Source organism: Faecalimonas sp. LCP19S3_D12 (assembly GCF_052121495.1).
Classification (GTDB): Bacteria; Bacillota; Clostridia; order Lachnospirales; family Lachnospiraceae; genus Faecalimonas.
Window position 1 is genome coordinate 1 of the sequence record NZ_JBQKED010000016.1, and the last position, 56631, is coordinate 56631.

Genomic DNA, 56631 nt, shown 5'->3' on the forward strand with positions numbered 1-56631 from the left:
CGTAAACCATCGAATGGTAGGAGGTTTTAAACAATCCACAGTATCTCCAACAGTATAGCATATAGACCTTGGAGAGGGTCTATAAACACTACTACTTTATAATACGAGGAGTATAATTATGAACTCACCTTATGAAAATAGAATGGTTGCATGTTGGGATGCAATCACTCAGCAATTACTTAATAAACATCCACTCACGGAAGACGAAATTGTAGAAATCGTTCTTGATGCATGGGATTCAATTATGCAAACTAAAATTGGTGGAAAGCTTCAAATCGGAGTTGATGTTTTTCCGAGTCCTCAAAATATGGGAAATTACTTGCACATGTTAATCCCCGCAATTCTTGCAGAGCGTTATCCTGGTATATGGAGGGGCGAAATTGATAAAAGTGACAAAGATATAGTATATATCCCAGATGACACATATTCAATTGAAATAAAGACTTCTTCTCAAAATAGTATCTACGGAAACCGTAGTTATGGTCAAGAAAACAGTGATAATAACTCTGGAAAGCAAAAATTCGGTTTTTATTTAGCTGTCAACTTTGAGAAATTTACTCCGACCAATACTCACCCTCGAATTAAAAGAATCAAGTTTGGCTGGTTAGATCATTCCGATTGGAAAGCTCAAGCAGCAGCGACCGGTCAAAACTCAACTCTCGACAAAGATGCTTGGAATCACAAGCTCAAACTTCTTTATGAAGCATAATTCAAAAGGGATGAGGCAATCATTGTCTCATCCCTTTTTGTTAGGATTTAATATTCCATTTTTCTTTGTATAACTCTGACCACCAACCATTTCGCTTCTTTGTTATTTCAAAATCGCCCGACAAGTCTTCTATCTTTTCAAGAAAATGCTGCAATTTGGTTATCACAACTTTTTTAGACTCTGCATCGTACCTGTAATAGTTTCTAATTTCCGAGAAGAACTTTGCTATTGCAATATTTTGAATATCGGGAACAGTCAATTCTGCTTCTACCTTTTGCAGCTTATCAAGGACAGTTAATATATACTGTCGTGTATTTTCAAGAGCCCTATCTACATCTCCACCCATAAAGAGGTTCATTTGTTCATAGGCTATCTGCTGTTTCTGACAAATCAGCATCAAATCAATACCGATTGAGTTCTTATTCGATGTATGTGCGCCTGTTCTCGTTTCAGCTTGAACGGGATAGCAATCACTCAACAAGAATCCGGCATCGTGGATACTTTCAAGCACCGCTAACCAACTATCCAAACTCTTATCATGGAAAGAAAAAACAAGATAACCATTGTTTTTTGTCTTTTTGTAACATTCAGATAAAACCGAAGTGATTCCATTTTTATAATAATTGAAATCCTTCCCAGTCACAGAATTTACAATTATTTCATTGCTTTTCGGAGATAAGGGTTCAGTAAAACCCATTTCTTTTGCAATACTGCTCTTGTAATTCCATACATGAAAAAAATCAATCAGTTCCGAGTACATTACATTAGCACCGTATGGAGGATCTGTTAAAACCAAATCCACTGATTCATCTGGAATAAACGACAAATTACGAGAATCAGAACATCTTAAAAGCGGATGGGTACTGTCCATGTTCTCATATTCTTCAACAGGAATAGCACACACCTTATCTTCATTTTTAACTTGAATAGAATCATATCGTCCATTATCGAGTCGCTTCGCTGACAAATCATAAATGTTTGTATTGAATTTTTTCCCTCGTAAAATCTTTTTTACAGTTTTGTCAAATGTACCAGTACCCAATTTTGCTCCCCAAACACAGTTCTCAACTGGCATTGCAATGGGTACATATGCATGATTAAAGAAGATATTGCAAATTTTATATGCATTTTGTTGGTAACGGCAAAACATATTATTCATTTCAAGCATTCCAGAAAAAGCAAGCTGAAGCCACAACTGAACATCTTTGTTTTCAACTTCGTTGATTGCTTGCAATAATAACCCCAGACAGAGTAACTGCCGCTCGTTAAACAAGTCCCTGAACCTCTTATAACCGTGGTTCAAAATTTGATTTGTATTATATCCTACAGGAATAAGCTGATTGGGGATTGGCAAATCTTTCTCAATTTTGCAAAAATCCTGTTTTGCCTTATTTATTAACTCAAAATCATATTCATCAGGAGCTTTATAATCATGGGCTCCACAATGCGGACAGCAATACTCAATTGCCACTATTTCCGTTTTGAATGGATATCCAGAGCATTCTTTATAGTCGGACAATACTTTTGACTCACCACAATCAGGGCAAGTGAATACGCCACTTTTTATATATGAATCCTTTGGACTTAACAATTCCCACCCACACGAACAAGTGTATTTCCCATTTTCAAATTTGGTTTTTTCCAGCCTTCCACATTTAGGGCATACAACAGTAAACTCATTTTTTTTGTATGCAATAATAAAACTGGAAAACAGTTTATGCTCCTTACAATGCGATTCTGTTTTTACCTTTTTCACATGAAAAGCATACATTCCGTCAGCTTTTGAACCACAGCAAGGGCATATTGTCTGATAGTATTCTCTAATCCTATTGCCAACTCTTCTCTCAAGGCGCTTCACTTCAGTATTAACGGCGTTTTCATTTACTGGCTCAACTAATGCTTTTGTCACAAACAATGACAATGGCTGTAGATCGTTTCCGATAACTTTACACCCAAATCTAAGTGCCTCAAAAATTGTTGTTCCCCCACCCATAAACGGATCAAGCACGGTGATGTTTTCTTTTTTCTCCGATGCCTCGTAAAACATCTTTAAGATGTCATCCTCTTTATCAGCCATAAAGCCCAAGAGGGACATCCTAAAGTTTGCAGTAATTCGCCTCGCAAAATATTTATGGATGAAGAAAATCGGTTTCTTTCTACTCGCTTCTTTCCTTGATGGCTGATACAGCATATCATATGGCATTTCTGCACTGAAAGGATGCTTATAACCCATTTTCTCCACCTCCATTATCATTAAAATAGAACTCCGCAATGTCTCCTAAGTTACATCCAAGTGACCTACATATTTTCGCAAGACTTTCCATCGCTACAAAGTCATTTTTTCCAAGTTTTGCAAGCACATTAGAACTTATCCCTGCGGTTTCTATCAAATCTGTTTTCTTCATTCCTCTGTCCAATAGTAACTTCCATAATTTTATATATGATACAGCCATAGGCAACTCCTTCCATCTAACATAGATTATGCCATGCACATAATGGTTTGTCAATAAAATATCACTTTATCGTGATTTCTGCATTATATAAATACAGCCAGATAGCCAAATCTTGACCTTCTGGCTGTAAAATCGATAAATGATATAGCTGTCCATACCCAGCTTTGCGTATTTATTAAATCATCCCGAAATATTTCAATGCCGCTGTAATGGCCGCTTCCTTTTCCGGCGGGCATTTCGGCTGTCTGGCGTTTTCAGACTTCGACTTGTTGTAGTTCTCTCGCTCAATAATACCATATTTCTGTTTAATCTGGGCGATATAAAGGGAGGAAACCTTTAAGCCGGTCTGCTGCAACACACGTTCTTTAATCTGTCCGTATGTGGCATCATTTTGAAATCCAGACATATCCATATCCTCCAGCGAGAACTCCACTCGAACCTTCTTCGAGTCGATTTCTCCCTTGGAAAGCAAAACAACCGTTTCCACATGCACTGTATTGGGAAACATATCCACCGCCCTTACCTTTTTTAACTCATATCCATTCTCACACAAATATTTTAAATCTCTCGCCAATGTCGCCGAATCGCAGCTCACATACACAATTCTTTCCGGCTGCATCTGCACCATCGTTGCAAGCAAAGTCTCATCACAGCCTTTCCGAGGCGGATCCACAACAATCACATCGGCATAAGCTTTTTCTCCACCGTGCTCTTGTTTATAATTTTCATAATATTGCGGGAGCACTTCTTCTGCCTTTCCGACGAAAAACTCTGCGTTTTCGATTTCATTCAATGCAGCATTTTTCCTCGCATCCTCTATTGCCTGTGGGATAATCTCCACGCCATACACCTGTTTTGCTTTCTGGGCAAGGAAGAGGGAAATCGTGCCGATTCCACAATATAAATCCCACACAATCTCATTTCCATGAAGACCTGCATATTCCAAGGCTAGTCTATATAGATTTTCTGTCTGCACTGGATTCACTTGATAGAATGACAGCGGAGATATCTGATATCTTATATTTCCAATGTAGTCCGTAATATATCCTTGTCCCCAAAGCACTTTCACTTCTCGTCCGAGAATGACATTTGTGCGTTCTCGATTCACATTCAGAGTAATACTTGTCATACCTGAAATCTGGCATAAGCTATCCACAAGCTTTTCAGAATTTGGAATGTTATCCCCGTTAATAACAAGACAGACCATAATTTCCCCAGTCCGAAATCCATAGCGGATCAGCACATGGCGAAGAAGTCCTTTTCCAGTAGTCTCGTCATATGTTGTAATGTGATGTGTATTCATGAAATCCACAATCATTTCCAAAATTTCTTTGTTCTGTTTTACTCCAAGAGCACACTCTGTGTTTGGAATAATCTGATGTGTCCGTCCTGCATAGAATCCTGTCACAATATGCCCTTCTTTGTCTGTTCCAAACGGAAACTGCGCCTTGTTGCGATAATAGAACGGCTCTCCCATTCCACAAATCGGCTCCATCACCTCATCTAATTCTTCTGGTGAAAATCCACCAATCCGCTTTAAGTTATCACGCACTTTCTTATCTTTAAATGACAGCTGTTTTTCATATGAAAGTTCTTGAATCTGGCATCCGCCACACTGTCTTGCCACTAGACATTTTGCTTCCACACGATTGTGAGAAGGTTCTAACACTTTCATTAATCTTGCATATCCGTAATTTTTTTTCGCCTTTGTAATTTTTGCCTCTATCTTATCTCCAATCACAGCATCTTTGATAAATAACGTGTAACCATCAACTTTGCCAATTCCTTCTCCATTTACTCCAATATCTTCTATTGTTACAACTACCATGTCATTCTTTTTCATATCTTCTCAATCCCAAATCAATTTCCCACAAATTTATTTTTGCAAATATTCTTTTTTCATTTCTTCTACTTTTGCATTATATGTCTCATTTTGTTTCTGCTGAAGCAAAGTTCTTCTGATCGTCTCTTTCACCTCTTCCAATGACGCAACTGTAGCTTCATTTTTCTTTTCTACTTTAATCAAGTGGTATCCAAACTGTGTCTTTACAGGTCCCACTACATGTCCAATTTCTGCTGCAAATGCCGCATCTTCGAATTCTTTTACCATCTGTCCTCGTCCGAATTCTCCAAGGTCTCCGCCTTTCGCTCCTGATGGACATGTTGAAAATTCTTTCGCTGCTGTCTCAAATTCTTTTTCACCAGTTGTGATGGATTCTAAAATAGAGTTACATTTTTCCTCAGAATCTGTTAAAATATGTTTTGCACTGACAGTGTCTCCTTTTGTGAAGTGTTGTTTGTTTGCCTCATAGTAAGCTTCGATTTCTTCTTCCGATACCACAACATCTTTCAAAGTCTCTCTCATAGCCATCTGTGCAAGAATATCTCTTCTTGCATTTTCCACCAGTTTTTTGAACTCTTCCGTTTCCTCTAACTTCATCTCTTCGCCATTTTTCGCAAACATATGTAATGCAATCAATTGTTCCAAGCACTGTTCTCTGAACTGTGGGTTGGAAAGATACGGTTGCTGCTCTCTTGGCACCCCCTGTAAAAACGCATCAAACTCTGCCTGTGTAATCTCTTCTCCTGCTACTACTGCTAAAACTTCCTGACTCATATTATCTTCTCCTCTTCTACTCTTCGCAGCCAACCGACTGCTACTCTTGATGATACCTATATTTCTTCTTTCTTGCAACCAGAATGGCTTTATTTCACTCCAACTTTTTTGCAAATATCCTCCAAACAACATCTGTCACAATGTGGTTTCGTTCTGGCTGTACAGACATCACGACCATGGTATACAAGCCTGTGACAAAAATCGCTTCCTTCCTCCGGCGGAATAATTTTCCATAGCTCCATCTCCACTTTTTTCGGTTCTTTTAAATCCTTGACAAGTCCGATTCTATTCACAAGGCGAATACAATGGGTATCTGTCACAATTGCCGGTTTTCCAAACACATCTCCCATAATGAGATTCGCACTTTTTCTTCCAACCCCAGGGAGTTTTAATAATTCATCAAATGTATTTGGAATATTTCCACCATACTCATCCCGCAAAATCTTCATACAAGCGCTGATATCTCTCGCCTTGCTCTTTCCTAATCCACATGGTCTTACAATTTCTTCAATCTTATCCACATCTGCGGCCGCCAAAGCATTCACATCCGGGTATTTCTCATATAGTTTTTCCACAACGATATTCACTCGTTCATCTGTACACTGCGCAGCCAAACGAACACCAACAAGTAATTTCCAAGCTTCATCGTAATCAAGTGTACAATCTGCGTCCGGATATTCTTTTTTCAATCGTTCAATGACCTCTAGTGCCAATTGTTTTTTTCTCATTTTTCCTCCTTTTCAACCTTTCCGATTCTTCCTAATCCGCGGAAAAATCCACAGTTTTTTCTTATTTTAACATGTTTTCCACATTTTGATACCATGAAATGCACACGGAATACGAAATTTTCAAATTCCAACATCGACACGGTAAATGGATGTTCTTCAGCGACAGTAATCTGCATCCGCTTTTTGTAGTATTCCGGATACGTCCCCTCGAATCCATCTTCAAGCATTTTCACATGAATTTCTTTTCGTTTTCGTCGAATTTCTTCATTCAGACGCGCACCATAATCTCGTTCCGGATACATTTCCGATGCAGACTGAACTTCCTGCCAGATTGTCTCATAAAGCCTCTGCCTTTTCGGGTTCAAAAGTCTCATAGCCAACATTTTTTCTAATATTCGATTCGGAAAATACCGATACAATTTAATGAGCCATAAATACCTCGTATCTTTTGCCTTTCTTGCCAGTCTTTCCATGCAAGTAACCCCTTCATAGGTCGCCGGATATTTTTCCTCCAGTGACTCATGAATCGGTGACCACATGCGAAATGGCGGAAATTCAACTAACCTCAGCAACTCTTTTTCGCTCTTATTGCAATATGCTTCGCCTAGATAGTCGTATTTTTCATAAATTGTTCCTATTATATAAACAAGTTGCCGCCACTGCTCCTCTCCTTTCACCCAGAAATGTCCGATCCTATGGTACTGAAAGCACTGTATGCGCTCTTCAATCTCGCTAAAATAAAGTGTGAAAGCATTCTCCTCACCTTGTCTTATACTCAACACATACCTGTCCTTTTCTACCGCAAGCTTCCCTGTCACTTCAAGCGTATCATCATTCAGATAATTTCCAATCATTTGACCGTTTTTCAAAATCAGATAATTTTCCACTGCGTCGTTCATCATATAAGGAATCAGATAGTCCTCACCAATACACAGCTCAAATACCTGATATTCAAAAACTTCCGCTAATTTTTCAAATGCAGATGAGATACCATCTTCTACGCCGGAAAAATATGTGTAGTCTAAAGCCATCTTGTTTCCACTTCTCTTTTCAATTCGCAAAACATTTCATAAAATTCATTTTTAGCTTTTGTTACAATATCTAGTGCAATACTCTTATTATAAGAATGTGTCACATTATTTCGCTCCTGCAACGCAGATATCCACAGTTTTTCATCTTGAATCATATTCGCTTTATATGCTGTTTTTAAAATAATCTTAGGTGAGCCGGTAGCCCCCTCTTCAAAACCATGTCTCTCTAATATCTCTTTCATCATTTTCCAAGATTGTTCAAAACAAATTTCATATAATCCTACTAAACCGGTCAAAACTACGTTGTCATATGGGGGATCATATTTATATATTTCCTTCATGTTTTCTAAAGCCGCACAAAAATTTTCATATTTTTTCATATAGAATCTTTCCCTCTCTTTCAATGGATTCTCGTAATTCCGGTTGTATCTTTCTTGCTAAATCAACAATATCATATTCGAGCAAAGTAGTTGTCTCTTCGTCAATATCTAACGCAAAACTTTCCACTTCGCCACCTTCTACCGCCAAATCAATATCACTTGTTCTCTTAAAGTCGCCTCTTGCTCGTGAACCAAACAAAATCACTTTTTGAATATGATATTTCTCTGCCAAATCACAAATTTCTCTCAAAACTTCTCCGTTAATTCCTGTTTCTTCCATATCTGCACCTCTATTTTTCATTAAAACCAGTCACCCCAATATTACCATAACGTTGTAAATTTTTCTACCTTAAGTACAGCAAAATGCCCGGACCGTTTCACCTCGTCCGAGCATTTTCATTCACTCAACTAACAACTCTCTCAAGTTAGATTTTCATTATCCCACGTATGCATTTTGAAGAATTTCATTCAACGCACTTTTGCTGCTTGTATGGCAGCGCACGATTTCTGCATTACATTTTTCCGCCTCGGTAATCGCGCATTTTACCATCTTGTGCGACACTGTGTTGGTAAACAGAATTAGTAAATCCGGACTCCCAATCTGCTCACTTAAGTTTGCCGACATCTGCGTAAATATTTTTGCTTTGCATTTATACCCTTTACATATTTTTTTATACTGACAGACCATACGGTCATGTCCGCCAACAATCACAACACTCATAGAAATCTCCCTCTGTTACACAAGCTGTTTTCCAAGTTCTTCACACGCGGCAAGCACTTCATCATCCGGCGCTTCCTGACAGATCAGACCTTCTCCGTTTACAATCTCTGCTCCTGCATTCTGCATACGATCTACCCAATCACGCATCCATTCGCCGTCTCCCCAACCGTAGGAACCAAACAACGCGATTTTCTTGCCTTCCGCAAAGCTTTCTACCGCTTCGACAAACGGTTCCATCTCAGCTTCCTCAAGCACTTCTGCTCCCATTGCCGGGCAGCCAAGAGCGAACACATTCTCATCTTTCAACGCATCCGGAGAAATTGCGCTAACTTCAGATACAACTGCTTCTCCTCCTGCCTGTGTGATTCCTTTTCCGATCGCCTCAGCCATCTCTTCTGTGTTGCCTGTCTGTGACCAATATACAACATTGATTTTGCTCATCTTTCATACCTCCTATACCACTGCTGTCTGCAGTGTATTTTCATTATAATATCCTATAATTTCTTCCATACTGACACCGCTTGAAACAAGCCGGATCAGCATCTCTTTTGCCATCTCAAACTGCTTGAAAATCTCAAGTTTTCTTGCGACGTCTGCATAAACTTTCCAATATCCGGAATACAGAGAATTCTTTCCTCCATGCACCATAAAACCAGTGACATCTTCCACCGGATACCCTAAAAGCAGCCCCATCTCATGCGGAAATATTTTTGAACCATTCATATACGCCCGATAGCGCATCTGAAAAATACTGAGGATTCTTCCAAGCTGGATTTCGACATACCCTTCTTCGCGGAGCACCTCGCTTACATCCTCTCTCTCCAAAAATTTCTCCAATTGATTTCTGCGGAACAAAAGAAGCGTGATCTTCTTTTCATTCTGTAAAAGACGATAGCAAGAAATACCTGTTCTTTTTAAAATTGCCCGCACTAATTTTTCATCTTTGTTTGAAACAATCAACATATTAGAAATTTTTAATCCTGTGATAAGCGGCGCACATTGTAATGCCAATTGCGTCTCGATATTTTTCAAATCCATTCCCTGAACGATTTCAAATATTTCTCTGCTCATATTTCCTCCTCGAGTTAGTTATTTCTAACTTGTGTTTATAATATCTAATTTTATCCTATAAGTCAAGACAAATTATCAATAAAATTGTTCAATAACGCATTGACACGTTTTGCATTCAGTTCTATACTATATTTTGTTTACAAGTAAACTATTTTGAAATCGGAGGTGGATATGAGACAAACCGTGGAAGAGATGCTCGGATACTTTAATCAAATTCGCCGAGTATATGCAAATGAATTGAATTTGAAATTTACAAATGAGAATTTTTCTCCAAATGAAATTTCCATCCTGATTCTTCTTTCCAATAATCCCTCCATCAATACAAGCAGTCAGTTATGTACAATTCTCGGCGTATCCAAAGGGCTGATCAGCAGGAGTATTGATGCATTAGTTGAGAAAGGATACATTATTTGTGCAAAAGATGACGCTGATAAACGTATCCAGCGACTTTCATTTTCTCCTCAGGCAGCTCCTGTCATTCAAAAGCTGAACGAGGAGCTCACAAAGATGAACAATGAAGTTTTACAAGGTATTTCCAAAGAAGAACTTCAACAGGTTGAAACTACAATGACGAAAATTTTGACACGTTTTAAAGAAAGGAATGAAACACAACATGAAAAAAACAATGTCTAGAGAGGTAGACTTAGGGAATGAACCGGTCCGACATCTTTTACTTGTTCTGGCAGTTCCGGCTATTACTTCCCAAGTAGTCAACGCACTTTACAATATGGTTGACCGTATGTATATCGGACACATTCCGGAAGTTGGTTCCACTGCACTTACTGGGGTCGGTGTCTGTTTCCCGATTATTATGATCATCTCCGCATTCGCTTATCTGATGGGAATGGGCGGTGCACCAAGAGCCAGTATCTACATGGGCAAAAAAGACAATGACACTGCCGAAAAGATTTTGGGAAACAGTTTTTCGGCGCTGGTCATTGCCTCCATTATTCTAACAGTCACTGTGCTGGTTTTTCAAGAACCGCTGCTTTATTTATTTGGCGCCAGTGAAAATACAATTTCCTACGCCAAAAGTTATATGACAATCTATGCTATCGGTACGATTTTTGTACAGCTTACTTTAGGAATGAATGCCTTTATCTCCGCACAGGGCTTTTCTACGATTAGTATGATGACAGTCATTATCGGCGCTGTCACAAATATTATTTTGGACCCTATTTTCATCTTCGGTTTCAACATGGGTGTACAAGGCGCTGCTGTCGCCACCGTTCTCTCACAGGCGCTAAGCGCTGTCTGGGCGCTGAAATTCTTATGTGGCAAAAACACGATTCTTCGTATCAAGAAGAAAAATTTAAAGATAAAAGCTTCTGTCTTTTTACCTTGCGCAGCGCTCGGAATTGCTCCATTTGCAATGCAGGCTACTGAAAGTGTGCTTGTTCTTTGCTTTAATTCTTCTCTGCTGAAATACGGAGGTGACCTGGCAGTCGGCGCTATGACGATTTTATCAAGCATCATGCAGTTTGCAATGCTTCCACTGCAGGGAATCACTCAGGGCGGTCAACCGATTATCAGCTATAATTATGGTGCGAAGAAAATAGACCGAATCAAGCAGGCGTTCAAACTGCAGACCATCTCGTGTGTTGTCTATGCCACAATCATTTGGCTCATTGCCGAGTTTGCGCCGTCTATATTTGTATCTATATTCACAAGCGATCCGCAGTTGGCAGAATTGTCACAATGGGCGCTTCGCATTTATCTGGCATGCATCTTCCTTATGGGCGTTCAGGTTTCCTGCCAGCAAACATTTATCGCATTCGGAAATTCTAAAATCAGTGCATTCCTTGCCGTATTCCGAAAGATACTTGTGCTGATTCCACTTATTTACATTTTACCGGCATTCATGGAGGACAATGTCAAAGCAGTCTTTTTGGCGGAACCGATTGCAGATGCCATTGCAATTCTCACAACTGCCACGTTGTTTTATGTTAATTTCAAGAAAATTATAAAGAGCGAGTCACAAGTCTAGATATAAAAAAGATTGCGCTACTGCGCAATCTTTTTTACATCTGTGTCACTTCGTCCACAATCGACATTGTTGATTTGCGATGAGACACAAGTACAATTGTTTTATCTTTCCGCTCTTCCAACAAGCTTTTCAAGATAATTCCCTCATTCAGGCTGTCAATATTGCTTGTAGGCTCATCCAGCAGAATAGTCTTGGCATCATGAAGAAATGCCCTCGCAATTCCGATTCTCTGGCGTTCTCCTCCCGATACCGAATCTCCGAGTTCCCCAAGCTTTGTATCATACCCCTGTGGCAGGGAATCGATAAAATCATGAATTGCTGCCTTTTTCGCAGCCTCAATCACCTCTTCTCTTGTCGCATCCGCCTTCGCCACCTTGATATTATTTTCAATTGTGTCCTGGAACAAGAAGGTTTCCTGCGTCACATAGGAAATATGATTTCGCAAATGCCCTGTGTCAATCTCGTTTACGTTGCGCGTTCCATAGCTGACACTGCCGGAATCTGTCTCATAAAACCGCATAAGCAGCTTTAACAACGTTGATTTTCCACATCCGCTTCTTCCGAGAATACCATGAATCGTATTTTTGCGGATATCCAATGAGAAATTTTTCAAAATTGGTTTCTCTTCTTTTTTGTCTTCCGGGTATGTGAACGTCACATTTGAAATACGAATATCTTCATCCGGAACTTCCACATTACTTTCCACATCCATCACAACCGGTTCCTCGGCAAGCAGGTTCAATACACGATTTCCACTTGCAAGCGTCTGGTTCAGGTTGTTTGAAAGTGCGGACAATGCCGCTGTCGGTCCGAATGAACTCATCATGGCGATGATACAGATAATTGCATTTCCGGTGCTGATCACCCCGTTCGATGCCAAAAGACCGCTATATAATGTCATGCACACTCCCGCGACAAGAATAACCGTATCTGTACTGATTCTCTGTACTGCTTCCTGTTTTTTCAAAGTTGCATTCACCTGCTCCAGATGCTCCGTGAACGCATCCATTTTTTTCTGACGTTCTTTCTGCTTTTCATACTGTAAAATTTCGTCTAATCCATACAGATTATCCAAAACAGTTGTATTTAATTTCCCATAAATACTGCGGTATTTTTGCCCGTGTTTCTGTCCTGCTTTACTGTTCACCACCGGAACGGCCAGCCCGACAAGCAGATAGAACACCGCCGCCAATACCCCCAGTCCCACATGGAACTGTCCGATAAATGCAACCATCACAAGCGACGTGATTGCCGCAATTGCAATCGGTGAAATCGTGTGTGCATAGAACACTTCCAAAAGTTCAATATCGCTTGTGATAATCGAAATCAGATTCCCCTTTTCTTTGCCATCCAGCTTTGCCGGAGCCAATTTTCTCAAAGAGGCAAATATCTGATGACGGATTCTGGCAAGTAATTTAAATGCAATATAGTGGTTACTTGCCTGTTCCGCATAGCGAAGCACTCCTCGCAATACCGCAAATACAACAAGTAGCACGAATATCATTTTCATGGAAATGCCAGTCGCTTCTCCAAGCAGATTTCCAATTGCCGCCCCTCCGAGAATCGTAATAAAAATCGCCATCAAATTTCCGATACATCCCATGATGCTCGCAATACACATCACTCCGAGAAGGGGTTTGATCATACCAATCAGACCAAGCATCACCTGAAATCCATTTCTGTTTTTATTCATTGGCAACCGCCCCCTTTCCAAATTGCTCCAATGCGCTCTGCTGTCTGAATAATCTGTGATAGTATCCATCTTCTTTGCAAAGCGCTTCGTGCTGTCCTTTTCCCACAATCATTCCGTCTTTTAGCACATATATCTGATCCGCAGACACAACATTCGCAAGTCTGTGTGAGATCAAAAGAACTGTTTTTGTTTTTGCCAGTTTTCTCACAACCGCCATAATATCATTTTCACTTTCCACATCTACATTAGAAGTTGCCTCATCAAATATGTAGATTGGCGTGTCATGCAAAAGCGCCCTTGCAAGAGACAGCCTTTGCTTCTGCCCGCCCGAAAGATTAGACGCTTTCTCAAGGAGAACAAAATCCAACCCTCCGCTTTTTTCCACAAAGTCCAACAGATTCACCTCGCGAAGCGCCTCTTTCATCTGTGTTTCTGTCGCATCTTCTTTTCCCATGAGAAGGTTTTCCCGAATTGTTCCTGCAAACAGATAACTGTCATGTCGGATACGGGTAATCTTTCTTCGAAGTGCTTTCAAGTCCATTTTGTCAATTGGCATATCTCCGATAAAAATCTGTCCCTCATCTGCCCTTCTGTCTCCCATTAAAAGCAGCGTAGTGGTACTCTTTCCGCAACCGGATTCCCCGACCAATGCAGTCAATCCATGACCCGCCCGGAAACTGATACCTTCCAGCACCTTTTTCTTTGCCTCATAGGAAAAACTTACATTTGAAAACGCAATCTCATCAGATTCCCCTTCCATTTGGGCAGATTTTTCTCCTTGATCTTCTTCCAAATCTACCAGTCGGAAAATCTTATCCGCTGCAGCATTTCCATTCATCGCAATGTGGAAGAAGGAACCAAGCAAACGAAGCGGCAGGAAAAACTCGGCTGAGATCATAATAATGAAGAAGCATTGCGCCAGTCCGATTACACCTTTTTGATACTCTAAAATACTCAAGATGATACCGACTGCTGCCCCACCGTAGGCTACCAAATCCATAATACTGATGGAATTTAACTGCATGATGAGCACGCGCATCGTTACTTTACGAAATTTTTCCGCTTCCTCATCCATTCTTTTTGCATAACGCTCATCTGCCTGATAAATTTTCAATGTCGTAAGTCCCTGAAGGCACTCCAAAAAGGAATCTCCCATCTCCGTGTATGTTCCCCAATATTTTGCAAGCATCTTTTTCGCAAATTTCTGAACTGCTACAATTGAAAGCGGAATCAACGGAACACAGATTAAAAGCACAACCGCCACTTTCAGGCTCATCGTTCCTACAATGACAAATAGTGTGACCGGTGCAAGCATGCTGTAGAAAAACTGTGGCATGTATTTTCCAAAATAAATTTCCAACTGTTCCACACCTTCCGTGGTGATCTGCACCACCTCAGATGTCTGAAAATATTCTTTATAACTGCTCCCAAGCCGCATCATTTTCTCATACACCATCGTTCGAAGTCTCGCTTTCACCTGCTTCGATGCCTCAAATGACAGCTTGCTGTTGAGCAGCGACATCAAGCTTCGTACAATCACAACAACTGCCAACGTCACAAGTAGCCTGATACTTTGGTTTTGCAGATTTTCTCCACGAACCATTCCAGCTATAAACGCAGCTGTCTGGAGCATCAGCACAACATTTGCAATGAGCATGACCCACTGTGTAAGAACCATCCCCCAAATGTTTTTCTGATTTTCTCTAAATTCTTTGATCAACCTCTTATGAAACATATTGCTTTCCCCTCCTTTTCTTAGTCTTATATTGCACAGCATGGGCTATCCCCAATACGCAAAAAATAACCGCCGAAAGCTTATGCATAGCAATGACTGCCATCATCTCTCCTGTCGGTCTTATCAAAAAACCGCTGACCGCCATCACTACAATCGAAATAATCAACAACTTATCAATAATTTTCTTCTTATTCATTTTTCTTCTCCTATCTCTTTTTTATTTTTCCTTTCATTGTCACCCACATATGGTCCAGCGCCTGAAGCGGATGATAAAACAACATTCTCGGTCCTGCATACTTCATAACTTCTTTGATCTTTTCCTGCATCTCTTTTGAATAACAATGCACTTTGCAGGCACTGCAAAATGTCTTTGTCTCCATGAACGGACATTTTTCCGTTCGGAGCAACGCATAGTCCAACAGTTTCTGACATTCCGGACAGAGTTCTCCCTTGTGCTTGTGTTTGCCGCGACAATACACCTCAGTCATCACACGCAGTGTTTCCTTTTCCTTTTCTCTCTTCTTATTTATGTCCACCATTTTGCTCTCCATTTTTGATATTGATAAGCATTTTCATTTAAAATACATGGATTAGTATATGCTAACTTTTATTTCATGTCAAGAATTTTATCATTTTTAATGTTTATCATTAAATTTTAGTTGACAAACATTTATTCCAAGCATACAATGGAGATATCAAATACAGAATCGAACTTCAAAAGAAGTGAACGAGACTTTATAAAGGAGATTAACTACATGGCAATCATTTTAAGACTAGACCGAATCATGGCGGACCGCAAGATGAGTCTGAACGAACTTTCCACCAAAGTCGGAGTTACAAATGTAAATCTTTCAAAAATAAAAACCGGGAAGATCAGCGCAATACGCTTCTCTACACTCAATGCAATTTGTGACGTATTAGCCTGCCAGCCCGGTGACATATTGGAATTTGTAAAAGATGACAAAACACAGGAAGGAGAACCGAAAGATGAAACCAAATGATTTTGATACAAATATTTCTTATAAACATTCGAAAACATTTTCAACACGCATGCGTATTCTTTTATTCCTTGCGCTATTCATGACCGGACTTATTTCCACAGCCGGCATTATACAAATCGTAACTTGTTTAAAGGAACATATTTGGCAATCGACAAATGTACTTCCTTTTGCATGGAATACGCTATTCTTTTTATGTATTTTTTGTTGTTTTGTATCATTGCTTAAAATTGCTTTGTCAGATCAACCTTTTTCTAAATCGTTGGTCCTCTGTGTTCAGATGATTGGTTGGCTGTTCCTGGCATCTTCCGTTTTGTTTCCGCGTCTTCCAGGTTATCATTCTTCTGGATTTGAGATTTTTAGCTATAGACGTTTTGTTCTGATCGATGGTATAAATCTAACACTGGGAATTCTAATTATCATTTTCGGTTGTTTGATTCATGAAGGATTGCGAATGCAAAAAGATTTAGATGAAGTGTTGTAAATATTCTATCGGACACTTGAATCGATCCTGTAACTCATAAATACAAAGAGAACAGCCTTCCACAATGGTGGCTGTTCTATGCTTTAAAACACTATCGACAGAACGTAAAAACATGAATACTCTTGAGCAATTACAAAAACCATTTTATCTTGAATCAAACGTGACAATGCAGACTGAATCAAATTCTCATTCACTGGCATTCTCCGCCTGATAGCTCACATCCATTTTCTCCAATCTGGCTATTCCATTTATCCGGGAGTTTCTCTACAAATACACGCAAAAACGGCTATGTGAGAAACTTTCTCACATAGCCGCTGCACCACTATTTGTGTTTATATCCTGTGTACAATGTCATAAAAAGGCATCCTATCATTGCCCATGCCCAAAATCTATGTTTTTTCATATCCTTTCGCCTCCTAATATGTGACTACAGCAAATCCTGCATACTCTTCAGGCTGATTCCAAGTGTTGACATATTATGGAACAATGCTGACGTAGTCGGCTGTAAGATCCCACTCACCCCAAGTAAAATCAGTCCTGCATTAAAAGTAACAATAAATCGGTAGTTTCTTTTGATCCGTTTCATCAGTCCATCGCTCAGCTGCTTTAATATTACAAGCTCATATAAGTTCTCTGCACCAATCATAATATCGGCAATTTCTCTTGCAAGCTCTGCTCCGTCACTGATTGCGACTCCTACATCAGCAGCCGAAAGCGCCGGTGAGTCGTTGATGCCATCTCCGATCATAATGACTTTTCTGCCTTTTGTCTTTTCTTTTTCCACAAAATCAGCCTTATCTTCCGGAAGTACTTCTGAATAATATTCATCTACACCGACTCTTTTTGCAATCGCTGCCGCAGTGTGCTCGCTGTCCCCTGTCATCATCACGATCTTTGAAATGCCTGATTTTCGCAGTATTTCAATGACATCTGCCGCCTCCTCTCGGAGAGGGTCTTCAATGCAGATGACTGCTGCCAATTCTTTTTCAATCGCAAGATACAGATGAGAGTATTCCACCGGAAGTGATGCAAAAAGCGCTTCTTTCCCCTCTGGGATCATACATTTTTCATCCTCAAAGACAAAATGATAGCTTCCGATAATTGCCTTTTTCTCATTGATCATCGTGGAAATTCCGTGTGCAACCATGTATTCCACTTTCGAATGCATTTCCTCATGATCCAATTTTTTCTTCTTGGCAGCGTTCACGACTGCTTTTGCCATAGAATGCGGAAAATGTTCTTCCATGCATGCTGCAATCCGAAGTAGTTCATCCGGATCTTCTCCGTTGAACGAAACGACATCCACTACAGTAGGCTTTGCTTTTGTGAGTGTTCCTGTCTTGTCGAACACAATCGTATCCGCCTCTGCCGCTGCCTCTAAAAACTTACCGCCTTTTACTGTAATATTATGCACGCCTGCTTCTCGAATCGCTGAAAGGACAGCAATCGGCATCGCAAGCTTTAATGCACAGGAAAAGTCGACCATCAATATGGAAAGTGCTTTCGTGATATTACGTGTCAAAAGATAGGTCAGCGCTGTGCCCGCAAGTGTATACGGCACAAGTTTATCCGCCAGATGCTCCGCCTTGCCTTCCAATGCAGATTTCAGCTTCTCCGATTCCTCGATCATTGTGACTATTTTTTCAAATCGGCTGGATCCGCCCACTGCTTTGACCGCAATCGTCACTTCGCCTTCTTCCACCACGGTTCCTGCATACGCAGAACTTCCTTGTACTTTTCTCACCGGGAGAGATTCTCCGGTAAGAGACGCCTGATTGACCATCGCCTCACCATCTGCCACTGTGCCGTCAAACGGAATGACATTCCCCATATGTACAACAACCTGATCTCCTGCCTGAATATCAGACACCGGAACAAGAATGTCTTGTTCCCCCTGTTTAAGCCATACTTTCCCCACATTCAACGACATTGTTCTCGCAAGATCATCCACTGATTTTTTATGTGTCCATTCTTCTAAAATTTCTCCGATTCCCAGCAGGAACATGACCGAACCTGCCGTATCGATATCATTTCGCAAAATGGAAACCCCAATCGCTGTTGCGTCAAGAACCGGAACTTCAATCTTTCCTTTACACAACACCTTTAAACCTTTGTAAATATACTTTAACGATACTGCCGTCGTATAAAGGGCATTTACCGGATATGGAAGAAACCATTTTCTTGCATACCCAAACAAAACTTTATTGATTAACTTTTCCTGATAAGCAGCGTTTAACGCCCTGCCGGAATTTTCTAAAAGTCCCGCTGGCACCTCCGTCTTTTCATAAGAAAATCTCTTCATTTCTTCTATAATGACCTCTCGGTCACCGGTATAGCGAATGACAGCATCCTGCGTGCGCTCATACACTTTCGCTGATGAAACCGTTTTCATGTTTGTTAAAAAATACAGCAAAATATCTGCCTGCTCATAAGTCATTCTGTTTTGCAGAAGATGAATTCGCATTCTGCCTTTCATCTCATGTTTTATGATAAATCTCACTTGCTGTCGCCTCTATTCTGCCACTGTCTCTTCCACAGCTTCTTCCGTAGTTTCTTCTGTCTGTACCTCTTCAAACTCCTGCTCTTCTTTTACTGCTCTTTCTTCATTGATTGCTTTTGCCTCTTCGTAGATGTCTTCTGCATTCTCCTGAATAGTAGTTGCAGTCTTCATGACACATTCTTTTGCTCTAAGCACCGCTGCCGTTCCATTTGTATAAAGTTTCTTTGCATCTTTGCTTGATAATAGCTTGATTCCTGCTGTCCCAAATAACACACCTGCCGCGAAAATACCTGTTTTCTTAAAATTGATACCTTTTAAACAATCTAACATCATAAATACCTCCTAGAATAATTTTATCCATTGATTATATTCCCATGATTCGACAAATTCCAGTTTTTTTCACACTATCGATAAATTTTATCATCTATTTTCTCTACAACCAAAAGGAGAATGCCACCGCCGAGTCCTCCCAAGCTGTGTCATTCTCCTCTTCTCCTACATATGTGGGCATGACTGCAAAGCAATGTGTTTAATTTTCTGTTCATTCACATAACCGCATGCCTTCAGTCCTGCAAGCATCACCGACTGAAGCTTGTTTGATGACAGCCGGCACACAGAATGATCTTCAAACTCAATGACACATCCATTCTGACCGTCACACTCACATACATCCGAAATCTTATACATGTTTTTTCTGCTGATCGCTCCGATCTCCTCTAATGTATTTACCATTCTGTATATCGTCGCAATCCCAATTTGAGGATCTAACTGTGATGCGCGGTAATAGATTTCCTTACAGCAGGAATAATCTTCCTCCATAATAATATCAAGCAACATCAATCTCTGCTTTGTAATTCTGCATCCCCGTTCTTTCAATTTTTGAATGATAGCCTCTTTCTGCATCCAGTCTCACTCCTCATCTTTAGTGACAATGTCCTCCACAGTGTTTACAGTCTCCACCACATTGAATTGATTTTCCATTCTTCTTATCTCGAATCATTTTTCTGATAATCAGTGCTACGATTCCAGCTAACGCAATGCCAACAACTGCTGTTCCCATATTACCGCCTCCATTTCAAAATCAATCGGTCTGTCAATTATCTTGCTCCTACCATACCTTTCATATTGACATTTAATGTCTTGCTTTCTTTGTATGGTCTGACAAGCAGATAAATAAACCCAATTACTAATATAAACGCTACTACAGTTCCAGCGCCGAATGTTCCGGTGCTGATCAATGTTCCAATCTGGTAGATGCAAAGTGAAACAATGTATGCAAGACCTGTCTGGTATCCGATTGCAAACCAGAACCATTTTGCATTATTCATCTCTCTTTTAATTGCTCCCATCGCCGCAAAGCAAGGCGCACAAAGAAGGTTGAACACTAAGAATGAGTAAGCCGCAACCGCTGTCATACTTCCTGCAAGCTGTCCCCAGATCTCAATACCGTTGTCTGCATTTACCTCCGCAAATCCAAATAAAATACCAAATGTACCAACTACATTTTCTTTAGCAATCAATCCTGTAACTGCCGCAACTGCCATTTTCCAGTCGCCCCATCCAAGTGGTACAAAGATCGGTGCAATCACACTTCCGATGTGAGCCAAAATACTGTCGTTCAATTGTTCTGCCTCCAACATACCAAATGAACCGTCAACCCATCCAAAGTTCATCAAGAACCACAATACAATTGTAGATAACAGAATAATTGTACCAGCTTTTTTGATAAATGACCAGCCTCTTTCCCACATACTTCTAAGTACGTTTCCAACTGTCGGCCAGTGATACGCCGGAAGTTCCATTACAAACGGCGCCGGATCTCCCGCAAACATCTTTGTTTTCTTTAAAATGATACCGGAACAGATGATTGCTGCGATTCCAACAAAGTAAGCACTTGGTGCAACCCACCATGCGCCATCGAACAACGCTCCCGCAATCAATGCAATGATCGGAAGTTTTGCTCCACATGGAATAAATGTTGTCGTCATGATTGTCATCTTACGGTCACGGTCATTTTCAATCGTTCTCGACGCCATAATACCCGGAACACCACATCCGCTTCCGATCAGCATCGGGATAAATGATTTTCCGGAAAGTCCAAATTTGCGGAAAATTCTATCCATGATAAACGCAACTCTCGCCATATATCCACATGCTTCCAAAAATGCAAGGAACAAGAATAACACAAGCATCTGAGGTACAAAACCAAGAACTGCTCCTACACCAGCCACAATACCGTCAAGAATCAATCCCTGAAGCCATCCTGCACAGCCGATACCGACCAGGAATTTTTCAATCGCAGGCGGAATGATTTCTCCGAACAATACATCATTGGTCCAATCTGTCACCCAAGTTCCAACCGTTGTGACCGAAATATAATATACAAGGAACATAACCGCCGCAAAGATCGGAAGCGCAAGCCATCTGTTCGTCACGATATGGTCGATCTTATCTGATGTTGTCATCTTATTCTGTTTATTCTTCTTGACACAGTCATGAATAATAGAAGAAATATATACATATCTCTCATTTGTAATGATACTTTCTGTGTCATCGTCAAACAGTTCTTCCATTTTTTGAATCTCTGCGGATACATCCGGAACAGATTTCATCTGTGCCTGAATCTTATCATCTTTTTCCAACAGCTTGATTGCAAAGAATCTCTTCTGTTCTTCCGGAACAGTTCCCGTCAGCATGTTTTCAACTGTCTTAATCGTATTTTCAGCATCTTCTGAGAATGCATGTACCGGCGTCATCGCTTTTTTCTTCTGCGCAAGCCCTACTGCCTTCTCCGCAGCTTTCTGAATTCCTGTTCCTTTTAATGCTGAAATCTCGACAACTTCACAGCCAAGCTCTTTGCTCAGCTTATCTGTATAGATCTTGTCTCCGTTCTTTTGCAGTACATCTACCATGTTGACTGCCATAATTACCGGAATGCCAAGTTCCATCAATTGTGTGGACAAATATAAGTTTCGCTCAATATTTGTACCATCTACGATATTAATAATGGCGTCAGGTCTCTCTCCAATCAAATAGTTTCTTGCCACTACTTCCTCTAATGTATATGGTGACAAAGAATAAATTCCCGGAAGGTCCATGATAATAACATCTTTATGACCTTTCAGTTTTCCTTCTTTTTTTTCTACTGTTACTCCAGGCCAGTTTCCTACAAATTGGTTTGAACCAGTCAGAGCATTGAACAACGTTGTTTTTCCGCAGTTTGGATTACCTGCTAGTGCTATCTTTACTGACATCTTCTCTCTCCTTTTTTATGTTTGTCGAATCTCGTTTTTATTAGTTTTAACTAACCGTTTGCCAAAAAAATTATTCTACTTCTATCATCTCAGCATCTGCTTTTCTCAACGACAATTCATATCCTCTTACTGTTACTTCCACCGGATCACCAAGCGGCGCTACTTTTCTCACAAAAATCTCGACTCCTTTTGTGATCCCCATATCCATGATTCTTCGCTTCACCGGTCCCTCACCAGTCAGTTTCTTTACCTTGACGGTCTTACCGCAGGCTACCTCCTTTAACGTTTTCATCTCTTTTCGCCCTCTTTCATCACTAAACCATAATCTTGTTTGCCATATCTTTCCCAATCGCAACTCTGGAATCTTTCACATTCACAATCATGTTACCTCCGATTTCAGAGATTACGGTAACTACTCCGCCGGTAACAAAGCCAAGATTTTCTAAAAATCGTCTTGTCTCTTCTTTTCCACCGACTTTTTTAATTACATTTTCTTCTCCTGGATTCACCATCGTTAACGGCATCATACACACCTCTTCTTTCTGATAATGATAAACAATTTCATTTTACACGGTTAGTATACTCTAACGTCTATTAGATGTCAACATCTTTTTTCATTTTCTATTTTTGTCTACACCGCCAATATAAACGGCTTTTTCTCCACAGTAAAAACCGGCAGCCTGACGCCATAGATTTCTTCTAACAGTTCTTCCGTCAAAATTTCCTCAGGACCTCCCTGTCCAATCATTTTTCCTTCTTTCATTGCGAGTATCTCATCGCTATAATACAATGCCTGATTGATATCATGCAGCACCATGACAATGGTAAGCCCATATTCCTCGTTCAATCTGCGCACCAATTGTAATATCTGTATCTGATACCGCACATCCAAATAGGTTGTCGGCTCATCTAAAAGCAGAAGCTCTGTATCCTGTGCGAGTGCCATCGCAATCCACACCCGCTGCCTTTGTCCCCCAGACAGCTTTGAGACCGGACGGTTTCGATATTTTTCTGTGCGTGTCACCTCCATCGCCCATTCTACTCTTTCCACATCTTTTTCGCTCATCTTAAAGCTTCCGGTTCTTCGATGAGGAATTCTCCCGTAGCCGATTAGCTTCTCCACGCTCAAATCTGCCGGTGCCGTATGATACTGGTGCACAATCGCAGCTTTTTTTGCCAGATCCTTAAGTTTCATATTCCGAAGATTTTCACCATAAAGACAAATTTCCCCTTGATCAGGCTTTAAATTCCTTGTCAGCAGCTGAAACAATGTAGATTTTCCACAGCCATTCGCACCGATCAGAGTTGTGATCTTCCCCTTCTGCAGTGAAAATGACATTTCCCGAAGTACCTGATGCTCTCCATAGGAAAAAGAAAGGTTCTGCACTTCATAGATCAATTTCTGCTCATTCATAGTTCTGTCTTTGACCTCCTTAATAATAAAATGAAACTTGGACCTCCAATCACTGCCATAACTACTGCCGCATTAATCTCGTATGGATACGCAATCGTACGCCCGATTGTGTCGGCGAGCAATAGCGTAAACGCCCCGAGGAGCATCGTGTAAGGAATGAGTACCTTATGACTGTTTCCGACCAGCAGCCTTGCAATATGTGGCACTAAAAGTCCCAGAAAACTGATGCTTCCAACTACCGCAGTACTGATTGATGCCAAAAGTACAGCTGCTGCAGACACTATAAGACGCACCGCATTGACTCGAATTCCAAGTGAGCGGATTGTCTGATCTTCCAATCCAAGAATATCGCATTTTGACGCTAAAAAGACAGCCAAAACAAGCCCAATCACTGCATAGATGAAAAGCATCCGAAAATCCTCCCATGTTTTCATCGTAATATTCCCGTTCACGATACTAGCTGCCCCACTATAATTCGCTCCCATCATACTTTCTCCGGCGGACATCAGCCCAGTAAAAAATGCATTCACCGCCACACCGGTCAAAATCACCCTGAGAGGACTCAAATCCCCCTTCCAGGAAAGCAGATACACAAGTCCACATGCAAAGACACCTCCTAAAAACGCAAATACAGGAACCGCCAGATACAGTGATGGCGCAAATGCCGTCACAAGCACTGCCGCCATTCCCGCGCCGGAGCTAATTCCCATGATCCCCGGATCTGCCAGCGGATTTTTCATTACCGCCTGAAGCATGACACCTGATACAGCTACCGCTGCACCGGCGAGCATCGCAATCAAAATTCTCGGAAATCGCAGTGAATATATCGTAGCGACTGTCTCATCATACGCTACAAACAATCCTCTCAAAATCTGTTCCGGAGATGCTTTTAAGCTTCCCGTATTAACAGCAACAAGGAACAGCACAATCAATGCTGCTCCCGTAATCAGAAATGAAATTATTTTTCTTTTTATGCTAATCAATTTGTTCCCTCCTGATACAAAAATATTTCCAGTTCTTTTAGCGCCTCCTCATATTGGAAATTTGCACTCATCCCAAACTTTTCATTATCCAGGTCATATACTCTTGCATTTTGCACCGCCTCAAAATGTTTCCAAATATCATTCGTCGCAAACTCTTCCGCAAACATTTTTTTCACCTGCTCCGGAAGCGCATGAGAAGTCCGAAGGATGATATCAGGTGCTTTCTCTACCATATCTTCCGGATTGATATTCAGAAAATCCTGCCCGTCGCCATCTCCGTATACATTGACAGCTCCGGCAAGCTTTACAAGGCTTCCGACATAACTGCTTTCTGTTGCCACCACATAAGATCCCGGCAGCCCCATCAATATGAGCACCGTAGGAGGCTCCTGCTCATTATGCTTTTGTGCGAAATTGGTCTTAAAATCCTCGAATTCCTGATGAAGCTTCTCTGCCTCTTCTTCTTTTCCCAGCATCTTTCCTAATGCAAGAATCGATTGATACATTCCTTCTGTACTTTTCAGATCCAAAAAATAACTTTCAACTCCTATATTTTCATACTGGGACTTTAATTCTCCTTCCAGAGAATTCGGACTTAAAACGATATCCGGTTTTAACGATTTTATGATTTCCATATCGGGAGCCATCGGAGAACCGACGCTTTCTGCATTTTCATAGCGTTTCGGAATAGAATAACTGTCCGTTTTCGGAACTCCGACAACTCCTTCTACTTCCAGTTTGTCAAGAATCTCACAAGTCGCCACCGAAGTCGCCACAATCCGCTTTTCTTTTGTATCATTGTCTGCACTTTGATTTCCTGACTGATCCACACATCCGGTCAAAAACAGTACGGATAACAAGGCTGCAATCAACTTTATCTTTTTCATTTCTTATTTCCTTTTCTTTACGAACACAACCAAAGAACCTATCACAAGCACAATGACAGCTCCGACTGCAATCTGTCCAACCGGCACTTTATTTGTGTTTGCTTTTTCTGTCACCTGTTCTTCATCTGCAGTCTGCTCTTCATCTGCCACCTGCGGCTCTTCTTCAGTCTGTGGCTCTTCTTCAGTCTGCGGCTCTTCTGCCGATATCATCTCACTTACAAAATTTCCTGTCCCTGCCTGTGCAGATGCCATATCCAGTTTCACAAAGAACTGTACGTCTCTTCCCATCGGTTCTACATACAAGATCGGACTGATATAATTATCTGCCGAATCCACCTCAAACCGATAGTGATTGAACGTATCTCCATCTCTTTCACAACTTCCGGTCTGTGTAATTTCCACATCTCGATAAGTTCCGTCTGTCCCCTGTATCTGCATACGTACATCACTCACATTTGACATCAGACCAATTCCAAGCGTAACATACGTTTTCCCCTGAAACTGTTCTACCAGCGCACTGTCCTCCACAATACTCTCACACATACTGTCTCCAAGTGCAATGTTCGTCCCGCCATCTACAGTCTGTCCCGTCTCCGGATTTGCATAGGATGTTGTTCTCCCTACCGTATAAGCTCCATCTTCCATCGCATAAACAGGAACAGGGGCAGCCGCAATCGCAGCTGCCATTCCCAATCCCAAAACAATTTGCTTTAATCGTTTCATCTTATTTCGCCTGTCTCTTTCTGTAAACCATTGTCATCACACCGGCAGCTGCTGCTATAAGCATAACAACCGGAATTGCCGCATAATTATCATAGTCTCCTGTCTTTGGTGCACTTGATGCTCCATAGCTGCTTCCAGATGCAGGAGTTGTCACCTTAACAGTAGTGTCATTCGCATCTTCAGAAACTAATTTCAGCGCTGAGTAATCAATGCGAAGTCTTGCTTCAATATCCTGGTGTCCCATGATCGCCACATGCGGATTCACTTTTACATTCAGATATTCCTGTGTATGAGGAAGTACAAATGAGAAACAAGTCGGATTTCCAGAAGCATTTTTCTCCTCCACAGTAGCATTTGTATAATTTCCGTTGGCATCAGCCACTTTTAATTCCTGAAGACTCGCTTCAATGTTTCCATATGTCATGGATTTTGTGTAAATATACATTGTCTTCACGCCATTTTTCACAACGATTCTTGCGGTGCTGTTCAAAGACTGCGCCGCCATAGACGCCTGATCTTTTGTCGCATGCCACAGCCATACCGGGACTTCATAAATACCATCTTTCAAATGGTCTTTGTCAAGTGTTGTGCTTCCTGCGTTTTGATTCGTGTTATTGTTTGTATTATTGTTCGTATTGTTATTGGCATTATTGTTATTACCACTGTTGTTGTTTGTGTTGCTATTGTCTGAGGTTGTCTTTTCTTTCAAGCCTTTGACTGCCGCCTCAATGTCCGCTGCCATCTGATCTACTCTATTCTGCTCATTTTGCTTCAGACCGCGCACAACTGTCTGCAATGCATTTTGAAGCGCCTTCACAGTTCCGTCTGTATATTTTGTCAAGTCTTTCGGAACTGACGCAATCGCCGCATCCACTTTGCTGTAATCTGCTTCCGGAAGATCACTTACCAACTGCAATTTCCCTTTTAAATCTTTTAAAGAAGCAATCATCTCATTGACTTCTGCTGCCGATGCTCCGCCATTTGCAAGCAATCCTTCTGCTTCCTTCATTTTCGCCTCAAACGCGCTCCATGAATCTTCTGTATAATCTTCTTTCACGAGATCTTCATAAGATTTCAAGAGATCACTCAGCGCACTTGTATCCACCTGTGCATTCGAAAAGTCCAATGTCAGTGTCACAACCGTCGGATATGGATTCCCTCCACCCATCAAATTGTTCATAAAATCTACTGTAATCTTCAATTCACACACACCATCGTCAGAAGGTGTAATCGGAAATTGCATTTTTTCCGGCACTTCGATGTTTGCAATTGCTGCCGGATTTCCGAATGTTGTAGAAGACTGCTCTGTCTTGTAAGAGAGATATTCCGCACCCTCTACAGTTAAAACATTCGCATGATATTCTCCCATCATGTTGATTACCATGTGATTGTTTTCAACAGTTGCTGTCATATTTCCTTCCCCGTCTACAGTCACCTTGGCACTCTCTCCAAACGCTTTGTTGAACGCCTCATTTACCGCAGCAATCGGAGCTTTGCTCTTGAGCGATGTAATCGGCACCACATAATCTCCTGCCTCTAGTTTTTCAGCAGCTTTTACCGTATTTACTTGTGTCAGACTAAATGTACACACCGCAGCCATCGCAAGCGCGGCCATTCTTCTCACCATTGATTTCATGGTCTTATGCTTCATTTTTCATATCCTCCTTTTTATTATGTTGCCTTTAACTATTATTTGTTAGATTAAACTAACCAGTAGGCATTAAAAAAAGCAACTTAAATTGCTGAACTGACTATATCACACTTCTTTTCGAAAGAAAAATCTTTTTTTGTTGCACCGCGCAACAAATCGCGTTCTTCTTCTTTTTTTTTACTTTAAATCATAATTTTCTTTTTGTTGCAACTCGCAACTTTTTTACGCAATATATACGGCAAACAAAAGCTCTTTCTCATCGTCCCCATCAAAAATCTGAATCCAGATCCTTCCTGAAAGCATCCTTCCTTTTTCACCTGCAATGCTCTGAAACCGGATTTTGTCTGCCCGAAAAGCCAGCAATTTGCCCTGTCTTTCCATCTCACACCATGCTTGTCCATCCCAATATGCAAACTCATATTCCCGATACTCCTCCAGCATCCGCAGATACAATTTCCCATTTTTATTCTGTATATTTAAAATACAAGGATTTTCAAACCGCTCATTCCACACTGAGGCTTCATGCTCCCGATGCAGCTCCTTCTGAAAAATGGTAAACGGAATCGGATAATTTCCATCTGGATATCTTCTGCTGAGCCTCTCTCCGTCAAATTCCATTCCTTCCCGAAATCCGTATTTTACCCGCTTTGCAATCTCTTCTTTTTTCAGAGCTTCCAACGTCTCCTCTTTGCAGTACGACGCAATCGTCACGGCATCTTCCCTCGCCACCTCCTGCGAAACCCCGGTACTCAGCAGATGTCCAATAACCAGTTCTACTTTCTGACTGTACGCTTCCGCCGCCATCTTTCCCTTTTTCGTAAGTATCGGCTTTCTCCGATTACTTTTATCAATCAAACCTTCCTTCTCCAAAACAGTCAGCACACGGCTGACTGCATACTTTTCCTCTCCAAGCGTCACCGCAAGGTTCGTCACGTTCCACTGTTCTTTTTGATTTTGAAAACAGATCAAAGTTTTTACTTTTAATATGTTCATGCAATTATTCCCCTACCAATGTTGTATCACGAACTGTCTCTATTTTCGTAAAGAAGTAGACATATTTAAAAATAATAAGGAACACAATAAATATTCTTCCATGAAGATTGCTCATCGCAATCATTGCTAAAATCAGCATTGCTGATGCCGGAAGCAGAATACAAAATTTTGTTTTCAAAGTCATGGCACGATTTTTTACAAAACTGTCTAAATGCTTCTGATACAGTTTTGTTCCGGTAAACCACTTGTGAAATCGTTCAGAACCTTTTGCCAGACAAAAAGATGCCAATAAAAGAAATGGGGTTGTCGGAAGTACCGGAAGTGCCACTCCGATCATTCCAATCCCCATTGCTAAAAAACCGATTACAAGCCAAAGAATTTTGATTGGATTCTTTTTCATGATAAATTCCTTTCTCTACACAGTTTCTATTTTCTACCAATAATTAGTTTTAGCTAACTAGAGAATATCAAAATCCTATTTATTTGTCAATGCAATCTTTCTAAGTATATGGTATAATGCTCATAAAATGCATAGTAAAAGGAGGAAAGCTTATGAAACCTTTTGTAAACGAATCCGCTGAGAATTATCTTGAAACAATTTTAATGCTGAGCAAAAAGTTACCGGTTGTCCGTTCTGTAGATATCGCAACCGAATTGGATTTTAAAAAATCAAGTGTAAGCGTTGCAATGAAAAATCTGCGCGAGAAGAATCATATTACAGTCACAGATGCCGGATTTATATATCTCACAGAATCCGGATGTGAAATAGCAGAGATGATCTATGAACGGCACCGTCTTTTGTCCGATTGGTTGATTCGCCTCGGCGTGTCGGAAGAGACAGCGAACGAAGATGCCTGCCGTATGGAACACGTGATTAGTGCGGAAAGCTTTGAAGCGATTAAAAGACATGTAAAATAAAGACGCCGGCAAACGCCGGCATTTTTATTGCTTTTCTCCATCTATAAACATCATGACAAACGCCATACCTAACATCACCACACAGACTATCAATGCTTTTTCAGACAAATATTTCACACAGATATTCCCAAAAACGGCCCCCATTACAAAACAAAAAATAATTCCGTAATATAAGAACCCTTTTTTCAGATGCTCTTTTCTTTTCGAGCCCAAATACTCACACATCTGCTGTGTCGCGCTACGCAGGTTTCCAATGCACATCGTCGTCGCAATTCCATTTCCATGTATCTTCCGAAAACTCTCAACCTGTATCCCACAGGCAAGTGACGTCAGACTATTTGCCGGAAGATTGAACTTTTGCGGTATGAAACAGACTACAAATAATACAACTGCTTCACTTAACACCGACAGCTGTCTCCAGTGGAAAATACTTTTTTCTTTCATCTTCATTCGGACAAGATCTGCAACTCCGATTCCGGTCACAAATGCAATGACCGGAATTAAATACCTGATTGCCATATCCCACTGTCTTTCCGACATATAGATACCAAATAATAAGATATTTCCCGTCTGGGCATTCGCAAATACCTTTCCTCTGCACATATAGGAATAGGCATCCATAAACCCTCCCGAAAGCGCAAGTATAATTCCAAGCCGAATGGACTCCGACATTTGTCTTGATCGTTTCACAGTACCACTTCTTTCAATTTTCTATTCTTTCCAAGTTGCTGAGGCAATCTTCTTAACAAGCGCAAGCTTTGCCCACTGCTCCTCCTCGGTCAGTTTATTCCCGATCTCGCACGATGCAAATCCACACTGAGGACTGAGGTACAGACGTTCCAGCGGTACATACTCGGCCGCCTGCCGAATTCTTTCTTTGATTAGCTCTTCGCTCTCAAGAACCGGTGATTTTGTTGTTATAAGCCCAAGAACAACCTTTTTATCATCTGAGACAAATCTAAGCGGCTCAAATCCTCCCGAGCGCTCATCGTCAAACTCCAGATAATATGCGTCCACGTTCTCATTTGCAAACAGATATTTTGCCACTGGCTCATATCCGCCTGATGATGCCCAGGTAGAATGGTAGTTTCCTCGGCATACATGAGTTGTAATCACAAGATCCTCTGGTCTTCCCTCAATCGCAAGGTTGTTCAGGCGAAGATATTTTTCTGCCTCGCTTTCTATTGTAACACAATCCTGCTGTCTTGCCTCCCAATATTTTTTATCACAAAACATCCCCCATGTGCAATCGTCAAATTGAATATTTCTGCAGCCTGCTTCATAAAGTTCTTTGATCACAGTGCGATATGCTTTCGCAATATCCTGAATGAGCACTTCCTCATCTGGATAAAATTTCACTGTATTCTTCCCATTTTCTTCTCGAAATAACTCTGCCAGCAGCTGCGCCGGGGCAGGAATTGTCTGTCTTGCCACTGTGTTTTCATCTTCAAATTGTTTCACAAATTTAAAATGTTCTACAAACGGGTGATTCTCTCCGCTGATCTTTCCGCTCACAGCAACGGAGCCGTGCGTAGTCTCTTCTCCATGGAAGAAATATCCGTGATCCAGCTCAATATGCTCACCCCCATTTAATCCCCACATAAAATCCAAATGCCAGTAGCTTCTGCGAAATTCTCCATCGGTGATCACATGATATCCTGCTGCCTTTTGTTTTTCTACCAGATCACGAATCGCCTCATTCTCAACTTCTTCCAATTGTTTCTCCGATATTTTTCCACTCTCAAAATCTGCTCTCGCCTGCTTTAACTGTGCAGGTCTTAAAAAACTTCCTACAAAATCATATCGAAACGGTGCATTCTTACTCATATCTTCTACCTCCAAATACTTTTGTCTTACCCTCCGGTAATCTATGAAGGTATTATATCGGGACACAATAAATACGTAAAATATCCAAAAATATCTGTTAGCTATAACTTTTAGTTATATCAACTCTGTATTTTCGTCGATATTTCGTTTGAGTGCATCTATATATGCTATTCCTAAACGGCTGAAATGTGACTTCTGATGGCTCACATATCCGATATGCATATCCCCCTCTTTTTCAAGCGGCACTGCAACAATATTTCCCCCGTTCAGCTCCGAATCGATCACTCCGCTGCAGACAGTATATCCGTCCAACCCAATCAGCAGGTTAAACAGTGTCGCTCTGTCACGCACCCGGATATTTTTTATCCTCTGTACTGTACTGAAAATCTCTTCCGAATAATAAAAGGAATTATGTTCTCCCTGTTCAAACGAAAGATACGGATACTCATGAAGCTCTTCCATTGTCACAGATTTTCGACTCGCCAGCGGATGTCTGTTGCTTATAAAAATATGCGGCTTTGCCACAAACAGTTCTGTAAACACAAGTTCCTTTACCTTCATAATTTTTCGCAGCACTTTTTCATTAAAATCATTCAGATACAGAATCCCTAACTCACTTTTCATCGCCGCGACATCTTCTATAATCTCATATGTCTGTGTTTCCCGAAGAGAAAAATCATATTGGGCGGTTCCATGCTCCTTGATCAAATCCACAAACGCATTCACCGCAAACGAATAGTGCTGTGTGGAAACACAAAACTGCTGCTTTCTGCCGGATTTATGCATATACTTTTCTTCCAAAAGATCCGCCTGTTCAATCACCTGTCTTGCATATGCCAAGAACTGCTCCCCCTCATGTGAGACAACAATCCCTTTGTTTGTGCGCTCAAAAATTACAATTTCCAGCTCTTTTTCCAGCTCCCGGATTGATTTGGTGAGACTTGGCTGTGATATATATAATTCTGTTGCAGCTTCGGTCATCGTTCCCTTCTCCGCCACCATCGCCACATATCTCAACTGTTGTAATGTCATAGTTCCCTCTTATCTTTCAATCTCAAATGGTTTGTGAATCGGTGTCTCCATATCCCATATTTTGTATTCTCCATTCCAGTAGTAAGCCGGCTTACACTTACCACTTTTAAACACACGAATCAGGTCTTCCATCGTGCGCACCTCCTCTGGAAAATAAGTTGCAAAAAAGCCGACCTTTCCCGGTATATGACAGTCACTTGAGCCAACAGTGACCAGTCCAAGTTCTCTTGCATAATCTGCCGCTTTTTTGTTTGCCTCGGGAAGTGTGCTTCCGTTGAGCACCTCAACACCGTCCAGTCCCTTTACAATTCTCAGATTTTCTTCCAATCCACGGTTGTTATTGCGAAATGGATGCGCACTGAAACAGATTCCGCCCTGCTCTTTCACGATATCGATAAACTTCTGTGCATCCACCCGCTCTTTCGGATATTCCTCGATTCCTAAAGCCACGATATCCCCCTGCAGAGAAAAAAATTCAATTCCCACAAAAATCGGAAATCCTGTTTTTTCAGAGTATGTTCTCGCATACTCTCGCAGTCCCATCTCGTCGTGATCTGTAATGCAGATTGCTCCAAGTCCCCGCTCCTTTGCAAGCTCCACCATCTCATCCAATTTTAAAAAGCTATCTTTTGAAAATGTCGATTCGTGCATGTGCATATCTATAAACATGTTCTTTCCTCTTTTCTACGTTATCATTTCCAGAACAGTCCGACTGATGCCTTCCCATGAGACACCGTTCAAATCGGGACATTCTTCTTGTTGTTGTTCTAATTTCTTCTCTATTGCCTCCGCCAATTTCTTTTCAAACTCCGGCAATTTTTCTTCTTTCGGCTCATCTACCCGAGTCATCTCAGGCAACGGAACAAACTCCACCTGTTGTCCCGGCACATGCTCATCTAGCCACTCTTCCATCCCAGAAATCTGCGAACAGACCACCTTACATCCACATGCCATTGCCTCCATCGTCACCAGTGGCAATCCTTCAAAAAATGACGGGAGAACAAACACATCGCTTTGCCGAAATACCTCTGCTAAAGCTTCCTGCTGCAAACTGCCTAAAAATATCACCGGATATCTGCATTCCCTGGCAAGCCTGCAAATTTCTTCATACTCTTCTCTGCTGCCATGCCCTCCTGCAATCTTCACAACCAGATTTTCCGGTTTGATCGAAAGCATCTCCAATGCCCGAAGCAGACTGAAAACCCCCTTCTTCTCTGTCACTTTCCCCGCAAATGCCAACTGTTTATACGGTTTCTGTTCTGTTTTCTTCCGATAAAAAATGTTTTGATTGTAGCCAACCCCGACAGTGTGCACAAGCTCCTCGCCGCAATTAAAAATCCAGATAATCTCTTTCTTCTGTCCGTCATGCAATGCCACAATGCCATCCAACTGCGGAATCCACTTCTGAATGTATTCCATCTGTAATGGATTTTTACAAATCTGACGCAAATCAGAGCCATGACAAATTCCAATGACTTTCTTCTTCGGATACCATTCCCGCACCAACGCAGTCAGAAGATACAGGTGATGACACACAATCAAATCCGGACAAAACTCCTCGACCGCTTTTCGCACCACCCTTTGAAATGCACTCCGGTACGCTTGAAACATCTCTTCTGTAAAGTCCTTATATCTCGTACTCTTATATGGCATCTCATCCGACATTCCTGCAATTGGAAACGGCAGCTCCTCCGACAAATATTTCACCGGATAAAATATAACTCCCTCTGGGAAATTTACGCTGTCCTCCTCATAAACTCCCGCAAGAACTGCCTGCTCATGTCCAAGGGCATTCCAGTTCTTTACCAACTCCGTCAGATAAATTCCACTTCCCGTGCTGTGCGGTTTCTGAGCTGTAATATTTAAAATCCTCATTTGTTTTTCTCACTCTTTCTTCCCATTTCTGTAACTTGTCTATACCAATCATACGATAACTCTTTTACCCACACAAGAAAAAAGTTGATATATTTTCTGATTTTCCTTGACCTGTACGCTGCGTACCCCCTTATAATATACCCATCACAAGGAAAGGAGCATACCGTTTATGTTATTAAGCGAAGTGGCAAAACAGGTCAATCTCACAAAACGGGCAATCAAATATTACGAAGAACAAGGACTTCTCCATGTCACAAAAGATGCGAACGGTTATCGCAATTACTCAGAAGAACATCTTAACATTTTAAAAGAAATTTCCGTCTATCGAAAACTGGGGATCGGTATTGCAGATATCAAAAAAATATTAGAAACAAGAAATTTATCTCTCTTAGAACAAATTTATGAAGAAAAAAGTAAAAATCTTTCCGAAGAAACTAAAGAACTTGAGGCTCTAAAACATTTTCTCTCCGAGCAAAATGTGGACGAAATCAGTGCAGTTGTAGATTACAGGACAATCGCCGACGCATTGCAGGACATGATTCCTGGATTTTATGGTTACTATTTTTTGAACCATTTTACCCCCTATCTCCAGATTGCAATTACAACAACCGAGCAGCAGCAAGCATATGAACAAATTCTATCTTTTTTAGATAATACGAAAATACGCATTCCTCTCTTTCTGCGATTTTCAGGATTTGTAATGCAGCATATTTTGCCGAAACCATCCTTGCAAAAACAGCTGGAAACGATTGACAAACAAATTTATCAGTACTTAAATCCTACAGACGAGGAGTATCAGAGACTTTTAGAGCAGACCCGAAAAAATGTAAAACTTCGCAACAGCTTCTTTTGCAAATATCACCCTGCGTTCATCTCGCAACGTCGATTTATGCGAGAACTCCAAAATCAAGGGTACAACGATATTTTTATTCCAAATATGATGGAGCTGTCCCCGAAATATAAAGAATACCACGATGCACTCACAGCGATAAATAAAAGAATCTGCGATGATCTCGGATTGTATTACGATAGCAATTATCATTTGATTATGAAATGAAATAAGAATGTTCAGACACAATAAAGGAGCCGAATTTCTTCGACTCCTTCATTTCACGATATCGGCTCAAAATCCGCCACTCCATGTTTACAAAGCGGACAGATAAAGTCATCCGGCAAGACATCTCCTTCGTAGATGTATCCGCAAACGACACAGACAAATCCTTCCTTTCCTTCTGTCTGTGGTTTTGGTTTTACATTTTTCTGATAATACGTATATGTCATCGTCTCTTTATCGCTCATCACCCGCGCCTCTGTCACCGTACAGATGAACATGCCGTGTGTATCGAGATCCACATACTGCTCCACTTTCAAAGACATAAATGCATTGATGTATTTTGGCAGGAATACCAGTCCATTATCAGAGCGAAGTGTCTGGTATCCTGCAAATTTGTCGACAAGGCGACCGCTCTGAAATCCAAATGTCTTGAACACTTCAAATGGTGCTTCCACAGAAAGACAGTTCACATTCATCACGCCCGTCTTTTTGATGACATGGTGTGAGTAATTTGCTTTGTTGATATTCACTGCCACACGGTTCGGATTATCTGTAAGCTGTGTCACTGTATTGACAATCAGTCCGTTATCTTTCTCCCCGTCATTGGAAGTCACAACATAAAGTCCATATCCTATCTTAAACAATGCTGTCAAATCATTTTTATTCGCTTTTGTATCAGACTGTGCAACATATTCTTTACACAATTCCTCCGCCATACCTTCAAGCTGATCCATATTATCACTATTAAGCGAAGACATAATCTTCACATTATGCTTAAGCCAGGAAATGTTTTTACTCTCTTCAAACATTTCCTTCATCACTTTTGCGGCAAGTGGCGCCCAGCTTCCATTTTCGATCAGTCCGATTGTGCGATTTTGGTAATTCCGCTCTGTCAAATGCTCAATAAATGTCTTCATAAACGGAAAGATATCCGCATTGTATGTCGTTGTCGCCAGCACAAGTTTTCCGTAACGGAATGCATTTTCCACTGCTTTTGACATATCCTCACGGGCAAGGTCACATACAACTACTTCAGGGCATCCCTTCTCGCGCAGTTTACTCTCCAACACTTCCACCGCTTTTTTTGTATTTCCATAAATCGATGTGTAGGCAATCATCACGCCCTCTGATTCTACCTCATACGAAGACCATGTATGGTATTTTCCGATATAATGTGAAAGATTTTCTTTCAAAACAGGTCCATGCAGCGGACAAATCATCTGAATATCCAAATTCTGTGCCGCCTTCAGCACGTTCTGCACCTGCATTCCGTATTTTCCGACAATACCGATATAGTAGCGACGTGCCTCATCGTCCCAATCTTCCTCCACATCAAGTGCGCCGAATTTTCCAAATGCATCTGCTGAAAACAACACTTTTTCATAAGTGTCATAAGTCAGCATCACTTCCGGCCAATGCACCATCGGAGCAAACAGAAATTGCAGTTCATGCTTTCCAAGTGTCAATGTATCTCCATTTTTTACTTCCAGCTTTTTCTCATCTAAATCCATATCACGGAAGAAATTCGCAATCATCGTAAATGTCTTTGCATTTCCTACGATTGTTGTATCTGGATAAATTTTCATAAAGCTATAAATATTCGCAGAATGATCCGGTTCCATATGTTGAATGATCAGGTAATCCGGCTTTGTTCCTCCAAGTGCGGCTCCAACATTGTCCAGCCATTCATGTGTAAATTTTACATCTACAGTATCTACAACTGCGACCTTTTCATCTCTGATTACGTAAGAATTATAAGCCATTCCATTCGGTACCGCATATTGCCCTTCAAACAAATCGGTCTGATGGTCATTGACTCCTACATAAATAATGTCGTTCGTAACCTTCATTTCGCATTTCCTCCTATTATTTTTTGCTCGCTTTCGTTACACGATTCATTATATATTTTATGACATGGTTTTTCAACTCCTGCATCCGTTCGTTACTGATAAGATTTTCACACGGGATCCTGTCCACAATCTTTTCCACATAAGAATGTTCCTGAATAATCTGCAGCGTTTCCGTAAAATAAATATCGAAAAAATATGCTATATAAGATACCCAGTAATCCAGATTTGTCTTTCTATCCTCAGACAATACGGAGCGTTCATTGAGACATGCCTCCCAGACTCTCTCGCTGATTTCCTGCGCTCCTGCTTCTTTCGCACTCGCTCCTCCAAGCAGAACCTCCACCCGCTCCTCTAATTTCACACGGCAGTTATCCAGCTTATCCGCATCCCGAATCAGTTCGGCATGCAATAAAGTTCTTGAATCCAAAATCTTTGGAAGCTGAAATGCACTGTGATAACGGATTGCCGTCTCGATTGTCTCATCCCACGTTGTCTCCGGGAGAAATTCTCTGATTCGCCCCTCCCGAAACAAAATATCTGCACCATACTGTGCATGGTCAAAAATGCCCGGTTCAAATGAATCATATAATTTAAGTTGCTCAAATCTTCCTATATCATGCAGCAGGGCAATAATTTTCGCAAGAAAAATATCTTCTTCTCCCAATCCCATCCTCCTTGCAATCTCCTCACTGCAGTCTACAACACCATATGTATGTACAATTTTTAGATAAACTTTTTCATCCTTTCTGTCATACCCGTTAAGGTACAATTCAAAAGCCTGTTTTGCCTGCTCAAAATCCATGCTAAACGCCTCCTTTGTCTTTATTTATATCATTTCTGTACCGAACTTGCAATTGAGAAATTTTGTGTCTCTCCACCTAGCTATTCCGCCCTGACTCTGATACAATATAGCCACAAAATAAATTCAAGAAAAAGGAGATCTTATGAAAAAATTTTTATCAATTCTATTAGCCTTCCTTTTAACATTCTCACTGGCAGGCTGTACAAAAAAACAATCTTCAAAAGAAGACACCTCACCAAAAGATGCCTTGGAGATTCTCACAACGGTCTGGTCCTCATACTCGGACGACAACAAATTTCAGGCTATGGGCGGTGACTACAACAATATGACCGACAATAAGCCCGGGAAATTCGATGTCAGCGATACGGAAAGTTTACGCTCTCTGCTGATTGTGCCTGAAGATTCAGCAGGTCTGATCGACGATGCAGCAAGCCTGATTCATGCAATGAATGCGAATACATTTACGGGAGCTGCATTTCATCTGTCTGACCCGAAAACGCTCAATACCTTTGCCGATTCTTTAAAAGAATCTATACTTGGCAACCAATGGATGTGTGGATTCCCGGAAGTATTACTTCTCGCTCAAATTGGCGATGATTATGTTGTCTCTGCTTTTGGAAATACAGACTTGATCAACTATTTCAAAACACAGTTGACAGACCAATATCCATCTGCAGTCATCTTGATGGAAGAGAACCTATAGTATGTTATTTTCAAGCATTCCTTTTTTATATTACTTTTTACCGCTTGTTTTAGTCTGCTACTTTTGTGTGCCTTTTCGATGGAAGAATTTCATTCTGCTTTTCTTCAGTCTCATATTTTATTCCTGGGGAGAACCACGATATATTTTTTTGATGGTTCTCTCCATCTTACTGGGTTATATCGAAGGTATCCTCATCGAGAGAAAGAAGCATTCCCGACTGATTCTGGCAGGCGCCTGCTGTATTCATCTTGGACTTTTAATGTATTTTAAATACGTTGATTTTTTGATTGGAAACCTGAATGCAATTGGATTGTCTATACCGCTTTTCCACATTGCTCTGCCAATCGGTATCAGCTTCTACACCTTTCAAATTTTGAGTTATCTCATCGATGTGTATCGAAAAGACTGTACGGCGCAGACAAATCTGATTTCTTTTGGAGCATATGTGTCGATGTTCCCGCAGTTGATCGCAGGACCGATCGTGCGGTACAAAGACATTGCAGCACAGCTTGAAGTGCGGAAACATTCTGTTGAGAAAGCGGCACTTGGCATCCGAAAATTCATATTTGGATTATCCAAAAAAGTTCTTCTTGCGAACTCTCTCGGCGCGCTTTGCAGTACCTTTCAAACCTCCACAGACCGCTCTGTTCTCTATTATTGGCTGTATGCCTTTTCCTTTGCGCTGCAGATTTATTTTGATTTTTCTGGTTATAGTGATATGGCGGTCGGTCTCGGCAATATTTTTGGGTTCCATTTTCCGGATAATTTTCATTACCCGTATTTGTCAAGAAGTGTCACGGAATTCTGGAGACGTTGGCACATTACATTGGGGTCATGGTTCCGTGACTATGTCTATATCCCAATGGGCGGCAACCGCGTGAAAAAAAGCCGCTGGTTTTTTAACATCGCAGTCGTGTGGTTTCTGACCGGACTGTGGCACGGCGCATCTTGGAATTTTGTCCTGTGGGGAATGTTCTTTGCGGTTCTGCTTGTATTAGAAAAGCAAGGATTTTCTGCATTTTTGCAAAAACATCCTTTATTTTCCCATATGTATGTCCTGCTCGCAGTGACCGTAAGCTTTGTCATTTTCAATGCAGTCTCCACCAAAGATGCTCTCGAAACGCTCAAGGTCATGTTTAGCGGCGGCTCTTTGCCACTTGTTTCAAAAGAATTCTTATACTATCTCAAAAGCTATGGTGTTATCCTCACCATTTCTGTGGTCAGCGCCACCCCATTTGCTGCGCAGCTGATTGAAAGATTCCGTACAAAGAAAACGGCGAAACAGCTCCTCAATATTTTAGAGCCGGCTGTCCTGATTGTTTTAATGCTTACTGTGACTGCTTATCTTATTCAGGATTCTTATAACCCATTTTTATATTTTCGCTTTTAGAAGGAGGTATTTTCAATGTCAGACCAATGGAAAAACAGAATCGTAATTGTTACTACAGGCATTCTCTTATTTTCTTTTTCCATCGCCTGTTTTCTGAAGCCGTCCGATGCGGTTTCCCTCAGCGAAAGGCGCCCGCTCACACAGTTTCCTTCGCCAGATACAGGCAGCTTGCTCTCCGGAAGCTTTATGAAAAAATTTGATAAATATGCGGTCGATCAGTTTCCGATGCGAGAAGCATTCCGCCACCTGTATTCAACTGTTTCTCTCGATTTACTTGGAAAATCAGATATAGAAGGACTGTACTTAAAAGATGATATGGCAATCGCAATGGAATATCCGATGCACGAGGACTCTTTGAAGAACGCCTCGAAAGTGTTTCAAAGAATTTATGAGACCTGTCTAAAAGGGAATACGGAAAATATCTATCTTTCCATCATTCCGGATAAGAACTATTTTTTACAAGACGATGACTCTGCACTGACAATGGACTATGATGATTTCTTCCAGACGATGCAAGATGCAAATCCGCAGATGCATTATATCGATATTGCACCGCTTTTGGAGTTAACCGACTATTATCAGACCGATCCCCACTGGCGGCAGGAAAAAATCATCGATGTTGCAAATCATCTTGCAGACTCCATGGGTACTTTTGCCTCAGATGATTTTCAAGAGCAGGTATTTACAAAAGATTTTCGTGGCGCTTATGCAGGGCAGGCGGCTCAGAATCTTTCCGGTGAACCACTTTGCTACCTGACAAGTCCTACAATAGAGCAGTGCACGGTATTCGACCATCAAAACAACCGTCAAATTTCCATGTATGATTTTGTAAAAGGCGATGGAAAAGACCCTTACGAGCTCTTTTTGTCCGGCTCTTTGTCCTATATCACAATTGAAAATCCTGCCGTACAGACAGACCGTGAACTTGTTATTTTCCGCGATTCCTTCGGCAGTGCCATTGCACCTCTGCTTGCCACCGGATACCAAAAGATTACACTGCTGGATGTACGCTATCTTTCAAGCTATTCGCTTCCATCACTGATTGATTTTAAAAATCAGGATGTCCTGTTTCTCTACAGTACGTCGGTCTTAAATCACAGCGAGACACTGAAATGACAAAAATCCGTCATCAGTGTCTCTTTTTCGTATTGTTATTCTACTGATTTCAATGCACTCAGCATATCTAAATGTCTTAATTTTCGATTCATCATGCAGCCCAGTATAAATGTGATTACTGCAATCAAAATTGCCGGAACCGCAAACGCTTTTACACCGAGCGCCGGGTTGAACATGACCTCATCCGGTGGAACAACAGCCAATATATAGCGGAAAAGAATATCTCCCACCCCAAATCCTGCTAAAATACCAAGCAATGAAAGAAGTATTGTCTCCCGATAAATATAGAGTGTTACTTCTTTGTCATAAAATCCAAGGACCTTGATTGTCGAAAGTTCTCGAATACGCTCCGCAACATTGATATTGGTAAGGTTATAAAGAATTACAATTGCGAGTAAAACCGCCACAAGAATCAAAACTTCCATAATTTGATTCAATGAATCTACAATTGTATTGATCTGAGTGATCATCGTTGTATTTTGGACAACACCTTTTACACCACTTAATTCCATAAACCGGCTTGCCTGCTGCTTTGCATTATCTGTAGATCGGTCATTCAGACTGACTAAATTTGCATTTGCCTGATAATTTTCCGAGAAAGCAGTTTCGTAATAACTGTCCGTCATAAACATAAAGTGACCTGTATACATTTCTGTGATAGCTGCAACCTCAACTTCATGTTCCTTATCATTAGAATCTGTAATCGTAAAACGGTCTCCTACTTTCACATCTAATAATTTTGCCAGTCGTTCCGATATTACAACTCCATCATTGTCTAAGTCGATCTCTTTTTTATCCCTACGATTTGTAAGAGTGAAATACTCACGAAACTTCTCTTCATCCTGTGTGACGATCATTTTTATCTCCTGATCATCTTTTTTCGTTCCTGCAACTTTGCTAACTGATTCATAGTGAATCGGAAGCTGCTGTTTGATCACCTCGCTGCTTAACAGAGAATCTAAATCCTGCTGTTCTTCTTCACTCAAATGGCTGTTCTGAGCCACGATCAAATCATATTTAATAAGTTCTCCAAACTGACGGTCATTGATTTTTGAAATAGAATTCTGCACACTAAATCCTGTAAATAAGAGCGCAACTGCACCACATACTCCGAAAATTGTCATGAACATTCTTTTTTTGTACCGGAAAATATTTCTTGCCGTCACCTTATGTGTAAAACTCATTTTACTCCAAATCGGTTTCAAATATTCCAAAAAGATCTTGGAACCTTTTGTCGGAGCCTTTGGCAGCAACAAAGCCGCCGGCTTTTCTCTTAATTCTCTCAGCCCTACAACATACGCCGGTAGAACTGCACTTAAGATAGACAACACCAGTGCTGCCAGTGACGTTTTTACATAAAAGTGTCTTTCAATCGCAGGTACATCAAACCCACTTTTATAAGCATTATAAACTATTTCCGGCAATAACAGATGGCCTGAAAGAATACCTGCAATCGTACCTGATACCCCTGCAATCAAACCGTAGACAGTAAACTTTTTCATAACATCTCTGTCGGTATATCCCAGTGCTTTCAAAGTACCTGCATTGACACGTTCCTCATCTACAAAGCGAGTCATTGTAGTCAAGGTTACCAGGGCAGCTACAAAATACAGGAAAATAGGAAATACATTTGCCAGTGCATCAATAATGGTGGAGATTGTATTATAGATTTTATAGCCGTCTGCCCCCGGCGCTTCTCTTCTGGTACTTAAACTGTACACAGGCGTTTCCAGATTATTCATCTCCTCCTTGGCATCCTCTAATTTTTCTTCATTTTTAGCAATTTCCTTTTCTGCATCTGCTTCTTTTTCATTAAATTCCTGCAGACCGCTTTCATACTCTTTTTCCTTATCTGCCAATTCCTGTTTCGCCGACTCTAACTTCGCTGCGTTTTCCTCATATTCCTCTTCCTTTGAAGATAACGTCTGAGCAGATTCTTTCCACGCTGTCAGACCCGCATAATATGTATCCAGATTATTGTTGTATAAAGCAATTCCCTCCTGATACTTCGCATAACCGGAATTGTATTCACTTTGTTTTTCCTCCAAAAGTGAGCTCTGTGTCTCTAGTTCCTGTTTTGCCTGATTAAGCTGTGTTTCCCCGGCAGCCACTTCATTCTTGGCTGCAGTAAGTTTTTCAGAAGCTGAATTTATCTCTTGTTCTGCCTGGTCCAGTTGCTGCTTAGCATTATTTAACTCCTGTTGTTTTGCATCCAAAACAGCTTTTACCTGTTGTAATTCTGCTTTTTTCTGATCAAGCTGTGTCTGTGCCGATGTAATTCCTTCCATCTGTGGCGTATACGTATCGGTCAAAAAGCTTTGGTACTGTGCCTCATATTTTTCAAGTTCCGTTTCGGAATCTATCAGCTTTTGATTCAAAGCATCTCTTTCCTCCTGTGAAAGATCTGGGTTCGTCAGCTGCTCCTTCAATGTATTTATATTCTGCGTACAGGATGCAATTGCTGTTTCATATTGTTGTTTCGCACTGCTCAATGTATTTTTATGCGTGTCTAACGCAGCCTGCCAAGAGGTAATTTCTTTTAAAGCGCTTTGATACTCCTGCTGCTTCTCCGTAAAATCGGCAAGAGCGGTCTGGTATTCCTGCTGCTTTTGTTGAAATTCTTCTGTTTTTGTTGCCAATTCCTGTTCACTGGATGCAATTGTTTTTTTTGCCTGAGCAAGCTGTGTCTCTTTTGATGATAATGCAGTTTCTGCCGCATTTATCTTTTCCCTGCCAGCCTGAAGTGATTTATATGCAGTTTTCAACTTCGTCTCCGTCGTCTGAAGCGTATTGTTTGCGCTGTCTAAAGATTGTTTGGCTGACTGCAGCTGCATCCACTTTTCTGCAAGAGTTGTTTTTCCGGAAGCCAACTGCTGTTTGGCGCTCTTCAATTGAGAATCCGATGATGCAATCGTCGTTTTTGCTTCTTCAATCTGTTCTCCTGCATCATTAAGCTGTTCTCTGGTATCTGCAAGTTTCTGCTTTGCTTCATCTATTTGTTGCTGACCATCATCAATATTATCTTGGTATTCCTCCTTCAATGCCTGCAAACGAAGCTGTGGCTGATCTTCCAAAAGTTCATCCAGCTCATTTTTGTGCGCCTGAATCAAATCCGTATACTCATCTGAATATGGATCAACATTTTCCGTATCTTGGAAAGTCATTCTCGCAATCATATAAAAGTCAGGATCGAACACCTCACTGCTCACAAATCCATAGCCTTTTAATTCGCCGCTTCCCGAAGTGGACTGTCCCATGTTAATCGAAGAAACAAATTCCGCGGACTTTGCAAATCCGACAATTTTAAAAGAATGTTTCTTCAGCACCTTCGTTCCCAAACTTTCTTTTTCTGTAACCTTAATCGTATCACCGATGTCATATTGATCCTTATAGGTGTCTGACAAAACAATTTCATTTTCGTTTTTTGCATCTTCTCCCTCTGTCAGTTCATATTTTGAAATAGTGTTCGGATTAGAAAACAGGCGAATACTGTCCGTCGTATTTTTAATCTCCACATCTTTTAAATAGCCATACTCTATTTTTTTCGTTCCTGACAGCTGATTAATTGCCTTTTGGTTCGTCGAATCAATTCCATAATCGCCGATAACGGTAAGATCCGATAAATTCAAATCTTCAAAATAGTGAGTTCCTGTTTCTCTCATGTTCGGTCCTGTGACTTTCAGGCCCACCAACGCAAAAGATCCCAGCATCATCAGACAAAAAATCGAAATAAAACGACCTTTGGAGTTTATAAAACACTTTTTAATATCTTTCCACAGTTTTTTCTTTTTCAACGAATCTCACCTACCATTCAATTTCTGAAATATTTTTCGGATGTTTGTTAATCTCAATTTTTTTCACAGTCGCATCATGCATATGAATGACACGATCCGCAATCGGAGCAATGGCACCATTGTGAGTGACAATTACAACAGTTGCGCCTTTTTTTCTACACATGTCCTGAAGAATCTGAAGCACCTGCTTACCAGTTTGATAATCCAGCGCACCGGTTGGTTCGTCACACAACAAAATTTTCGGATTCTTTGCGATCGCTCTCGCAATGGCAACACGCTGCTGTTCCCCACCCGAAAGCTGCGCCGGAAAATTATTGATTCTTTTTGCCAATCCCACATCTTTTAACACCTGAAGTGGATCAAGCGCATCTTTTACAATTTCCGAAGCAAGCTCTACATTTTCTTTCGAAGTCAGGTTCGGTACTAAATTATAAAACTGGAAAACAAACCCGACATCGTTTCTCCGGTATGTAGTCAGTTGTCTTGCATTATAGTTGGAAATATCTTTTCCATCTATAATTACATTTCCACTGTCGTTGGTGTCCATTCCTCCTAAAATATTCAGTACAGTTGATTTTCCGGCACCCGACGAGCCAAGAATAATTGCGAGTTCCCCCTTTTCAATGGAGAAACTCACATCCCTGTTTGCAAATATTTTTGTCTCTCCCATTTGATATGTTTTACAACTGTTTCGCATTTCAATATATCCCATAACTAATTCCTCCTTGCGGCAATTCCGGTTAACTGATAATTATTTTTTGTTCCTGCCAGTGTCAATTCAATTGATTCATCGTCAAAATAACCGATTGCCGTGTATATAAATTTCTGCATAAGCGATGTCAGTGTCCCTGTCACTTTGCATACCCCGTCACCTAAAAGCTCTCCTGAAATCATGCTCTTATGGTTCAAAATATCACAGCATCCGGAGATCAAACCATCTTCCACCTTCATCTGCAAGTAACCGCATCGTGTTCCTGCAGGCGTGACCAAAGTAATCTTGTAAAAATATTGTTGAATATTTTTCTCCATTTATCAGCACACCTCCTTTTCACTGACAAAAGCCATTATAAAAAGAATTATTTTCTTGATAAACGGTCAAAATACTATGATTGTGTAAAATACGGACAAATTGCCCCTATTTGATGGGAAAATTACGGACTTTTAACCATTGATTTGCTTTTCGGACAACTGTATACTAAATTCACAGGAGGTTTTGAAATGAAATATGAAGTGACCAGTTTAAATACTAAAAAATTATTTGCCGAGGCTTTAAAACAAATTGTTGTACAGAAATCATTTTCTAAAGTGACGGTCAGTGAATTGATCCGCGTCTGCAATGTAAATCGAAAAACTTTTTATTATCACTTTACAGATGTTTATGATTTATTAAAATGGACATTAGAACAAGAAGCGATTGACGTTGTGAAAAACTTTGATCTGATCATTGATTATGAAGAAGCAATTCTTTTTGTAATGGATTATATCGAAAAAAATGATGTGTTTTTGAATAATATTTATTACTCTGTCGGCAGAGATGAGTTGAAACGATTTTTTTACGCTGACTTTATTGAAATTACAACTTCTGTTATTAAAAAAATAGAAGAATTAACTGAAATTACTGTTCCAAAAGAATTCGAAACATTTTTAAGTAGTTTTTATACAGAGGCAATCGCCGGGACATTGCTGGAATGGATTGTAAATAAAGAAAAACATGACAAGCAACAGGTTGTAAATTATATTTTTCTTATTTTTCGAACCGCGCTGCCTGAAACAATCAAACAATATTCCAGCAGTGAACAAATGTCATCCCGTGTCTCTTTTTAGATATATAAATCTTTCTTGCAAAACAGGATAATTCCTGCTGCAAACAGCGCAATTCCACCGATAAGTAAAATAGTAACTCCCATCAGCGCGCTGCTCTTTCCAGCCACAAGATTTTCCGGCTGAAACAATGTAAAAAACGTAAAATATTTTGCCTTCTCTGCATCTTCCCCTGCATTTGCAAGCATCTGCAGAACATACATCAATGCAGGAATTCCTGCACCTAACGCAATACTGTATCTCGTATCTGAGAACAGACACGATGCCAAAAAGCAAATTCCTGCAATAAATAACAACAGGCAAAACAATCCAGCGTTCAGTTTCAAAAGTTCTGCGATCTCCAATTCATTCGGAAAGCTCCCCTGTGCCACCACGATTTCCAATACTGTCGCATAGCCAAGTAACAGAATCACTCCACTGATAAGTACGCTCGCCTGTGTACACGCAATCTTCTGCCGTTTTACCGGTGCCGCCACAAGAGAAACCATAGAACCTCGGTCAACATATTTGGCAATCAGACCATTTCCTCGCAGAATACAGAATACCATCGGGAATACAATCAAAATAAATCCATATAAATACGATATCATAAATCCAATCAGGCTCGTAGCTCCCGCATGCATTCCGACTGCCGCCATCAGTTCCGGCATAACCTTCACAAAATCATCCAATGTTTTCATCATCTCCGGATCATACATCCGAATAATCACAGTGACATAGAGCGTGATCACTGCCGCAAAAATGAGTAACACCTTGATACTGCCTTTCATTTCTCGTTTGTACAACGGAAGACTAATCATCGCTCTCACCTCCATAATAATGCATAAAGATTTGCTCCAAACTTGGTTTGGTGGAAACTGTCACATTCTGTCCGTCACGAATTCCGTCAAAATCATTGGCAAACTGTTTCGCCATCTCCACATTATCCAGTGTAACCGTATAAGAATGCACATGACATTTGCGAAGTTCATCCACCGAATCGACCGCCATCAGCTTACCATTTCGTATAATTCCAATCCGCTGGCAAGTCTTCTCCACTTCCTCAAACATATGACTGGACATCAAAATCGTCTTTCCACGTTTCTTCTCTTCTTCTATCAGTTCCACAAACCGACTTTGCATCAACGGATCTAGTCCGCTTGTCGGCTCATCTAAGATGAGAATCGCCGGATCGTGCATAAACGCTGCGACAATCCCGATCTTCTGCTTCATTCCCTTGCTCATCTTTTTGATCTTTCCCTGCGGGTTTACCTCAAATCGCTCCAAAAGCTCCTTTTGGCGATTCTCGAAACCAAGTTTGCGATATTTCTGCATAAATTTAAGAAATTCCGTCCCAGTCATATCCTCAAAAAAACTGATTTCCCCGGCTATGTAACCAAGCTGCTTTTGGATCTTGTCACTTTCCTTCCAACAATCCAGACTATTGATCGTGCAGCTTCCTGATTTTGCTTTCAAAAATCCCATAAGATGTCGAATCGTGGTTGTCTTCCCGGCGCCATTCGGTCCAAGAAAGCCGAACACTTCGCCCTCTCCGACCTGAAAAGATACATCAAAAATTCCCTTTCCCCCTCCAAAGTCACGCGAGAGGTGCTCAATTTCTATTACACTCATTATTTTTCTCCTGAAAACCATATTCCTGCAGAACTTCTACTGCCATATCTGCGAACTCTGCATTTGCTCCATAACTAAAATTCCACAGTCCTTCGCCACCACCAGAACCAACGATATCCGCCGTCTGCATCTGCCCGTCATCCGTCAGCATCACTGTCAAACTCGCATAGCTTCCATTTCTCCAATAATATCTCTCAAAACTTAGTAGCATTACAAATGCATTCCCCAATACTTTGTAATCGTCACACACCCTCTCTGCTTTGATTTTTTCTTTTAAATCCTCCCCCAAATCCTTTACACTTTTTCGAATGTTATAACATTCCATCTTCTTCACAACACTTGCCATAAACATCTACCTCTCTCTTACCGCTTGCCCGGAAATACAATAATATTGCTCTTCGGTTCTTCCGCAACAATTTCTTTTATCATATGCCCACGCCTCATCACAGTATTCGTATGCTCCCATACATTGTCAATTCTCCGCAATAGTTGTCTCTGCAACTTTTCATTCGCCGCAATATAATCAAAATCCATAAATCCTACTTCCAGCACATCCCGAATATGCTCATATGTACCACCGGTGCGGATAATCATCTGAATGGTCTTACAAAGCAATTCCGCCTCCTGCTCTTCTTCATGTCCTTCTTTTATAAAGAAATCCTTCAGTTCCAGCATATATTTGTCAAATGGAAGATATCCTTTCGTCCCCAAATGTTCAATTTCTTCCTTCGTCGGCTCATAAAACGAACAGCCTTCCTGCCTTTTTTGAAGCTCCTTATACATATTTCCGTCGGTCCAAAGTTTTAAAATCAACTTCTCTCCCCTTAATTCAAAATACTTTTTATTCTCCGGTATGGCTTCACAAAAAGAAATAACTTCAAATAGCTCCTTCTTACTTCCGCCATCTCTCACATACAAATTTATCACTTGTTCAATTGAGCATATACCATATAGTTCCGACAACACATTCAAATACATTAACAGCTTTTTATCCATGTTCAGACTTTGCTTCCAGCTCGTATCACAATTTTTCAAATATGCCTTCCGCACCTCTTTTGGCACACAAACAACTCCTCCATCCCAGTCATAACCGATCCCGATGTAGGCACCTTCCGCCAAATAATCATACTGATGTTCGTTTGATTCAATCCAAACCTGACTCTCGCCGGAATCCAATAATTCTAGCTCCGCTTCGCTCAAATACATAAAATATTTCCTCATCACATCTGCATCAAGAAGTGCACGACACAAAAATTCAACCATCTGCGCCTTTTTATATTGCGAATATCCATGCAAATGATGAAGCTTTGCAATCTCCACCAGATCGCTCTTCCGATATTGACTTAAAATTTCATGTAAGGTAATGCTATCACTCATCTTTCGTGTACCCCCTATTTTTCTTTGTTACCTTTTCTTCAAGTTTTTCTGTACGTAATCTTCTATATACTTTTGAATATTTCTCTTTTTCTTTCTTTTTCCAGGCACTGCTTTACTCTCCACCTATCATCTAATCCATCTAGTCCTTTAATAATCACTTGCACAATATATGGCATTAACATGATTACAAATGAGATAACACACGGCTCAATGCCCCTTTTTGATATGCTTTGTATAATTCCATTGACAATCCATATTATTGTCCACACTGTTTTGTACGGATAAAATTTTATAAAATAACTTGTCGTTGCTTGTACTAATAAACGCATCGCTACAAAGTAATTTCTACCCTTTTTCATGCTATCACTCCTTATATACTTAATCATATCACACCAGTTTTTACAAATCCATCAGAGCTTGTACTTTTTTCTTTGTATCTATTCTACATTCATATACAACCAGCTTAAGAAATTAAATTTATGCAAATCTTTTTCGAACAGGGTGATCCGTCATCTCATGAGCATCCTGATCAGTATTTTTATCTCAGGTTATCATGGAAGACCACCGACTTTGCACAAAACAGTTCCTTCCACAGAACTACAATCGCCCATTTTCTCAATTCCGGGAAATGGGATGATTCCTTACTTGGGGATGCTTTAAAATCCTCCGTGGTTGAAATTATTTATTCAGAAGCACGGCGTACCGGAAAGCCTGTTTTCTGTATTGTGGATGATACCATAGCTTCAAAGACAACGCCTTCGTCACAGGCTCTGCATCCAATTGAAGATGCATATTCCCACCAGTCCCATTTAAAGGGAAAACAGGATTATGGTCACCAGGCAGTTGCCGTTATGCTTTCCTGTAACGGTATTGTCCTGAATTATGCTTTGTACTGTACAATAAATCCATTTCTAAAATTGATATTGTACAAAACATTGCAAAGGAACTGCCTGAACCTCCGGTCATGTCATATTTTCTTTGTGACTGCTGGTACGTTTCTGAAAAAATAATCAATACATTTGCACAGAAAGGATTCCATACCATTGGAGCTTTAAAACCAAACCGGCTGCTATACCCATCAGGAATGAAAAAGAAACTCTGTGAACTTGCCGCTGAATTATCGGTAACACAGGAGGGATTTGACCTTGTGACAGTCAAAAACCGAAAGTATTATGTGCACCGGTATGAAGGAAACCTTAATGGTATAGAAAATGCAGTTGTTCTTTTAAGCTATCCTGAAAAGGCATTTGGAAATCCCAAGGCACTGCGTGCTTTTATCAGCACAAACGTGGCGTTATCAACACTAGAGAGCCTTTCCTGCTATGTGTGCCGATGGCCGATCGAGGTATTTTTCAAACAATGTAAAAACCGTCTGGCACTGGGAAATATCAGTCTTTCCAGGAAGGATATCAATTGATTCGCAGTACCATTCAACAGGAAAAGGATCAATATCTGTTTCAGTGTGCAAAATCCAGTGCTGATTTTGAAGCATTTATGAAATTAGCAGGATAGTTTTGTGCATTTTTTCAAATTTGCTCATTTATAGTTTGTATATTATTTTTCGTTTTAAAATATTTTCTCTATTCCCCACGAGGCTCGTGACGCTCCTTAACAAAACATCCTACATGCTCTTTCCATTGAATATGGTTAAATATATCTCATGTTGTAGTTTATCGATTGCAAATGAGTTGATGGCGCGGGGGAAACAGGATTTCAATACATCTCATGTTGTAGTTTATCGATAAAATTTCCAATTCCAGAAACTTCTATCAGCGAATTTCAATACATCTCATGTTGTAGTTTATCTTGTGAAATTGCGTTCTGCAGTTTGCATAATTCGGATTTCAATACATCTCATGTTGTAGTTTATCTTTCATTCCCGGTAAGCTCTTTCTCAAATAGGCTGATTTCAATACATCTCATGTTGTAGTTTATCTATATTTTTGGATTCTTACATAACTTTCATAATAGAATTTCAATACATCTCATGTTGTAGTTTATCTCAAAACACACAGGAGACAAAGCTACTCTTTAAGAAATTTCAATACATCTCATGTTGTAGTTTATCGGAGACGTTGTACAGACAGAAAACGAGTTCGGAAATTTCAATACATCTCATGTTGTAGTTTATCGGTTCGATTCCAGAGGCAAAACACCCAGCACAAAAATTTCAATACATCTCATGTTGTAGTTTATCAAAATCCGCCACACTACTATACTCTGCCAACTGATTTCAATACATCTCATGTTGTAGTTTATCTAACGCATTTCCGCGCTTTTTATTTTTCATTTCACTTTTCGCCCTGATTTCTCGCCATTTTTCAGATTTTTACCAAGCGCCACGCCTATATTATTTTCAATGTCTAGTATTGCATAAATCCCTTGTATTTACAATACTTTTTCACTTTTCCCAGCTTTCCCGCCTGGTAAACTTCCTACAGATTTCTTTTTCGTTTCTATATCATTAAATCTTCGCCTGTTTCCTGCCCTCCGTTTCCAAGAATCTCTTCTCCGAACACATTATCATTCATCAATTTTATAATACAGACAAAATCCTCATCCTTATCAATCACCCGATTAAGTTCTTTACGTAATTGTATAAACTTCGCCGGCGTCATTTCACCGCGAAAAACAGATTTCTGAAAATGCGAAAGATATTTTTTACAAATCTTAAATACTTTCTGCACCCGCCTCTCTCCCACATCATAAAACAAAAATGCATAATTATAATTCAATTGTTTTTTCATCACATGCCTTCTTTCAAAGAAAACGGAACAAATTCTTTCCCTTCCAAAATATTTTTTATTAATTTGTAGCAATCTAATTTCATTGCCGTACGATAAGATACTTTACGTTTTAATTTTGGATGCATAAAAACACTTTCCAGGCGTGCCTCAAATGCTTCTATAAATATTTTCCGTCCTTCTTCATTTAAAATACAATAATTTACACTTTTCTCAAAATGCTTTTCCACTTGCAATCTTCGATTATTTACCAAATCAAAAATGGTTCGGAAAACGATTACCAGCTTAAATACTTCACTAAGATCTAAGCTCAATGAAAATCTACCTTCAGAAGGTTCATGTAAAAAGCTAATTCTTTGGTCCAAATGAGTTTGATAAATCGCCGAAATTGTTTTTGTATATAGAAGTGTATTACCAAGGGAAACCAATGCATTCATCGGGTTATCCGGTGGACGTTTTACTCGTTTATTCATTATAAAATCTTCTGGTAGGAAATATTTAAAATTATTATAAAAACGAATCCACACTTCACCCTCACATGCCAACAGTCGTTTGATATCCTGCGTCTGTTCAACTTGTGGAAAAAACACTTTTTTGATCCAATCGATACTTTCTTTTACTTCTTTTTTATCATGCTTATAGTAATGGTATAACACTTCGTAAATATTAACCCCGATTCCCTTTACAATCGCACGCGCTATATCCATTCGGTCTTCCTGATATTTCATCGCCTGTTTTACAATCAATTTCCCACTCAGATAATGGTCTCTCGGATAATAAGTTCCGCTGTACCCACCATAATAATTAAAAAAATGAACAATAATATGATTCTGCGCCAAAAAATCTAATAGCTTTGTGTTTATACTTACCTCATTGAAACAATAAATCTCCTTTGTATTCTCAACCGGAATATATACATTTCTCCCATTTTTACGAAAACATAGCGAATTGTCTTTTCTCGTTAATTCTCCCATCGACATAATATATCTGGTGCTTCCCATAATATCACCCCCTAAACGTAACAATACTCATAATATGCACATTTTTTGCAGGTTGCTTTATGAATACACTCCGGCGGTTCCGGCTCTTCAAGCAATTTTTCTATTTCTTTTATGTAATATTCCAGTTCCTGTTCCGATTCTTCCGTCAATTCTAAAACAACAATTTTCTTATCCTTTTTATTTTTTTCTACAAATTCCAGCTTCCCTTTTCGAACAATTCCTTTAGATTTCAAAACACTTAAATAATATAACAACTGCCACTTTGCTGCTTCTGCATCCGCATCTGACTTTTTTATTTCTGTCAAATATTCTTTTGCCAATTTATCCAATCGAATATTGTCTATGGCGATTTCCGAATTTTTTGAGTTTTCTGCACGTTCTTCATGAATTGCTTTCCCAATTTTTACTTGTTCGCTGTTATCCTCCAAATTCAACCGATTTCCATGAAGATAGCACTGCCTCTTGCAGTGAAAATAATAATTAATCAGTGTCCCATTCACTTGCATATTCACACCCCCAGTTAAATGAACAAATCCGTACCATCCTGAAATCGTTCTCTTTTTAAAATACCATTTTCATCAAAATAATCTTCTCCGTTTTCAATATAATAAATATCACCGATTTGTTCATCCTCTTGAAAATGAGCGTTTTCACTCAGCTGATAAATAAATCCATTCATTTTACTTCTAATGTTCCTTAACTTTACAGTTTTTTTTACATATTCCATTTTTTCATCTTCAAGAAGTTGTCTATATTCTTCCCAAATTTCCCTACCATTTATTACCTCCCCCTTCTCTTCTGTAATCTCTCTTGCCAAATATACAGAAAGCATATTTCTATTATCATCAATTAATCGCATTTTTTTATCTATTTCCGGCATTTTTAACTTTTGCACATCTTCTTGAAAAAATATTTCTAAATTCTTTTTTGAATCTACTTCCTCACCTCGCTTTTTTACCTCCGGCAAAATATTTTCTTCGTAAAATTTAGGAAAATCTTTTGTCGTCAAAACCTCTCTCATCGCATCCATTTTCAAAGTAACTTTTTCTTCAATCCGAACATCATCGCTTCCATAAACTCCGGCTGCATCATCTAAATCGAAGAAATATACCATTCCTTTTCGTTTTGCGGAACGATTCACTCTTCCCATAAACTGTTCTTCACTATCAAGTCTGGAAATATCTTTATAGCCGATATCCATATCAATATCCACTCCTGCTTCTATCACTTGTGTCGCAATTAAAAGAACGGATTTCTGCCCTTTTATTTTCTCTATGGTCTTCTTTCGATCCTGAATGCTGCTGTCTCCTGTCATCAAAAATACCGGACAAGTACTTTCCTCTAATATTTTTTTATAAAATTCTTCCGCACTCGCTTTCTTAATAAATTCTACTAATATTTTTTGTTCATTTCCAATATTACCTAAAATATGTTTCATAAGTTCATCCAGTGTTATTTTCTGGTCCAATAATTCATAATTTGCAACCACTCGTTTCGCAAACTTTGGATGTTTAAAATATTTTTCCCGCTCTTTTACCAAACGCACCGTCTTTGCCTGATTCTCTGTAAGCATTTCTAAATTCGGTAATGTCGCAGACATAATAATAATTTTGATATTCAGTAATTCTGCAAATCCTTTGAAAAAAGTAATGATTTCTGCCCACAAAGCATTCCGATAACTCTGTATTTCGTCAAGCACAATAACTGAATTACATAATTGGTAAAAACCAAATGCATCCTCTTTATACTGCCCGAACAACGTGCGGAACAACATCACATGCGTTGACAATACGATCGGATAATTTAAAAACTGCCTGTCCAGCAAGATTCTCTGATATTTTTCACTCTCATCTTTTCCGTTCCACTCATCTTCGTCTACCCTCTCTTTTAATGGCACCAAAGAATTCACAAGTGCTACTTGTGCCATCACCTCTTTGTTTTCCCCAAACACCTTATTGATAGAATCCATGTTTTGTTCCACAAGCGTATTGAACGGATAAATATAAAATATTTTTCGAATATATTCATTCTGCTTCATAAATGTAAAGCTGAGATTCATTGCCGTATTGCTTTTCCCACTGCCTGTAGGTGCTTCCAAATAAAACACCGACGCATCGATATTCTTTTTTAATTCACATTCCGCATCCAAAAACAATTCTGTCCGAAGAACATTTATATCCGTTTCTCTCTCCAACGCTTCTTGATTTCTAGGATAATACGTTTCCTCGTAACTTCGAATGCTTTTCTGAACAGGGCTTTGTTCATAGATGTTTATGATTTCATCGCATTTCTCAATCTCTCCAAAGTTTTGAATTTCTACACCTTTCATATATTCCGAAGTCGCATAATAATCAGAAGCAATGAGCATCGAATATAACAGCCTTGTCAATCCATATAAATAAACTCTTTTTCTATTTTCTTCCCTGCCATTTCTTTCAAGCATCCGCTCCCATCTGTTTCTAAATTTAGAAACTTTATCTTCTCCCATTACTTCTTTCTTCCATTTTTCCAACCATGCTCTCGCCCTGACTCCTAAATCTTCGCCTTCCGTATCTCTTCCCGACAAACTTTTCAAATATTGTTCCAAACCAACTAATTTTCCATGATGCCTAGAGATAATATAAGAATTGATATAAGCAAAATCTTTTAGAAGCTCTCTTTCTGCCTTGTCCTCCAGTTCATTGATTTTCCCCAAGAAATAATC

The 56631-nt window shown here is 40.2% G+C and carries 60 protein-coding genes and 1 CRISPR repeat array (1 of these 61 only partly in view); of the genes, 12 read left to right on the forward strand and 48 right to left on the reverse strand.

What is annotated here, in order from left to right:
* Positions 1–118: 118 nt before the first annotated feature.
* Complete coding sequence (locus ACTQXY_RS06415; RefSeq protein WP_441658793.1) at positions 119–709, forward strand: ScaI family restriction endonuclease; 591 nt, start codon at positions 119–121, stop codon at positions 707–709.
* A 40-nt stretch (positions 710–749) separates the two neighbouring features.
* Here the strand turns inward: ACTQXY_RS06415 and ACTQXY_RS06420 are convergent, their stop codons facing one another.
* From ACTQXY_RS06420 to ACTQXY_RS06470, 11 genes are all read right to left on the reverse strand, one after another.
* The gene (locus ACTQXY_RS06420; protein WP_441658794.1) at positions 750–2942 is read right to left on the reverse strand and encodes a DNA adenine methylase; all 2193 of its coding nucleotides are present in this window, start codon (positions 2940–2942) and stop codon (positions 750–752) included.
* Positions 2932–3162, reverse strand: a complete 231-nt coding sequence (locus ACTQXY_RS06425; protein WP_441658795.1) for a helix-turn-helix domain-containing protein — start codon at positions 3160–3162, stop codon at positions 2932–2934. The genes ACTQXY_RS06420 and ACTQXY_RS06425 overlap by 11 nt, the downstream gene beginning before the upstream one ends.
* A 175-nt stretch (positions 3163–3337) precedes the next feature.
* Positions 3338–5005: a 23S rRNA (uracil(1939)-C(5))-methyltransferase RlmD gene (rlmD, locus tag ACTQXY_RS06430; protein ID WP_441658796.1), complete on the reverse strand. Its 1668-nt coding sequence runs from the start codon at positions 5003–5005 to the stop codon at positions 3338–3340.
* Positions 5006–5038: 33 nt separating this feature from the next.
* Entirely contained in the window at positions 5039–5779 is a 741-nt protein-coding gene (locus ACTQXY_RS06435; RefSeq protein WP_441658797.1) for a peptidylprolyl isomerase, read from the reverse strand.
* An 89-nt stretch (positions 5780–5868) separates the two neighbouring features.
* The gene (locus tag ACTQXY_RS06440; protein ID WP_441658798.1) at positions 5869–6507 is read right to left on the reverse strand and encodes an endonuclease III domain-containing protein; all 639 of its coding nucleotides are present in this window, start codon (positions 6505–6507) and stop codon (positions 5869–5871) included.
* A complete protein-coding gene (locus ACTQXY_RS06445) occupies positions 6504–7538 on the reverse strand; it encodes a DUF3878 family protein (RefSeq protein ID WP_441658799.1) in 1035 nt (344 codons plus the stop codon). The genes ACTQXY_RS06440 and ACTQXY_RS06445 overlap by 4 nt, the downstream gene beginning before the upstream one ends.
* Positions 7529–7918, reverse strand: a complete 390-nt coding sequence (locus tag ACTQXY_RS06450) for an HI0074 family nucleotidyltransferase substrate-binding subunit (RefSeq protein ID WP_441658800.1) — start codon at positions 7916–7918, stop codon at positions 7529–7531. The genes ACTQXY_RS06445 and ACTQXY_RS06450 overlap by 10 nt, the downstream gene beginning before the upstream one ends.
* Positions 7905–8219 (reverse strand): nucleotidyltransferase domain-containing protein, encoded by a 315-nt coding sequence (locus tag ACTQXY_RS06455; RefSeq protein WP_441658801.1) that lies wholly within the window; start codon positions 8217–8219, stop codon positions 7905–7907. The genes ACTQXY_RS06450 and ACTQXY_RS06455 overlap by 14 nt, the downstream gene beginning before the upstream one ends.
* A 135-nt stretch (positions 8220–8354) precedes the next feature.
* Complete coding sequence (locus ACTQXY_RS06460; RefSeq protein ID WP_441658802.1) at positions 8355–8639, reverse strand: DUF2325 domain-containing protein; 285 nt, start codon at positions 8637–8639, stop codon at positions 8355–8357.
* A 15-nt stretch (positions 8640–8654) separates the two neighbouring features.
* Positions 8655–9080 (reverse strand): flavodoxin, encoded by a 426-nt coding sequence (locus ACTQXY_RS06465; RefSeq protein ID WP_441658803.1) that lies wholly within the window; start codon positions 9078–9080, stop codon positions 8655–8657.
* 12 nt (positions 9081–9092) lie between these two features.
* Positions 9093–9710 (reverse strand): DUF3793 family protein, encoded by a 618-nt coding sequence (locus ACTQXY_RS06470; protein WP_441658804.1) that lies wholly within the window; start codon positions 9708–9710, stop codon positions 9093–9095.
* A gap of 171 nt (positions 9711–9881) precedes the next feature.
* Between ACTQXY_RS06470 and ACTQXY_RS06475 the strand changes: the two genes are divergently transcribed.
* On the forward strand, positions 9882–10343 hold the full coding sequence (locus ACTQXY_RS06475; RefSeq protein ID WP_022251044.1) for a MarR family winged helix-turn-helix transcriptional regulator: 462 nt from the start codon (positions 9882–9884) through the stop codon (positions 10341–10343).
* Positions 10324–11697 carry an MATE family efflux transporter gene (locus tag ACTQXY_RS06480; protein WP_441658805.1) on the forward strand — a complete coding sequence of 458 codons (1374 nt, stop codon included), beginning with the start codon at positions 10324–10326 and terminating at the stop codon, positions 11695–11697. The genes ACTQXY_RS06475 and ACTQXY_RS06480 overlap by 20 nt, the downstream gene beginning before the upstream one ends.
* 34 nt (positions 11698–11731) lie before the next feature.
* Here the strand turns inward: ACTQXY_RS06480 and ACTQXY_RS06485 are convergent, their stop codons facing one another.
* Genes ACTQXY_RS06485 through ACTQXY_RS06500 form a run of 4 tightly spaced genes read right to left on the reverse strand, consistent with a single transcriptional unit; the run spans position 11732 to position 15676 of the window.
* Positions 11732–13390: an ATP-binding cassette domain-containing protein gene (locus tag ACTQXY_RS06485; protein ID WP_441658806.1), complete on the reverse strand. Its 1659-nt coding sequence runs from the start codon at positions 13388–13390 to the stop codon at positions 11732–11734.
* Entirely contained in the window at positions 13383–15125 is a 1743-nt protein-coding gene (locus ACTQXY_RS06490; protein ID WP_441658807.1) for an ABC transporter transmembrane domain-containing protein, read from the reverse strand. Before ACTQXY_RS06490 ends, ACTQXY_RS06485 begins: the two co-directional genes overlap by 8 nt.
* A complete protein-coding gene (locus ACTQXY_RS06495; RefSeq protein WP_441658808.1) occupies positions 15115–15321 on the reverse strand; it encodes a hypothetical protein in 207 nt (68 codons plus the stop codon). The genes ACTQXY_RS06490 and ACTQXY_RS06495 overlap by 11 nt, the downstream gene beginning before the upstream one ends.
* Positions 15322–15331: 10 nt before the next feature.
* Positions 15332–15676, reverse strand: coding sequence for a nitrous oxide-stimulated promoter family protein (locus ACTQXY_RS06500; RefSeq protein ID WP_441658809.1), 345 nt, complete (start codon positions 15674–15676; stop codon positions 15332–15334).
* 204 nt (positions 15677–15880) lie between these two features.
* Here ACTQXY_RS06500 and ACTQXY_RS06505 point away from each other — a divergent pair, with 204 nt between their 5' ends.
* Entirely contained in the window at positions 15881–16126 is a 246-nt protein-coding gene (locus ACTQXY_RS06505) for a helix-turn-helix domain-containing protein (RefSeq protein ID WP_441658810.1), read from the forward strand.
* The gene (locus ACTQXY_RS06510; RefSeq protein WP_441658811.1) at positions 16113–16607 is read left to right on the forward strand and encodes a hypothetical protein; all 495 of its coding nucleotides are present in this window, start codon (positions 16113–16115) and stop codon (positions 16605–16607) included. The genes ACTQXY_RS06505 and ACTQXY_RS06510 overlap by 14 nt, the downstream gene beginning before the upstream one ends.
* A 427-nt stretch (positions 16608–17034) precedes the next feature.
* Here the strand turns inward: ACTQXY_RS06510 and ACTQXY_RS06515 are convergent, their stop codons facing one another.
* The 14 genes from ACTQXY_RS06515 to ACTQXY_RS06580 form a co-directional block, all read right to left on the reverse strand.
* A complete protein-coding gene (locus tag ACTQXY_RS06515; protein WP_441658851.1) occupies positions 17035–19071 on the reverse strand; it encodes a heavy metal translocating P-type ATPase in 2037 nt (678 codons plus the stop codon).
* 48 nt (positions 19072–19119) lie between these two features.
* Positions 19120–19437, reverse strand: coding sequence for a DUF6110 family protein (locus ACTQXY_RS06520; RefSeq protein ID WP_441658852.1), 318 nt, complete (start codon positions 19435–19437; stop codon positions 19120–19122).
* A gap of 165 nt (positions 19438–19602) precedes the next feature.
* Positions 19603–20010, reverse strand: coding sequence for a transcriptional repressor (locus ACTQXY_RS06525; protein ID WP_441658812.1), 408 nt, complete (start codon positions 20008–20010; stop codon positions 19603–19605).
* 19 nt (positions 20011–20029) lie between these two features.
* Positions 20030–20167 carry a FeoB-associated Cys-rich membrane protein gene (locus ACTQXY_RS06530; RefSeq protein ID WP_004612876.1) on the reverse strand — a complete coding sequence of 46 codons (138 nt, stop codon included), beginning with the start codon at positions 20165–20167 and terminating at the stop codon, positions 20030–20032.
* Between the two features lie 37 nt (positions 20168–20204).
* Complete coding sequence (gene feoB, locus ACTQXY_RS06535; protein WP_441658813.1) at positions 20205–22361, reverse strand: ferrous iron transport protein B; 2157 nt, start codon at positions 22359–22361, stop codon at positions 20205–20207.
* A 70-nt stretch (positions 22362–22431) separates the two neighbouring features.
* On the reverse strand, positions 22432–22653 hold the full coding sequence (locus ACTQXY_RS06540) for a FeoA family protein (RefSeq protein ID WP_004612878.1): 222 nt from the start codon (positions 22651–22653) through the stop codon (positions 22432–22434).
* Positions 22654–22675: 22 nt separating this feature from the next.
* Positions 22676–22888: a FeoA family protein gene (locus ACTQXY_RS06545; protein ID WP_004612879.1), complete on the reverse strand. Its 213-nt coding sequence runs from the start codon at positions 22886–22888 to the stop codon at positions 22676–22678.
* 104 nt (positions 22889–22992) lie between these two features.
* Positions 22993–23775: an ATP-binding cassette domain-containing protein gene (locus ACTQXY_RS06550; protein ID WP_441658814.1), complete on the reverse strand. Its 783-nt coding sequence runs from the start codon at positions 23773–23775 to the stop codon at positions 22993–22995.
* Complete coding sequence (locus ACTQXY_RS06555) at positions 23772–24758, reverse strand: iron chelate uptake ABC transporter family permease subunit (protein ID WP_441658815.1); 987 nt, start codon at positions 24756–24758, stop codon at positions 23772–23774. The genes ACTQXY_RS06550 and ACTQXY_RS06555 overlap by 4 nt, the downstream gene beginning before the upstream one ends.
* Complete coding sequence (gene isdE, locus ACTQXY_RS06560; RefSeq protein WP_441658816.1) at positions 24755–25645, reverse strand: heme ABC transporter substrate-binding protein IsdE; 891 nt, start codon at positions 25643–25645, stop codon at positions 24755–24757. The genes ACTQXY_RS06555 and isdE overlap by 4 nt, the downstream gene beginning before the upstream one ends.
* 3 nt (positions 25646–25648) lie before the next feature.
* Complete coding sequence (locus ACTQXY_RS06565) at positions 25649–26368, reverse strand: heme-binding Shp domain-containing protein (protein WP_441658817.1); 720 nt, start codon at positions 26366–26368, stop codon at positions 25649–25651.
* 1 nt (position 26369) lies between these two features.
* A complete protein-coding gene (locus ACTQXY_RS06570) occupies positions 26370–28019 on the reverse strand; it encodes an NEAT domain-containing protein (RefSeq protein WP_441658818.1) in 1650 nt (549 codons plus the stop codon).
* Positions 28020–28241: 222 nt separating this feature from the next.
* Positions 28242–29012: a MarR family transcriptional regulator gene (locus tag ACTQXY_RS06575; RefSeq protein ID WP_441658819.1), complete on the reverse strand. Its 771-nt coding sequence runs from the start codon at positions 29010–29012 to the stop codon at positions 28242–28244.
* Positions 29013–29016: 4 nt separating this feature from the next.
* Entirely contained in the window at positions 29017–29412 is a 396-nt protein-coding gene (locus ACTQXY_RS06580) for a DUF454 family protein (protein ID WP_441658820.1), read from the reverse strand.
* A 152-nt stretch (positions 29413–29564) separates the two neighbouring features.
* Here ACTQXY_RS06580 and ACTQXY_RS06585 point away from each other — a divergent pair, with 152 nt between their 5' ends.
* Entirely contained in the window at positions 29565–29930 is a 366-nt protein-coding gene (locus ACTQXY_RS06585; protein WP_441658821.1) for an iron dependent repressor, metal binding and dimerization domain protein, read from the forward strand.
* Positions 29931–29954: 24 nt separating this feature from the next.
* Here ACTQXY_RS06585 and ACTQXY_RS06590 read toward each other — a convergent pair whose 3' ends face one another.
* The 5 genes from ACTQXY_RS06590 to ACTQXY_RS06610 all read right to left on the reverse strand — a co-directional run bounded on the left by ACTQXY_RS06590 (position 29955) and on the right by ACTQXY_RS06610 (position 34664).
* Entirely contained in the window at positions 29955–30620 is a 666-nt protein-coding gene (locus tag ACTQXY_RS06590) for a DUF1275 family protein (RefSeq protein WP_441658822.1), read from the reverse strand.
* A gap of 21 nt (positions 30621–30641) precedes the next feature.
* Positions 30642–31757, reverse strand: a complete 1116-nt coding sequence (locus tag ACTQXY_RS06595) for a 5-methyltetrahydropteroyltriglutamate--homocysteine S-methyltransferase (protein ID WP_441658823.1) — start codon at positions 31755–31757, stop codon at positions 30642–30644.
* 114 nt (positions 31758–31871) lie between these two features.
* On the reverse strand, positions 31872–32789 hold the full coding sequence (locus tag ACTQXY_RS06600) for a LysR family transcriptional regulator (protein WP_441658824.1): 918 nt from the start codon (positions 32787–32789) through the stop codon (positions 31872–31874).
* A 9-nt stretch (positions 32790–32798) separates the two neighbouring features.
* Positions 32799–33458: a PHP-associated domain-containing protein gene (locus ACTQXY_RS06605; protein WP_441658825.1), complete on the reverse strand. Its 660-nt coding sequence runs from the start codon at positions 33456–33458 to the stop codon at positions 32799–32801.
* Positions 33459–33473: 15 nt separating this feature from the next.
* Positions 33474–34664, reverse strand: coding sequence for a glycosyltransferase (locus ACTQXY_RS06610; protein ID WP_441658826.1), 1191 nt, complete (start codon positions 34662–34664; stop codon positions 33474–33476).
* A gap of 169 nt (positions 34665–34833) precedes the next feature.
* On the opposite strand from ACTQXY_RS06610, the gene ACTQXY_RS06615 reads away from it, so the two are divergent.
* Positions 34834–35721 carry a MerR family transcriptional regulator gene (locus ACTQXY_RS06615; RefSeq protein ID WP_441658827.1) on the forward strand — a complete coding sequence of 296 codons (888 nt, stop codon included), beginning with the start codon at positions 34834–34836 and terminating at the stop codon, positions 35719–35721.
* Between the two features lie 53 nt (positions 35722–35774).
* On the opposite strand, the gene ACTQXY_RS06620 is transcribed toward ACTQXY_RS06615, so the two are convergent.
* Together ACTQXY_RS06620 and ACTQXY_RS06625 are read right to left on the reverse strand one after the other, a co-directional pair.
* Positions 35775–37568, reverse strand: a complete 1794-nt coding sequence (locus tag ACTQXY_RS06620) for a flavin reductase (RefSeq protein ID WP_441658828.1) — start codon at positions 37566–37568, stop codon at positions 35775–35777.
* A gap of 16 nt (positions 37569–37584) precedes the next feature.
* Positions 37585–38370 (reverse strand): HD domain-containing protein, encoded by a 786-nt coding sequence (locus ACTQXY_RS06625; RefSeq protein ID WP_441658829.1) that lies wholly within the window; start codon positions 38368–38370, stop codon positions 37585–37587.
* Positions 38371–38512: 142 nt separating this feature from the next.
* Here ACTQXY_RS06625 and ACTQXY_RS06630 point away from each other — a divergent pair, with 142 nt between their 5' ends.
* Genes ACTQXY_RS06630 through ACTQXY_RS06640 form a run of 3 tightly spaced genes read left to right on the forward strand, consistent with a single transcriptional unit; the run spans position 38513 to position 41579 of the window.
* Positions 38513–39073, forward strand: coding sequence for a hypothetical protein (locus ACTQXY_RS06630; RefSeq protein ID WP_441658830.1), 561 nt, complete (start codon positions 38513–38515; stop codon positions 39071–39073).
* Position 39074: 1 nt separating this feature from the next.
* Positions 39075–40463 (forward strand): MBOAT family O-acyltransferase, encoded by a 1389-nt coding sequence (locus ACTQXY_RS06635; protein WP_441658831.1) that lies wholly within the window; start codon positions 39075–39077, stop codon positions 40461–40463.
* Positions 40464–40478: 15 nt separating this feature from the next.
* Positions 40479–41579, forward strand: a complete 1101-nt coding sequence (locus ACTQXY_RS06640) for a DHHW family protein (protein ID WP_441658832.1) — start codon at positions 40479–40481, stop codon at positions 41577–41579.
* Positions 41580–41614: 35 nt separating this feature from the next.
* On the opposite strand, the gene ACTQXY_RS06645 is transcribed toward ACTQXY_RS06640, so the two are convergent.
* The 3 genes from ACTQXY_RS06645 to ACTQXY_RS06655 are packed head-to-tail and all read right to left on the reverse strand — an operon-like array spanning position 41615 to position 46402.
* Positions 41615–45373, reverse strand: coding sequence for an FtsX-like permease family protein (locus ACTQXY_RS06645; RefSeq protein WP_441658833.1), 3759 nt, complete (start codon positions 45371–45373; stop codon positions 41615–41617).
* A 10-nt stretch (positions 45374–45383) separates the two neighbouring features.
* Positions 45384–46085: an ATP-binding cassette domain-containing protein gene (locus tag ACTQXY_RS06650; RefSeq protein ID WP_441658834.1), complete on the reverse strand. Its 702-nt coding sequence runs from the start codon at positions 46083–46085 to the stop codon at positions 45384–45386.
* A 2-nt stretch (positions 46086–46087) separates the two neighbouring features.
* Positions 46088–46402 (reverse strand): hypothetical protein, encoded by a 315-nt coding sequence (locus ACTQXY_RS06655; RefSeq protein ID WP_412397785.1) that lies wholly within the window; start codon positions 46400–46402, stop codon positions 46088–46090.
* Between the two features lie 189 nt (positions 46403–46591).
* Between ACTQXY_RS06655 and ACTQXY_RS06660 the strand changes: the two genes are divergently transcribed.
* Positions 46592–47197: a TetR/AcrR family transcriptional regulator C-terminal domain-containing protein gene (locus ACTQXY_RS06660; RefSeq protein WP_441658835.1), complete on the forward strand. Its 606-nt coding sequence runs from the start codon at positions 46592–46594 to the stop codon at positions 47195–47197.
* Here ACTQXY_RS06660 and ACTQXY_RS06665 read toward each other — a convergent pair.
* The 5 genes from ACTQXY_RS06665 to ACTQXY_RS06685 all read right to left on the reverse strand — a co-directional run bounded on the left by ACTQXY_RS06665 (position 47194) and on the right by ACTQXY_RS06685 (position 50541).
* Positions 47194–47994, reverse strand: coding sequence for an ABC transporter permease (locus ACTQXY_RS06665; protein ID WP_441658836.1), 801 nt, complete (start codon positions 47992–47994; stop codon positions 47194–47196). The two genes, ACTQXY_RS06660 and ACTQXY_RS06665, sit on opposite strands and share 4 nt — an antisense overlap.
* Positions 47987–48805, reverse strand: a complete 819-nt coding sequence (locus ACTQXY_RS06670) for an ATP-binding cassette domain-containing protein (RefSeq protein ID WP_441658837.1) — start codon at positions 48803–48805, stop codon at positions 47987–47989. Before ACTQXY_RS06670 ends, ACTQXY_RS06665 begins: the two co-directional genes overlap by 8 nt.
* Positions 48786–49157, reverse strand: coding sequence for a DUF6054 family protein (locus ACTQXY_RS06675; protein WP_004612894.1), 372 nt, complete (start codon positions 49155–49157; stop codon positions 48786–48788). Before ACTQXY_RS06675 ends, ACTQXY_RS06670 begins: the two co-directional genes overlap by 20 nt.
* Before the next feature lie 11 nt (positions 49158–49168).
* Positions 49169–50182 carry a hypothetical protein gene (locus tag ACTQXY_RS06680; RefSeq protein ID WP_441658838.1) on the reverse strand — a complete coding sequence of 338 codons (1014 nt, stop codon included), beginning with the start codon at positions 50180–50182 and terminating at the stop codon, positions 49169–49171.
* A 62-nt stretch (positions 50183–50244) separates the two neighbouring features.
* Positions 50245–50541 carry a hypothetical protein gene (locus tag ACTQXY_RS06685; RefSeq protein WP_441658839.1) on the reverse strand — a complete coding sequence of 99 codons (297 nt, stop codon included), beginning with the start codon at positions 50539–50541 and terminating at the stop codon, positions 50245–50247.
* A gap of 575 nt (positions 50542–51116) precedes the next feature.
* Here ACTQXY_RS06685 and ACTQXY_RS06690 point away from each other — a divergent pair.
* Entirely contained in the window at positions 51117–51599 is a 483-nt protein-coding gene (locus ACTQXY_RS06690; protein WP_441658853.1) for a transposase, read from the forward strand.
* Positions 51600–51827: 228 nt separating this feature from the next.
* A CRISPR array of direct repeats spans positions 51828–52442; the repeat unit is 30 nt; unit sequence ATTTCAATACATCTCATGTTGTAGTTTATC.
* Positions 52443–52638: 196 nt separating this feature from the next.
* Here the strand turns inward: ACTQXY_RS06690 and cas2 are convergent.
* The 4 genes in view from cas2 to cas3 are tightly spaced (at most 14 nt apart) and all read right to left on the reverse strand, a layout consistent with a single transcriptional unit that may run on beyond the window.
* Complete coding sequence (gene cas2, locus ACTQXY_RS06695) at positions 52639–52929, reverse strand: CRISPR-associated endonuclease Cas2 (protein ID WP_441658840.1); 291 nt, start codon at positions 52927–52929, stop codon at positions 52639–52641.
* The gene (gene cas1b / locus ACTQXY_RS06700; RefSeq protein WP_441658841.1) at positions 52929–53927 is read right to left on the reverse strand and encodes a type I-B CRISPR-associated endonuclease Cas1b; all 999 of its coding nucleotides are present in this window, start codon (positions 53925–53927) and stop codon (positions 52929–52931) included. Before cas1b ends, cas2 begins: the two co-directional genes overlap by 1 nt.
* Before the next feature lie 11 nt (positions 53928–53938).
* A complete protein-coding gene (gene cas4 / locus ACTQXY_RS06705; RefSeq protein WP_441658842.1) occupies positions 53939–54433 on the reverse strand; it encodes a CRISPR-associated protein Cas4 in 495 nt (164 codons plus the stop codon).
* 14 nt (positions 54434–54447) lie between these two features.
* Positions 54448–56631, reverse strand: the 3' portion of a protein-coding gene (gene cas3, locus ACTQXY_RS06710) for a CRISPR-associated helicase Cas3' (RefSeq protein WP_441658843.1). The gene runs 381 nt beyond the window's last position; the window shows 2184 of its 2565 coding nt (coding positions 382–2565); its start codon lies off the right edge, out of view — the gene reads right to left on this strand; the stop codon is at positions 54448–54450.

What these genes read in the sequence shown, in the direction of transcription:
- ACTQXY_RS06565 (WP_441658817.1), bottom strand. Translation starts at nt 26,368, where the DNA reads ATGAAACGATTAAAGCAAATTGTTTTGGGATTGGGAATGGCAGCTGCG.
- cas4 (WP_441658842.1), bottom strand. Translation starts at nt 54,433, where the DNA reads ATGCAAGTGAATGGGACACTGATTAATTATTATTTTCACTGCAAGAGG.
- ACTQXY_RS06580 (WP_441658820.1), bottom strand. Translation starts at nt 29,412, where the DNA reads ATGAAAAAGAATCCAATCAAAATTCTTTGGCTTGTAATCGGTTTTTTA.
- ACTQXY_RS06415 (WP_441658793.1), top strand. Translation starts at nt 119, where the DNA reads ATGAACTCACCTTATGAAAATAGAATGGTTGCATGTTGGGATGCAATC.
- ACTQXY_RS06680 (WP_441658838.1), bottom strand. Translation starts at nt 50,182, where the DNA reads ATGAGTGATAGCATTACCTTACATGAAATTTTAAGTCAATATCGGAAG.
- ACTQXY_RS06525 (WP_441658812.1), bottom strand. Translation starts at nt 20,010, where the DNA reads ATGCAGAAAGAGGCTATCATTCAAAAATTGAAAGAACGGGGATGCAGA.
- ACTQXY_RS06520 (WP_441658852.1), bottom strand. Translation starts at nt 19,437, where the DNA reads ATGTTAGATTGTTTAAAAGGTATCAATTTTAAGAAAACAGGTATTTTC.
- ACTQXY_RS06440 (WP_441658798.1), bottom strand. Translation starts at nt 6,507, where the DNA reads ATGAGAAAAAAACAATTGGCACTAGAGGTCATTGAACGATTGAAAAAA.
- ACTQXY_RS06530 (WP_004612876.1), bottom strand. Translation starts at nt 20,167, where the DNA reads ATGGGAACAGCAGTTGTTGGCATTGCGTTAGCTGGAATCGTAGCACTG.
- ACTQXY_RS06445 (WP_441658799.1), bottom strand. Translation starts at nt 7,538, where the DNA reads ATGGCTTTAGACTACACATATTTTTCCGGCGTAGAAGATGGTATCTCA.
- ACTQXY_RS06615 (WP_441658827.1), top strand. Translation starts at nt 34,834, where the DNA reads ATGTTATTAAGCGAAGTGGCAAAACAGGTCAATCTCACAAAACGGGCA.
- ACTQXY_RS06595 (WP_441658823.1), bottom strand. Translation starts at nt 31,757, where the DNA reads ATGAGTAAGAATGCACCGTTTCGATATGATTTTGTAGGAAGTTTTTTA.
- ACTQXY_RS06435 (WP_441658797.1), bottom strand. Translation starts at nt 5,779, where the DNA reads ATGAGTCAGGAAGTTTTAGCAGTAGTAGCAGGAGAAGAGATTACACAG.
- ACTQXY_RS06625 (WP_441658829.1), bottom strand. Translation starts at nt 38,370, where the DNA reads ATGGATTTTGAGCAGGCAAAACAGGCTTTTGAATTGTACCTTAACGGG.
- ACTQXY_RS06500 (WP_441658809.1), bottom strand. Translation starts at nt 15,676, where the DNA reads ATGGAGAGCAAAATGGTGGACATAAATAAGAAGAGAGAAAAGGAAAAG.
- isdE (WP_441658816.1), bottom strand. Translation starts at nt 25,645, where the DNA reads ATGAAAAAGATAAAGTTGATTGCAGCCTTGTTATCCGTACTGTTTTTG.
- ACTQXY_RS06455 (WP_441658801.1), bottom strand. Translation starts at nt 8,219, where the DNA reads ATGAAAAATAGAGGTGCAGATATGGAAGAAACAGGAATTAACGGAGAA.
- ACTQXY_RS06465 (WP_441658803.1), bottom strand. Translation starts at nt 9,080, where the DNA reads ATGAGCAAAATCAATGTTGTATATTGGTCACAGACAGGCAACACAGAA.
- ACTQXY_RS06425 (WP_441658795.1), bottom strand. Translation starts at nt 3,162, where the DNA reads ATGGCTGTATCATATATAAAATTATGGAAGTTACTATTGGACAGAGGA.
- ACTQXY_RS06665 (WP_441658836.1), bottom strand. Translation starts at nt 47,994, where the DNA reads ATGATTAGTCTTCCGTTGTACAAACGAGAAATGAAAGGCAGTATCAAG.
- ACTQXY_RS06460 (WP_441658802.1), bottom strand. Translation starts at nt 8,639, where the DNA reads ATGAGTGTTGTGATTGTTGGCGGACATGACCGTATGGTCTGTCAGTAT.
- ACTQXY_RS06600 (WP_441658824.1), bottom strand. Translation starts at nt 32,789, where the DNA reads ATGACATTACAACAGTTGAGATATGTGGCGATGGTGGCGGAGAAGGGA.
- ACTQXY_RS06670 (WP_441658837.1), bottom strand. Translation starts at nt 48,805, where the DNA reads ATGAGTGTAATAGAAATTGAGCACCTCTCGCGTGACTTTGGAGGGGGA.
- ACTQXY_RS06545 (WP_004612879.1), bottom strand. Translation starts at nt 22,888, where the DNA reads ATGATGCCGTTAACGATGGTGAATCCAGGAGAAGAAAATGTAATTAAA.
- ACTQXY_RS06605 (WP_441658825.1), bottom strand. Translation starts at nt 33,458, where the DNA reads ATGTTTATAGATATGCACATGCACGAATCGACATTTTCAAAAGATAGC.
- ACTQXY_RS06630 (WP_441658830.1), top strand. Translation starts at nt 38,513, where the DNA reads ATGAAAAAATTTTTATCAATTCTATTAGCCTTCCTTTTAACATTCTCA.
- ACTQXY_RS06610 (WP_441658826.1), bottom strand. Translation starts at nt 34,664, where the DNA reads ATGAGGATTTTAAATATTACAGCTCAGAAACCGCACAGCACGGGAAGT.
- ACTQXY_RS06450 (WP_441658800.1), bottom strand. Translation starts at nt 7,918, where the DNA reads ATGAAAAAATATGAAAATTTTTGTGCGGCTTTAGAAAACATGAAGGAA.
- ACTQXY_RS06550 (WP_441658814.1), bottom strand. Translation starts at nt 23,775, where the DNA reads ATGAATGAGCAGAAATTGATCTATGAAGTGCAGAACCTTTCTTTTTCC.
- ACTQXY_RS06475 (WP_022251044.1), top strand. Translation starts at nt 9,882, where the DNA reads ATGAGACAAACCGTGGAAGAGATGCTCGGATACTTTAATCAAATTCGC.
- ACTQXY_RS06515 (WP_441658851.1), bottom strand. Translation starts at nt 19,071, where the DNA reads ATGCGAATTCATCTTCTGCAAAACAGAATGACTTATGAGCAGGCAGAT.
- ACTQXY_RS06420 (WP_441658794.1), bottom strand. Translation starts at nt 2,942, where the DNA reads ATGGGTTATAAGCATCCTTTCAGTGCAGAAATGCCATATGATATGCTG.
- ACTQXY_RS06585 (WP_441658821.1), top strand. Translation starts at nt 29,565, where the DNA reads ATGAAACCTTTTGTAAACGAATCCGCTGAGAATTATCTTGAAACAATT.
- ACTQXY_RS06510 (WP_441658811.1), top strand. Translation starts at nt 16,113, where the DNA reads ATGAAACCAAATGATTTTGATACAAATATTTCTTATAAACATTCGAAA.
- ACTQXY_RS06495 (WP_441658808.1), bottom strand. Translation starts at nt 15,321, where the DNA reads ATGAATAAGAAGAAAATTATTGATAAGTTGTTGATTATTTCGATTGTA.
- ACTQXY_RS06650 (WP_441658834.1), bottom strand. Translation starts at nt 46,085, where the DNA reads ATGGGATATATTGAAATGCGAAACAGTTGTAAAACATATCAAATGGGA.
- rlmD (WP_441658796.1), bottom strand. Translation starts at nt 5,005, where the DNA reads ATGAAAAAGAATGACATGGTAGTTGTAACAATAGAAGATATTGGAGTA.
- ACTQXY_RS06505 (WP_441658810.1), top strand. Translation starts at nt 15,881, where the DNA reads ATGGCAATCATTTTAAGACTAGACCGAATCATGGCGGACCGCAAGATG.
- ACTQXY_RS06480 (WP_441658805.1), top strand. Translation starts at nt 10,324, where the DNA reads ATGAAAAAAACAATGTCTAGAGAGGTAGACTTAGGGAATGAACCGGTC.
- ACTQXY_RS06540 (WP_004612878.1), bottom strand. Translation starts at nt 22,653, where the DNA reads ATGAAAACGTTAAAGGAGGTAGCCTGCGGTAAGACCGTCAAGGTAAAG.
- ACTQXY_RS06675 (WP_004612894.1), bottom strand. Translation starts at nt 49,157, where the DNA reads ATGTTTATGGCAAGTGTTGTGAAGAAGATGGAATGTTATAACATTCGA.
- cas2 (WP_441658840.1), bottom strand. Translation starts at nt 52,929, where the DNA reads ATGAAAAAACAATTGAATTATAATTATGCATTTTTGTTTTATGATGTG.
- ACTQXY_RS06490 (WP_441658807.1), bottom strand. Translation starts at nt 15,125, where the DNA reads ATGTTTCATAAGAGGTTGATCAAAGAATTTAGAGAAAATCAGAAAAAC.
- cas1b (WP_441658841.1), bottom strand. Translation starts at nt 53,927, where the DNA reads ATGGGAAGCACCAGATATATTATGTCGATGGGAGAATTAACGAGAAAA.
- ACTQXY_RS06485 (WP_441658806.1), bottom strand. Translation starts at nt 13,390, where the DNA reads ATGAATAAAAACAGAAATGGATTTCAGGTGATGCTTGGTCTGATTGGT.
- ACTQXY_RS06570 (WP_441658818.1), bottom strand. Translation starts at nt 28,019, where the DNA reads ATGAAGCATAAGACCATGAAATCAATGGTGAGAAGAATGGCCGCGCTT.
- feoB (WP_441658813.1), bottom strand. Translation starts at nt 22,361, where the DNA reads ATGTCAGTAAAGATAGCACTAGCAGGTAATCCAAACTGCGGAAAAACA.
- ACTQXY_RS06470 (WP_441658804.1), bottom strand. Translation starts at nt 9,710, where the DNA reads ATGAGCAGAGAAATATTTGAAATCGTTCAGGGAATGGATTTGAAAAAT.
- ACTQXY_RS06635 (WP_441658831.1), top strand. Translation starts at nt 39,075, where the DNA reads ATGTTATTTTCAAGCATTCCTTTTTTATATTACTTTTTACCGCTTGTT.
- ACTQXY_RS06655 (WP_412397785.1), bottom strand. Translation starts at nt 46,402, where the DNA reads ATGGAGAAAAATATTCAACAATATTTTTACAAGATTACTTTGGTCACG.
- ACTQXY_RS06685 (WP_441658839.1), bottom strand. Translation starts at nt 50,541, where the DNA reads ATGAAAAAGGGTAGAAATTACTTTGTAGCGATGCGTTTATTAGTACAA.
- ACTQXY_RS06640 (WP_441658832.1), top strand. Translation starts at nt 40,479, where the DNA reads ATGTCAGACCAATGGAAAAACAGAATCGTAATTGTTACTACAGGCATT.
- ACTQXY_RS06620 (WP_441658828.1), bottom strand. Translation starts at nt 37,568, where the DNA reads ATGAAGGTTACGAACGACATTATTTATGTAGGAGTCAATGACCATCAG.
- ACTQXY_RS06575 (WP_441658819.1), bottom strand. Translation starts at nt 29,012, where the DNA reads ATGAACATATTAAAAGTAAAAACTTTGATCTGTTTTCAAAATCAAAAA.
- ACTQXY_RS06660 (WP_441658835.1), top strand. Translation starts at nt 46,592, where the DNA reads ATGAAATATGAAGTGACCAGTTTAAATACTAAAAAATTATTTGCCGAG.